The organism is Arthrobacter sp. efr-133-TYG-120, assembly GCF_030209785.1.
Classification (GTDB): domain Bacteria; phylum Actinomycetota; class Actinomycetes; order Actinomycetales; family Micrococcaceae; genus Arthrobacter.
Genome location: NZ_JARVRI010000026.1, coordinates 57,447 through 115,117 on the forward strand (window position 1 = coordinate 57,447; position 57,671 = coordinate 115,117).

52 protein-coding genes (1 of these 52 only partly in view) are annotated in these 57,671 nt (G+C 60.4%); 32 read left to right on the forward strand and 20 right to left on the reverse strand.

From position 1 onward, the window contains the following. Window positions 1-89: 89 nt before the first annotated feature. From QRN51_RS14770 to QRN51_RS14780, 3 genes are all read right to left on the reverse strand, one after another. Complete coding sequence (locus tag QRN51_RS14770) at window positions 90-1,076, reverse strand: AraC-like ligand-binding domain-containing protein (protein ID WP_284990750.1); 987 nt, start codon at window positions 1,074-1,076, stop codon at window positions 90-92. A gap of 132 nt (window positions 1,077-1,208) precedes the next feature. Then, window positions 1,209-2,477 carry an aminotransferase class III-fold pyridoxal phosphate-dependent enzyme gene (locus QRN51_RS14775; protein WP_284990606.1) on the reverse strand — a complete coding sequence of 423 codons (1,269 nt, stop codon included), beginning with the start codon at window positions 2,475-2,477 and terminating at the stop codon, window positions 1,209-1,211. Next, window positions 2,474-3,523 (reverse strand): phosphotransferase enzyme family protein, encoded by a 1,050-nt coding sequence (locus QRN51_RS14780; protein WP_284990607.1) that lies wholly within the window; start codon window positions 3,521-3,523, stop codon window positions 2,474-2,476. Before QRN51_RS14780 ends, QRN51_RS14775 begins: the two co-directional genes overlap by 4 nt. Window positions 3,524-3,750: 227 nt before the next feature. On the opposite strand from QRN51_RS14780, the gene QRN51_RS14785 reads away from it, so the two are divergent. Continuing rightward, window positions 3,751-4,359: a TetR/AcrR family transcriptional regulator gene (locus QRN51_RS14785; protein WP_284990608.1), complete on the forward strand. Its 609-nt coding sequence runs from the start codon at window positions 3,751-3,753 to the stop codon at window positions 4,357-4,359. A gap of 116 nt (window positions 4,360-4,475) precedes the next feature. Here QRN51_RS14785 and QRN51_RS14790 read toward each other — a convergent pair whose 3' ends face one another. From QRN51_RS14790 to QRN51_RS14810, 5 genes are all read right to left on the reverse strand, one after another. Continuing rightward, window positions 4,476-5,888: an aldehyde dehydrogenase family protein gene (locus QRN51_RS14790; protein WP_284990609.1), complete on the reverse strand. Its 1,413-nt coding sequence runs from the start codon at window positions 5,886-5,888 to the stop codon at window positions 4,476-4,478. Between the two features lie 247 nt (window positions 5,889-6,135). Further along, window positions 6,136-6,936 carry an SDR family NAD(P)-dependent oxidoreductase gene (locus tag QRN51_RS14795; RefSeq protein ID WP_284990610.1) on the reverse strand — a complete coding sequence of 267 codons (801 nt, stop codon included), beginning with the start codon at window positions 6,934-6,936 and terminating at the stop codon, window positions 6,136-6,138. Continuing rightward, entirely contained in the window at window positions 6,933-8,399 is a 1,467-nt protein-coding gene (locus QRN51_RS14800) for an APC family permease (protein ID WP_284990611.1), read from the reverse strand. The genes QRN51_RS14795 and QRN51_RS14800 overlap by 4 nt, the downstream gene beginning before the upstream one ends. Before the next feature lie 564 nt (window positions 8,400-8,963). Next, the gene (locus QRN51_RS14805; protein WP_284990612.1) at window positions 8,964-9,422 is read right to left on the reverse strand and encodes a hypothetical protein; all 459 of its coding nucleotides are present in this window, start codon (window positions 9,420-9,422) and stop codon (window positions 8,964-8,966) included. A gap of 19 nt (window positions 9,423-9,441) precedes the next feature. Further along, on the reverse strand, window positions 9,442-11,409 hold the full coding sequence (locus QRN51_RS14810; protein ID WP_284990613.1) for a primary-amine oxidase: 1,968 nt from the start codon (window positions 11,407-11,409) through the stop codon (window positions 9,442-9,444). A gap of 279 nt (window positions 11,410-11,688) precedes the next feature. Between QRN51_RS14810 and QRN51_RS14815 the strand changes: the two genes are divergently transcribed. The 3 genes from QRN51_RS14815 (at window position 11,689) to QRN51_RS14825 (ending at window position 15,612) form a co-directional block, all read left to right on the forward strand. Beyond that, a complete protein-coding gene (locus tag QRN51_RS14815) occupies window positions 11,689-13,101 on the forward strand; it encodes an aldehyde dehydrogenase family protein (protein WP_284990614.1) in 1,413 nt (470 codons plus the stop codon). A gap of 193 nt (window positions 13,102-13,294) precedes the next feature. Next, the gene (locus tag QRN51_RS14820) at window positions 13,295-14,842 is read left to right on the forward strand and encodes an APC family permease (protein ID WP_284990615.1); all 1,548 of its coding nucleotides are present in this window, start codon (window positions 13,295-13,297) and stop codon (window positions 14,840-14,842) included. A 176-nt stretch (window positions 14,843-15,018) separates the two neighbouring features. Next, the gene (locus QRN51_RS14825; protein WP_284990616.1) at window positions 15,019-15,612 is read left to right on the forward strand and encodes a TetR/AcrR family transcriptional regulator; all 594 of its coding nucleotides are present in this window, start codon (window positions 15,019-15,021) and stop codon (window positions 15,610-15,612) included. Window positions 15,613-15,677: 65 nt separating this feature from the next. On the opposite strand, the gene QRN51_RS14830 is transcribed toward QRN51_RS14825, so the two are convergent. After that, the gene (locus QRN51_RS14830) at window positions 15,678-17,240 is read right to left on the reverse strand and encodes an ATP-binding protein (RefSeq protein WP_284990618.1); all 1,563 of its coding nucleotides are present in this window, start codon (window positions 17,238-17,240) and stop codon (window positions 15,678-15,680) included. 128 nt (window positions 17,241-17,368) lie between these two features. Here QRN51_RS14830 and QRN51_RS14835 point away from each other — a divergent pair, with 128 nt between their 5' ends. The 6 genes from QRN51_RS14835 to QRN51_RS14860 all read left to right on the forward strand — a co-directional run bounded on the left by QRN51_RS14835 (window position 17,369) and on the right by QRN51_RS14860 (window position 22,635). Next, on the forward strand, window positions 17,369-18,511 hold the full coding sequence (locus QRN51_RS14835) for an acyl-CoA dehydrogenase family protein (protein ID WP_284990619.1): 1,143 nt from the start codon (window positions 17,369-17,371) through the stop codon (window positions 18,509-18,511). A gap of 21 nt (window positions 18,512-18,532) precedes the next feature. Next, on the forward strand, window positions 18,533-18,907 hold the full coding sequence (locus tag QRN51_RS14840; RefSeq protein ID WP_284990620.1) for a hypothetical protein: 375 nt from the start codon (window positions 18,533-18,535) through the stop codon (window positions 18,905-18,907). A 133-nt stretch (window positions 18,908-19,040) separates the two neighbouring features. Further along, window positions 19,041-20,321: an aromatic ring-hydroxylating oxygenase subunit alpha gene (locus QRN51_RS14845; protein ID WP_284990621.1), complete on the forward strand. Its 1,281-nt coding sequence runs from the start codon at window positions 19,041-19,043 to the stop codon at window positions 20,319-20,321. Beyond that, window positions 20,311-20,868: an aromatic-ring-hydroxylating dioxygenase subunit beta gene (locus QRN51_RS14850; protein ID WP_284990622.1), complete on the forward strand. Its 558-nt coding sequence runs from the start codon at window positions 20,311-20,313 to the stop codon at window positions 20,866-20,868. The genes QRN51_RS14845 and QRN51_RS14850 overlap by 11 nt, the downstream gene beginning before the upstream one ends. 7 nt (window positions 20,869-20,875) lie before the next feature. Continuing rightward, a complete protein-coding gene (locus tag QRN51_RS14855) occupies window positions 20,876-21,616 on the forward strand; it encodes an SDR family NAD(P)-dependent oxidoreductase (protein WP_284990623.1) in 741 nt (246 codons plus the stop codon). A 59-nt stretch (window positions 21,617-21,675) separates the two neighbouring features. Then, on the forward strand, window positions 21,676-22,635 hold the full coding sequence (locus QRN51_RS14860) for a PDR/VanB family oxidoreductase (protein ID WP_284990624.1): 960 nt from the start codon (window positions 21,676-21,678) through the stop codon (window positions 22,633-22,635). A 124-nt stretch (window positions 22,636-22,759) separates the two neighbouring features. Here the strand turns inward: QRN51_RS14860 and QRN51_RS14865 are convergent, their stop codons facing one another. Further along, entirely contained in the window at window positions 22,760-23,380 is a 621-nt protein-coding gene (locus tag QRN51_RS14865) for a response regulator transcription factor (protein ID WP_284990626.1), read from the reverse strand. 211 nt (window positions 23,381-23,591) lie between these two features. Here QRN51_RS14865 and QRN51_RS14870 point away from each other — a divergent pair, with 211 nt between their 5' ends. Genes QRN51_RS14870 through QRN51_RS14880 form a run of 3 tightly spaced genes read left to right on the forward strand, consistent with a single transcriptional unit; the run spans window position 23,592 to window position 26,666 of the window. Next, complete coding sequence (locus tag QRN51_RS14870; RefSeq protein ID WP_284990627.1) at window positions 23,592-23,825, forward strand: PNPOx family protein; 234 nt, start codon at window positions 23,592-23,594, stop codon at window positions 23,823-23,825. After that, complete coding sequence (locus QRN51_RS14875; protein ID WP_284990628.1) at window positions 23,822-25,123, forward strand: amidase; 1,302 nt, start codon at window positions 23,822-23,824, stop codon at window positions 25,121-25,123. Before QRN51_RS14870 ends, QRN51_RS14875 begins: the two co-directional genes overlap by 4 nt. Before the next feature lie 46 nt (window positions 25,124-25,169). After that, window positions 25,170-26,666 (forward strand): MFS transporter, encoded by a 1,497-nt coding sequence (locus tag QRN51_RS14880; RefSeq protein WP_284990629.1) that lies wholly within the window; start codon window positions 25,170-25,172, stop codon window positions 26,664-26,666. Window positions 26,667-26,748: 82 nt separating this feature from the next. On the opposite strand, the gene QRN51_RS14885 is transcribed toward QRN51_RS14880, so the two are convergent. After that, window positions 26,749-27,015, reverse strand: coding sequence for a hypothetical protein (locus QRN51_RS14885; protein WP_284990630.1), 267 nt, complete (start codon window positions 27,013-27,015; stop codon window positions 26,749-26,751). 208 nt (window positions 27,016-27,223) lie between these two features. On the opposite strand from QRN51_RS14885, the gene QRN51_RS14890 reads away from it, so the two are divergent. The 11 genes from QRN51_RS14890 to QRN51_RS14940 all read left to right on the forward strand — a co-directional run bounded on the left by QRN51_RS14890 (window position 27,224) and on the right by QRN51_RS14940 (window position 38,484). After that, window positions 27,224-28,327 carry a mandelate racemase/muconate lactonizing enzyme family protein gene (locus QRN51_RS14890; RefSeq protein ID WP_284990631.1) on the forward strand — a complete coding sequence of 368 codons (1,104 nt, stop codon included), beginning with the start codon at window positions 27,224-27,226 and terminating at the stop codon, window positions 28,325-28,327. A 35-nt stretch (window positions 28,328-28,362) separates the two neighbouring features. Continuing rightward, complete coding sequence (gene catC / locus QRN51_RS14895; protein ID WP_284990632.1) at window positions 28,363-28,650, forward strand: muconolactone Delta-isomerase; 288 nt, start codon at window positions 28,363-28,365, stop codon at window positions 28,648-28,650. A 51-nt stretch (window positions 28,651-28,701) separates the two neighbouring features. Continuing rightward, the gene (gene catA / locus QRN51_RS14900; protein ID WP_284990633.1) at window positions 28,702-29,550 is read left to right on the forward strand and encodes a catechol 1,2-dioxygenase; all 849 of its coding nucleotides are present in this window, start codon (window positions 28,702-28,704) and stop codon (window positions 29,548-29,550) included. Window positions 29,551-29,800: 250 nt separating this feature from the next. Continuing rightward, window positions 29,801-30,358, forward strand: a complete 558-nt coding sequence (locus tag QRN51_RS14905; protein WP_284990634.1) for a nuclear transport factor 2 family protein — start codon at window positions 29,801-29,803, stop codon at window positions 30,356-30,358. 110 nt (window positions 30,359-30,468) lie between these two features. After that, window positions 30,469-31,710, forward strand: a complete 1,242-nt coding sequence (locus QRN51_RS14910; protein WP_284990635.1) for a maleylacetate reductase — start codon at window positions 30,469-30,471, stop codon at window positions 31,708-31,710. A 332-nt stretch (window positions 31,711-32,042) separates the two neighbouring features. Continuing rightward, a protein-coding gene (locus QRN51_RS14915) for an IS3 family transposase (protein ID WP_284990636.1) occupies window positions 32,043-33,331 on the forward strand; the annotation gives its coding sequence in 2 pieces (ribosomal slippage) (window positions 32,043-32,316 and window positions 32,316-33,331; 1,290 coding nt in all). Window positions 33,332-34,257: 926 nt separating this feature from the next. Next, entirely contained in the window at window positions 34,258-34,767 is a 510-nt protein-coding gene (locus QRN51_RS14920; protein ID WP_284990637.1) for an SRPBCC family protein, read from the forward strand. A gap of 122 nt (window positions 34,768-34,889) precedes the next feature. Continuing rightward, a complete protein-coding gene (locus QRN51_RS14925) occupies window positions 34,890-35,783 on the forward strand; it encodes an oxygenase MpaB family protein (protein ID WP_284990638.1) in 894 nt (297 codons plus the stop codon). Between the two features lie 247 nt (window positions 35,784-36,030). Beyond that, window positions 36,031-36,255 carry a hypothetical protein gene (locus QRN51_RS14930; protein ID WP_284990639.1) on the forward strand — a complete coding sequence of 75 codons (225 nt, stop codon included), beginning with the start codon at window positions 36,031-36,033 and terminating at the stop codon, window positions 36,253-36,255. After that, window positions 36,255-37,244 (forward strand): MAB_1171c family putative transporter, encoded by a 990-nt coding sequence (locus QRN51_RS14935; RefSeq protein ID WP_284990640.1) that lies wholly within the window; start codon window positions 36,255-36,257, stop codon window positions 37,242-37,244. Before QRN51_RS14930 ends, QRN51_RS14935 begins: the two co-directional genes overlap by 1 nt. 205 nt (window positions 37,245-37,449) lie before the next feature. Further along, window positions 37,450-38,484 carry a DUF4192 domain-containing protein gene (locus tag QRN51_RS14940; protein WP_284990641.1) on the forward strand — a complete coding sequence of 345 codons (1,035 nt, stop codon included), beginning with the start codon at window positions 37,450-37,452 and terminating at the stop codon, window positions 38,482-38,484. Window positions 38,485-39,009: 525 nt separating this feature from the next. On the opposite strand, the gene QRN51_RS14945 is transcribed toward QRN51_RS14940, so the two are convergent. Then, window positions 39,010-39,189, reverse strand: coding sequence for a hypothetical protein (locus tag QRN51_RS14945; protein ID WP_284990642.1), 180 nt, complete (start codon window positions 39,187-39,189; stop codon window positions 39,010-39,012). A 122-nt stretch (window positions 39,190-39,311) separates the two neighbouring features. Between QRN51_RS14945 and mobF the strand changes: the two genes are divergently transcribed. From mobF to QRN51_RS14975, 6 genes are all read left to right on the forward strand, one after another. Further along, window positions 39,312-42,881, forward strand: a complete 3,570-nt coding sequence (mobF, locus tag QRN51_RS14950) for a MobF family relaxase (RefSeq protein ID WP_284990643.1) — start codon at window positions 39,312-39,314, stop codon at window positions 42,879-42,881. 21 nt (window positions 42,882-42,902) lie between these two features. Then, window positions 42,903-43,463 carry a hypothetical protein gene (locus QRN51_RS14955; RefSeq protein WP_284990644.1) on the forward strand — a complete coding sequence of 187 codons (561 nt, stop codon included), beginning with the start codon at window positions 42,903-42,905 and terminating at the stop codon, window positions 43,461-43,463. A gap of 522 nt (window positions 43,464-43,985) precedes the next feature. Next, window positions 43,986-44,318, forward strand: a complete 333-nt coding sequence (locus QRN51_RS14960; protein WP_284990645.1) for a hypothetical protein — start codon at window positions 43,986-43,988, stop codon at window positions 44,316-44,318. 18 nt (window positions 44,319-44,336) lie between these two features. Next, window positions 44,337-44,612: a hypothetical protein gene (locus tag QRN51_RS14965; protein WP_284990646.1), complete on the forward strand. Its 276-nt coding sequence runs from the start codon at window positions 44,337-44,339 to the stop codon at window positions 44,610-44,612. Between the two features lie 314 nt (window positions 44,613-44,926). After that, complete coding sequence (locus QRN51_RS14970; protein WP_284990647.1) at window positions 44,927-45,055, forward strand: hypothetical protein; 129 nt, start codon at window positions 44,927-44,929, stop codon at window positions 45,053-45,055. 788 nt (window positions 45,056-45,843) lie between these two features. After that, window positions 45,844-45,978, forward strand: a complete 135-nt coding sequence (locus QRN51_RS14975; RefSeq protein ID WP_284990648.1) for a hypothetical protein — start codon at window positions 45,844-45,846, stop codon at window positions 45,976-45,978. A gap of 505 nt (window positions 45,979-46,483) precedes the next feature. Here the strand turns inward: QRN51_RS14975 and QRN51_RS14980 are convergent. The 8 genes from QRN51_RS14980 to QRN51_RS15015 all read right to left on the reverse strand — a co-directional run bounded on the left by QRN51_RS14980 (window position 46,484) and on the right by QRN51_RS15015 (window position 55,217). Continuing rightward, a complete protein-coding gene (locus tag QRN51_RS14980; RefSeq protein ID WP_284990649.1) occupies window positions 46,484-46,993 on the reverse strand; it encodes a single-stranded DNA-binding protein in 510 nt (169 codons plus the stop codon). 58 nt (window positions 46,994-47,051) lie between these two features. Beyond that, entirely contained in the window at window positions 47,052-48,224 is a 1,173-nt protein-coding gene (locus QRN51_RS14985) for an ArdC-like ssDNA-binding domain-containing protein (protein WP_284990650.1), read from the reverse strand. Window positions 48,225-48,303: 79 nt separating this feature from the next. Continuing rightward, window positions 48,304-48,675: a hypothetical protein gene (locus tag QRN51_RS14990; protein WP_284990651.1), complete on the reverse strand. Its 372-nt coding sequence runs from the start codon at window positions 48,673-48,675 to the stop codon at window positions 48,304-48,306. A gap of 124 nt (window positions 48,676-48,799) precedes the next feature. Beyond that, window positions 48,800-50,578, reverse strand: coding sequence for a type IV secretory system conjugative DNA transfer family protein (locus QRN51_RS14995; protein ID WP_284990652.1), 1,779 nt, complete (start codon window positions 50,576-50,578; stop codon window positions 48,800-48,802). Window positions 50,579-50,618: 40 nt separating this feature from the next. Next, on the reverse strand, window positions 50,619-51,833 hold the full coding sequence (locus QRN51_RS15000; RefSeq protein WP_284990653.1) for a putative type IV secretion/conjugal transfer ATPase: 1,215 nt from the start codon (window positions 51,831-51,833) through the stop codon (window positions 50,619-50,621). 236 nt (window positions 51,834-52,069) lie between these two features. After that, window positions 52,070-53,533: an SCO6880 family protein gene (locus tag QRN51_RS23335; RefSeq protein ID WP_350224989.1), complete on the reverse strand. Its 1,464-nt coding sequence runs from the start codon at window positions 53,531-53,533 to the stop codon at window positions 52,070-52,072. Beyond that, complete coding sequence (locus QRN51_RS15010) at window positions 53,523-54,917, reverse strand: type IV secretion system protein (protein ID WP_284990655.1); 1,395 nt, start codon at window positions 54,915-54,917, stop codon at window positions 53,523-53,525. The genes QRN51_RS23335 and QRN51_RS15010 overlap by 11 nt, the downstream gene beginning before the upstream one ends. A gap of 12 nt (window positions 54,918-54,929) precedes the next feature. Then, a complete protein-coding gene (locus QRN51_RS15015; RefSeq protein ID WP_284990656.1) occupies window positions 54,930-55,217 on the reverse strand; it encodes a hypothetical protein in 288 nt (95 codons plus the stop codon). A gap of 745 nt (window positions 55,218-55,962) precedes the next feature. Between QRN51_RS15015 and QRN51_RS15020 the strand changes: the two genes are divergently transcribed. Beyond that, window positions 55,963-57,330: a HEPN domain-containing protein gene (locus QRN51_RS15020; RefSeq protein ID WP_284990657.1), complete on the forward strand. Its 1,368-nt coding sequence runs from the start codon at window positions 55,963-55,965 to the stop codon at window positions 57,328-57,330. A gap of 51 nt (window positions 57,331-57,381) precedes the next feature. Further along, on the forward strand, window positions 57,382-57,671 hold the 5' portion of the coding sequence (locus tag QRN51_RS15025) for a hypothetical protein (protein WP_284990658.1). Its footprint extends 145 nt past the window's final position; only the first 290 of its 435 coding nucleotides appear in the window; it begins with the start codon at window positions 57,382-57,384; the stop codon falls past the right edge of the window.

The window sequence follows — 57,671 nt, forward strand, 5'->3', positions numbered from 1 at the left end:
GCCTAGGTGCATTTCGATCGGCTCAACAAACAGCCCACAATTTGCTTAAGTGATGCGACGTTGGGTAAAAATCACCCATTCAGTGTCCCTCAGAATCGTCCATTTGGGGCGTCACTGCGATCAAGCCTTCTGTGAGAGTGGCGAAACTCCGTGGGGGATAGGCCGTGCGCGGCCCGAAAGGTGCGGCTGAAGTGGGCAGCATCCAAGAAGCCCCAACGCGCGCCGATGGCCGCAACGCCGTGTGCCGCGCGCAAGGGGTCAACGAGATCTGCATAGCAGCGCTCAAGTCGGAGCTCTTTGATGAGCGCGGCAACTGTGGTGCCGGTCTCATTGAATAGTGTATGCAAATAGCGAGTCGAGATGTAGTGAGCTGCTGCGATGCTGTTTGGGGTGAGTTCGCGTGATGCAAGGTTCACCTCAATGTATTTCCAAATTTTACTGAGTAGGGCCTGACGTGTGTCCACTTGCTCGGATTGAAAGCCAAGTATCCCGCTAAAGAGGTCTTTCGCTAGGTCGAGGCTTGTGTCGGCGAGTTTCATCCGTGCTGCACCAGCCAGACTGCTGAACTGCTGAGGAAAACTTGAGATGAACGCTGAAAGAATCGGTGCGAGCGGGTGCATGGCGCTGAGGGGGGCGGCGGAGAGTTGGTCCAACTGTGGGACGGAGCTGAGCGACTCCTTCGGGAACATCATGATGAGGTTGCGGAACTCCCCGTCGAACAGGACAGAATATGGTCGTGAGGTGTCGTAGACCGACAACGCCCCTTCCCGCATCACGAGTTCGCGGCCATCCTGGACGAGGGTGCTCGTGCCCGACAGGAGAAGGCTGACCTTATAGTAGGAGCTTCCGCCGCGCGCAATCATGCTTGGAGTTCGCTCGACAGTTTGTGCGGTGGAAGAGATTTCGGTGAAAACAACATCGCCGGCGCCAGCTGTACGAATATCTGCAAAAAACGGAAACTCGTGCGCGGGAGTAATCCGCAGAGGCACAAACGACTTTGCGATCGCGTTGCGGTACGACGCGTGATCGTCCGCATGCATTCTTGCTGTCACCTCGTGAATTTTGCCCCGCAACATATCCACCTCGCACTGTCCTTACGCCATTGTTTAGACTGCCGTCACGGTTGGTGTGACGTTATTCTGATCTTGGCCGACCCCCTTCTTGACCAACTTGATGCCGGGTTCTCTGAACCGACATCCGGACCCGCCCTAAATTTCGTCGAGTGATGCTTGCAGTGCGTCGAGCAGAATCGGGAGTTCCTTGGAGCTGAATGTGAGTGGCGGGCGGACCTTCAGGACGTTGTCGTGGGGGCCGACCCTGGAGATGAGCACTTTCCGTGCCTTCATCGATTCGACGACTCTCTTGGCGAGAGCCGGGGCAGGCGCACCGTCCACCCCGAAATCGAGACCCAGGAAGGTTCCGACACCCTTGGCCGAGCGGATGAAGTCGTACCGTGCAGCAAATTCGTTAAACGCGGTGGAAGCGGATGCTCCGATCACTCGGGCTTGCTCCATGAGGTCGCGATCTGCCATCTCCCGCAACACGGCTTCTCCGACTGCCGCGGATACCGGGTTGCCGGCGAAGGTGTTGAAAAACATGTTCGCGGACCCGAACTCCTCGAGAAGCGCTTCGCTCGTGACGACCGCCGCCATCGGATGGCCGTTGCCCATGGGCTTTCCGAGTGTGACCAGGTCCGCGACCATGCCAACGCGCTGGTAGCCCCACATGTGCGTTCCGGTACGACCAAAGCCGCTCTGTACTTCGTCCGCGATGACCAGGCCTCCGGCGGCGTGGATACGATCGATCACGCCGGAGATGAGGCCCTCAGGCAGACGGGGCATGCCCTCGCTCGAGAACAGGGAATCGAATAGGCAAGCAGAGACTCCATGTCCGGAATCCACAAGAGAAGTGATCAGCGCATCAAACTCGGTGAGAGCAGTGGCAAGCACTGCCGCTTCGTCGCGAGTTTCCAGATCCATGTCTGGGACGTGGAATGCCCGGGCGTGATCGGCCAGTGACTCTTGAGTGTCAAGCGCCGTGGTGAGTTCTGCGAGCGAACTGGTGTTTCCGTGGTAGCTGAAGTCGGAGACGATTACGCCCTTGGAACGGGTGTGCTGGCGCGCAATTCTCAGTGCTAGTTCATTCGCCTCGGAGCCGGAGTTCGTAAAGAATACGCGGTTCAGGTGGTCATCGAACGTTGCAAGCAGCTGTTCCGCGTAATCGATTACTCGGTCATTCAGGTAGCGCGTATGCACGTTAAGTGTTGACGCTTGATCCGCAAGGGCCCTCAGCACGCGCTCATTGCAGTGGCCCACGTGCGGGACATTGTTGTATCCATCGAGGTACCGGTCACCGTGTACATCCGTGAACCACACGCCTTTGGCGGACACGAACTGTAGCGGCTCGTTGTAGAAGAGGGGCGAGTGTGAACCGAGGGTTCGATTGCGGCGAGCGATGAGTTTTTCGGTAATGGTCATTTGCGAGTCCGTTCGAGCCTCTGTGGGGCTGGGTGGGTGTCGGGTTGGGCGGCGAGCAGCGCGTGGGCGAGATCCACGACGCAGGCGATGAAGTCTGAAGCCACGAATTCGGCGGTGTCATCTCCCCGGCGGTCCGCAGCCCAGCCGAGGTAGGTCAGGGCTCGGGCAAGCGTGATGGCGGGATACGCGGCGTGGTCGCACTCCTCAAACGGGCGAACCGCCTCGTAGGCGCCGAACAATGCGACGCGATACTCCTCGTAGCGCGGGTGGGGGAGGAAGAAGTTGAGGGCGGTGGCGAGATCGAACAGGTGCCAGCCTTGTGCGAAGTCATCAAAGTCGATCAGCACGAGGCCGTTGTGGGTACGAAGTACGTTCTCGGGAGTGAGATCGGCGTGTATGGGCCCGTATCGCATCGGGTGTGCGCCGTACGCAGCCAAGGTTTTGCGCATTTGGGCAATTGCTGCCTCGACGGTTTCGAGGTCTTGACCTGCGAGTTCGGGGAGTCGCAGCGGATCCCCCCACGCCCAACTCGGCCCGGTGAGACCAGCTAGATCCCAGTCCTGGCCCGGGACGCTCATAGTGTAGCCGGAGCGCTCAGTAGCGTCGTGAACGCGCGCCAGCAAGGTGCCGAGCTCGGCGAAGTCCGAGGGGGGCAGTTGCGCTGTTCCGTCAAACGCTGTCGCCTCTGCGCCAAAGCTGCCGTGGTTTGCAAGCAGTAGTTGGAGGTCAACCTGGTGCGCTCCGTACGGGCTGGTTTCCCCGACGACACAGAAGGTGCGCTCATCGTGGGTGCGGATGAATTGCGGTACCGCGACACCCTGTGCGTGTAGCGCATGGACGAATTCAACTTCGCTCGCCAGCTCAACATCGGAGTGGTATCCCTGACGGTGCACGCGAACCACGTAGTCGACGCCGTCCGAGTGCGCCGAGAAGACAAAGTTTTCCCGGTACTTCAGGAGGGTGAGCGTGGTAGCGGGATCGAGACCGTAGTGCGGTAGGGCCAGGGCAGCGAGCTGCGCGGCAGCGGCGAGATCAACGTTGATCATATGGATCCTTCCAAGTGGATGAGGCGAGCATATCAAAATCAAGTCCATTTTCTATACTCTGAGTCTAGAAAATAGATTCAGAAGGCATGGTAAAACATTGACGGGCCCGACCTCCTCGGGCCGGCCATCCCGCCCCGCGTCCCCACCGCCCCATCTAAAATCGGAAGAGCCCTATGGCACTGATTCCGGGCGGGATAATTGCATCTGCAAATCGATAGTCTTGAAAGATGATGTCCGAGACCAAAGCAATACCCACCCTGCGGGAGCGGCGGTATGAGCGCACTCGTGAAGAACTTGTCGATGCCGTACTGGCCCTCATCGGCGAGCACGGTATCGACGGTGTCACTATCGATCGCGTAGCAGATGCAGCAGGTCTTTCGCGGGGAACTATATATGCCCATTACCCCGGGGGCCGCGAGGAGCTCTTACGGGCAGCGTACGCCGAGCTGGGCCATCAAGTCGCGGCACGAACCCGCGTCGGAGTGGCTGAGGCTGATTCCTGGCAGACCCGGCTGCTTGCGCACGCTCGCGTGATGTATGAACTCGCCCGAGTTGAACGCATCGGATACTTTTTCAATGTTTCGGGGCCTGCGCTCATCCCGGAGGGCGACGAGCGTGGAATTGGATCCTCCGCAAGTGCCGTCTTAATGCGGGGGACCCTCGTTGCAGCACAGGAGGAGGGCACAGTTGCCGCGGATGTGCCTCCGGGCTCAGTGGCCATTTTGTTGGTGGGCGCATTACGTGAGGCGGCTGCAGCAGTTGCGAGTGGAGCGTGTGAGGTGTCCGACGCGGAAAAGGGGTTCACCCGCCTGGTTGAAGGACTCGCGGCACGCTAGCTGCAGCGGAAGGGCAGGACGCCGCTGCGCATGTCGGGAGAGGCCCAAAACGCTCTTCCAGCACCCCTGTCGGGGAGCGCGGGAAGAGCGTTTGGACTGGTTCGTACTCGGTGTGCTTAGCCGTTAACGACCTGCGGCTGAGATACTGCCTTCAGGCCCTCGACACCGAACTCCATGCCGTAACCGGACTGCTTTGCGCCGCCGAAGGGCACTCGTGGGTCAACCATGCCGTGTGCGTTGATCCAGACGGTGCCGGCTTGGATTCGGGCAGCCACCTCGCGCGCGCGCTTGATATCGGCGCTCCAGATTGAGGCTCCGAGCCCAACCTCAAGAGAATTCGCGTGTGAGATCGCCTCGTCGAGGTCCGTGTAACGAATAATGGGCAAAGCCGGACCGAACTGCTCCTCAACCACCAGGTCATTCTGCGGATCGATGTCAGCTACGAGCGTGGTCGGGTAGAAGTATCCCTTTGCGTCGCGCTTGGGGTTGCCGCCCATCACCACACGTGCGCCGGAAGCCTTCGCCGACTCGACGAGGCGATCCACAATCTCGAACTGTTTCTTGTTCTGGAGCGGGCCGAGGGCATTCTGATCCTCGAGACCGCGGCCCATGGGAACGTTCTTCGCGAAGTCTGCAAGCGCGTCGACGACTTCTTCGTAGATGGTGTCGTGAACGTAGAGGCGCTTGAGAGCGGCACAGGTCTGGCCAGTGTTGATGAACGCACCCCAGAAGAGACCTTCGGCGATTGCCTTCGGGTCGACATCCGGTAGCACGATGCCGGCGTCATTCCCGCCAAGTTCGAGCGTCAGGCGGGTGACGTTGAGGGCACTTGCCTCGATAATCTTCTTGCCAGTCGGGGTAGAGCCGGTGAACATGACTTTGCCGATTTTCGGGTTGCGGACCAGCGCATCGCCGACGGGGTTGCCCGGACCGGAAATCGTATTGAGCACCCCATCAGGCAGCGTCTGGTTCATCACGGCCGACAGGGCGAGGCCCGAGAGGCTGGTAGTTTCGGCTGGTTTGATTACAACGGTGTTTCCCATGCGAATCGACGGGGCAATCTGCCAGATAGCGATCATCATCGGCCAGTTCCATGGGGTAATTGCGCCGACAACCCCGATGGGCCGGTAATGCATCTCAGCGTAAGTCTCTCCGTCATCGACCAGTGTTTCCACAGGGAGAGGCGTGTCAGCCGCAGTCCGAAGCCAACCAACGCAGCCACCGACCTCGAAACGTGCATTGGGACCGTTGAGGGGCTTGCCCTGCTCGCGCGACAGAAGCTCAGCGAGAGCCTCCGCTGAGGCTTCAATTGCGTCGGCCGCACGGTGCATGTGCTGTCGACGCTCTTCATCGGTGAGCGCAGCCCAGGCGGGCTGAGCTGCTTCGGCCTTGTCGATGAGCGTCGAGAGCTCGTCGACGCCCTGAACCGGTGCCAGCCCGATCAACTCACCGGTTGCCGGGTCGATCACCTCGTTGCTCGTGCCGTCCTTCGCAGTAACTGCCGCGAGCAGGCTTTCGTAGGTTTTCATGTTTCCTCCTCATTGAGTACTGCCTAGTTGGATTTCAAGATATTGCCTTGGGCTTGCCGAAACGTGCACAGTATTGTCTGCAAGCGCACTGCCACACCCGGCAGGCCGGATCGGGTCTCAGTGGGTCAGTTCCGCCGCGAGATGCTTTGCGCTTCGCTGGGCGCTGTCGTGGAACGAGCATGGTCGGGCTCCGTCGAGCCCGACCATGCGTTTTGTATCGGTGTGTCCCCATCAGGAAGTACAGGAACTAGGCAGGGAAGGACGACCGGCCGGTGTAACCGAAGTCGGAGAGGAGGCTCTGCCCATTAACGGCGCGAGCGCGACGGCTGGCAACGTACGCCACTGACCAAGCGATGTCCTCGGCCGACTGCATCGGGAAAAGAGGGTTGTCCATGACCTCATCACCGAGGCCGCGGCGGGCCATGGGCGTATCGACGACCGATGGTGCGATGCTGTTCACACGGATCCGGTCGGTGTCATAGAGCTCGACCGCGAGAGCTCGGGTGAGCTGGACGATCGCGCCTTTAGAGGCGTTGTAGGCGAGCATCCCGGGAACCGCGACGAAGCCGGAGTCCGAGCCAATCAGGGTTATCGTCGCGGCGTCCGACTTCCTGAGGTAAGGGAGAGCGGCCTTCGCCGCGAGGAAAGCGCCGAGGACGTTCACTTCGAGCACCTCGCGGAAGCCGGCCGCCGTGACCTCAAGCACCGCTGCGCCCATCTCTCCGTCGATGCCGGCGGAAATTACCAGTGCGTCGAGTCCGCCGAGCCGGTGGGCGATGTCATCCATCGCGCCCGCAACCGCCTGCTCGTCCGCCACATCGGCCTCGGCGACGACAACCTGTGCTGCGCCATTGTCGGTCGCGAACGTTGCGGCAGCCGCCTCAAGACGTTGTCGAGAGCGCCCAATGAGGCCGACCCCCGCACCCGACTCGTGGAACAGCCGAGCGCAGGCGAGGCCGATGCCGGAGGCTCCACCGGTGATGGCTACGCGTCGGGGTAGGCCGAGCGAAACGCGTTCGTCTGCGTTCTGTATCACATTGGTCGTCATCTCGCATCCTCTGTGACTTCCCGGAGTTCCTGGTCGAAGTCCTCGAGGTCAGCGGAGAGCCCTGCATAGACCTCGGGCTTCTTGGCCTTCAAGTAGGCGCCGTAGGCGATGCCACCGATGACGGCAGCAACGAGGATCCAGGGCATTACCAGCACATACGGCTCCTCAGATCCTGCGACCGTCGGGAAGTTGACCAGCGCCATGATACTGAACAGCGCGAGTGCGAGGAAGCCGATACCCGGGGCGATGAAGGTGCTCCACCAGCGTCGGTCGCCCTTCTTGCGGAAGTACGCCACCACCGAGATGGCTGCGATCGCCTGCACAATGATGATGGCGAGGGTCGCGAAGCCGATACCCACGGGCACAATTGTAAAGATGGGCGGCACATCCGGGAAGACGAATCGAAAGATCGCCACAATCACGATAGCGAACAGCGCGTTCGCCAGGAGCGCGCGCTCCGGCGATCCCTGGGAGTTGGTCTTCGCAAGCCACTGTGGCAGGACGCGGGCACGACCCAGTGCGAAGAGGTATCGAGCGGCCGAGTTATGGAAGGCCAGCTGTGCGGCGAAGAGACTGACCACGACCAGGATCAAAGCGACGGTCACGCCGATCGGCCCGAGGTGATCGGCGATAACCATCAGAGTGAGGTCGCCGCCCTCGAGGTGCTGGAGTGCTGCGTCTTGTGCCTTGGTGACACCAAGGGCGCTGACGATCGCCCAGGCGGCGAACGCGTGCATCAGGCCGATGATGATGACCGCGGCGTAGGTGGCGCGGGGGATGGTCTTGCGGGGGTCCTTCGCCTCCTCGCCGAAGAGCGCGGTGGCTTCAAAGCCGATGAAGGCGGTGGCCGCGAGCAGCAGCCCGATCCAGAGCGAACCGCCCATGATGATTTCGGGCCGGAAGATGCTCAGATCGAAGCCCGTCGTGAAGAGCACCGAGAGGCCGAAGGTGAGCACGAGGGTGATCTCGAGAACGAGAGCGACGCCGAGGGCGATGGCGCTCACGTGGATGCCTGAGCGGGCGAGCAGGAAGACGACGACCATCAGCACCACGGCGGTGAGGAACCAGTCCAGTTTCACACCGAAGAGTGCGGGAAACGCCACCGAGCCCGCGAAGAAACCGATAGTGCCGAGCGCGCCGGCCACGAAGGCGTTGTAGCCGATCGTGGCGATGAGGCCCGTAATGAGACCCGCGGTCTTGCCAAGGCCTTTCACCGCGATCGCGTAGAACCCGCTGGCGTTGGTCAGCTCCTTGGTGATCTGTGCGTAGCCGACCGCGAAGAGCAGCAGCGCGCCCGCCACGAGGAGAATGGCAACGGGAATGCCACCTCCGTTGCCGAGCCCGATTGCGAGCGGGAGCACCACGATCAGCACTGTCACCGGAGCTACTGCCGCGAGAACGAGAAAAACGATTGAACCGACGCCGAGTTTATCGCGGGCGAGATTGGTGTTTGCTTCTGACACAGAAGACTCCTTCTTTGGAGGGCGGTGACGCGATTGACGAGACGTCGAGTCGATCACACCCCCGGGCAGGGTGTCGATACACCGAGTACAAGAATGCACGCAGGGAACAGACTTCGGCGCTCATGGTCAACAGCGCACGTGCAGAGGCGACTCGGTTCTAGGCTGGTCGCGAGCGTCAAGGTGATCGCGGCATCCCTCGCCGAAGTCGTCCCACAACTGCAGCCCTGAACAACCGCCAGTTCCTCGTCATTGTCCAGCAGGGGAACGATTCCGTGGTGGCGTCTCACCCCGGCCATTTTCAGGGCAATGAGCAGATCGAAACGTTGGTGAAGTTCAGGAACGGACGAAAATGCGTCACCACCGACCATGGGGCAGTTTCCGATTGCTTCTCCAGCGGCTGGACGAAGCACCCGAAGCCGGCTGAGCGCACTCCCCCACCGAGATTGCGCCGAGGTCCGCACATCAGTGCACGGGACAGATGGAGCCATTGGGGAGGCTCGCGCCGCGCCGACGCATCCCGGCAAGGGGCTTTGAAAAAGCATTGGGTCCTCGGCCAACTAAATCTCAGTCCCCGACGTGAGGAGGAGAAGCGTGACGTTGGGCGCGAGACCTTAGCCTGGCTACCAGCGTCGCGGCGAGCAACGCCGTCGTGATTTCCAGACAGATCACGAGCAACAGTCCGGCAGCACCGGAAGTATCGACAGCGCTCGACGCCGGTACCCCACCGTGGTGGTGTCCGCCACCGCCCGCTCCCAGCAACAGAACGGTGTGCAGGGCAACCATGGCCAAGGCCGCGAGGGTCACCTGGTGGAGGGCACCGACACGGCTGTTTCGCCAGATATGAACTGCGCATGGGACGCAAACGGCCGCCAGCGCAATCATGAGCACGCCGAGCCAGGCGTCATGGTGACCTGCTGCAGCGAGCCACACGTGCACCAGACAGGAGACAGCCGTCAGGGCTGCGCAGATCCGGGGGTGCAGGACGGGTCCGGCTGACCGGCGCCGTCCTGCCGTCGAGTTCATTAACGATTCCGGGTGATGCTCACTGGCAGTGTCTGGCGGCTTCGCCGTGGGCGGAACCATGTGCGGATTCCGCGGCAGAGCTGTGGCAAGACATCGAACCGGCAGCGTTAGCCGGTACATCCAAAACGGGGCTGCGGTCAAAGAACCCCTCGGGGCGGAGTTTGAAGCCGACGGTGTCCACGGGCATGATCGGCCAGTCCTCCACGCGCGGGAAATGCGTGAGGCCGAAGGTGTGCCAGAGCACGATGTCCTGCCCGTCAATATCACGGTCCTGGGCGACGTAGGCCGGCAGGCCCGCGCCTCCGGAGTGCTGGTTCACGAAGTCGCCGGTGGGGTAGCGCTCCTCGTCACCGGCGTAGCGCGTGACCCACAGGTCCTTGGTGGCGAACGCAGCACGCCGGGCAATGGATGATCCCGGGTCTGCCAGCAGGGTGGGCTGGTTCTGGGAGTGGAGCTTGTAGCCCACGGGTTCGCCCAGGCGGTTCCGGGACTCGGGGTTGGAGATGATCCAGGTCCGGCCGGCCCGGGCATCGGCTTCACGGACGGCCTCGGATTCGCGTGCCAGTACTGTGCGCTTGCGGGAGAAGGCGTTGCCGCGTTCGTTGCCTTCGCCCATGGCCTGCCGGACGATGTCTTCTTCCTCGACGCGGTTGGTGAAGCCGTCGATGGCCATGTCCAGGCGGGCGCTGAAGAGGTGCTGGTGGTACGGGGCGCCCAGTCCGGGGGCGAGCTGGGAGATGTTGTCCGAGCCGCCTTCGGGGTAGGCGGAGGTGAAGACGACGCCGGTTGCCTTGGCTTCGAATTCGATGGTGCCGTCGAGGTAGAGGTACCAGTAGAAGCCGTAGTCGTAGTTGCCGATGGTGGTGAAGAAGGAGATCACCAGGCGGCGGTTGCGGCGGGTGTAGTTGATGCCTGTGTACATATCGGAGTGCTTGGAGAGGATGCCCCAGTCCTCCTCGTGCATGCAGATGCCGTTGCGGATCTCCCGCGGGTTGCCGAAGGCGTCGGAAATGACCGGGCTGAGGTAGGTGATATCGCCCAGGCAGTCGCAGCCGAGTTCGAGGGAGTTGGCGTACTGGCCCACGAGGTATTCGCCGGTGTCGAAGTAGTTCTGCCAGGACCGGATGGGTGACGGGTCCCCGTACGGCACCACCATTTCGGCGATGGAGGCCCGGTTGATGATGGGGCGTTTGCGGTCCCCGTCCTGGAAGGCGAGGTTGTGCAGGACAACACCCTCGCGTGCGTCGAAGCCGACGTCCACACTCCACTTTTCCCACTCAATGTGGTTGCCGCCGGTGACGGTGAAGCTGGGGCCTTCGGGTTGGGTGATGCTGATGGGCTTTTGGGTGGTGCGCAGCGGCCCGGTCAGTTCCGGGTCCGTGTAGTTTCCGTGCTCGACTGGGATCGGCATGGGGCCGAGGTCAATGACCTGCGTGACTTCCTTATTGACCACGTCCACGTAGGCCACAAGCCCGTCCACAGGGTGTGCCCAGGCGCTGTCCTCCGGGAAATCCTGGACGAACGCCAGACCGCGCAGGATGCGCTTTCCCCTTTCCTCCGGGTAGTCGAACACGCCGGCCGACAGCGGCGCAACACGGACCTTGGCGACGTCCAAGTCGCGTGCAGCCAGGGCATCCAGCCAGCGCTCATCCGTAGAAAGCAGAATCTCCACCAGCTCGAATTCCTCTTCCAGGACTGGAAGCTCGCCGGTGACATTGGTGTCCAGTTGAGTGGCGGAGAGGACTTTCCCACGGGTTAGGGAAACCACGACGTCCACAGGTGCCGCGCCGGAGACGTCATGGATGAAGACCCGGAACCGGCGGTCCTGTCCTTCCTGGGCACGTGAAGGATCCAGAAGCCCCAGATAGGCAATCCGCTTCTCTGGGCTGAGGAGTCCGCTTGAACGCAGCAGGGACTGGACCGCTGTTATTTCGTCGGGGCTTGCCAACGTGTGGACTGGTACGGCCTGAAGTACGGGGGTTGTCATTGGTCCTCATTCGCGTGAAAGTCGGGAAAGTTTTTTCTATGACTGTAGATAATACGGCCTTGTGATCGTCGCCACAAGGCCACACGAGACTCAAAAAGTTTTTTTCGCCAATTGTGGAAAAAAGATGACAGAGGGCGGATTCGGCGTCTACTGTGTGTTGAGTCACACGTCATGCAGTTGATGAGAGCCCATGACGGCAGGAGATTCCTCCGCCGAGGCCGGGCCACCCGCATTTATCGCCGCACCCTCGGTCCCCGTAAACCCAGCAAAAGGAGCACGATGAGCATCATCACAACCACCAGCACCTCGGAACGCGCGACGTCGACGGCAAAATCAAGGACGATATTTGACCCGGCGACCGGAGAACCCGTGGGGGAAGCCCCGGTGCACACCCTCGAAGACCTCGAAGTTGCCATTAGAGGCGCCGCTGCGGCACAGCCGGCATGGGCCGCTTTGGGGCACGAGGCGAGGTCCGCTGCACTCCTGAAGGCCGCCGACGCCGTCGAACGCTCCGCCGAAGAGCTAGCTCACCTGCTCTCCCGAGAGCAGGGAAAGCCGCTGAACGGCCCGAACGCCCGCTTTGAGGTAGGCGGCTGCGCCGCCTGGCTCCGCGCCACCGCTGCCACGCCGCTGGATCCTGAAACAGTAGTCGACGACGGCGAAACACGCGCCGAACTGCACTACCGGCCCATCGGCGTCGTCGGTGCCATCGGTCCTTGGAACTGGCCCATGCTGATCACCGTCTGGCAGATTGCCCCGGCCCTGCGCATGGGCAACGCGGTAGTGGTCAAGCCCTCCGAATACACGCCCCTGTCCGTGCTGGCCCTTATCAAGGTCATCAACGAGGAGCTGCCCGAAGGCCTGCTTTCCGTGGTCTCCGGCGGCCGCGACGTCGGCGCGCGCCTGGCTGAGCACCCGGCCATCGGCAAAGTCATGTTTACCGGCTCCACTGCCACGGGCAAGGCGATCATTAAGTCATCTGCGGATACAGTCAAGAGGCTGACCCTTGAACTGGGTGGCAACGACGCCGGCATTGTCCTGCCCGATGCCGATCCCAAGACCATTGCTGAAGGTTTGTTCTGGGGCGCCTTCATCAACACCGGCCAGACCTGCGCGGCCCTCAAGCGCCTCTACGTCCACGACGACATCTACGACGCCGTCTGCGACGAACTCACCAAGGTCGCAGCTGCGATGCCCATGGGCGTCGGACTCGACGAGAACAACGTGCTTGGCCCCCTGCAGAACCGGCAGCAGTTCGACATCGTCGCCCGGCTCGTGGAGGCGGCGAAGGCATCCGGTGCCCGCGTCCTGCTGGGCGGCAACCCGGACACCGGGCAGCCCGGCAACTTCTACCCCACCACGTTGGTGGCCGACATCGACAACAACAACCCCCTGGTCGCGGAAGAACAGTTCGGCCCCGCCCTGCCGATCATCCGATACAGCGCTGTGGACGAGGCAGTTGCCATGGCGAACGCGCTCGACGTCGGACTGGGCGCCTCGGTCTGGTCCGCAGACCCCTCCGCTGCCCGCAAAGTCGCCTCACGCATCCAGGCAGGAACCGTGTGGATCAACGCCCACGGAATGGTTAACCCTCTGATTCCTTTCGGAGGATCCAAGCAGTCCGGTTACGGCCTCGAATTCGGCGTGGAAGGCCTCAAAGCCTTGGGTGTTCCTCAGGTAATCAACGGCTAAGACCAGCGGTTTGCCGCGAAGAGTGACCCAATTTTCATAACTCAACCGGGTGGGGGATGCGATGGTGCCTCCCCCACCCTAAGCATTCCGGTGCCCATCTACCCCCGCAGGCAAAACCATGAAAAGTGTGTCTGCAGCACTCACCGGTCGAACAACTTCCCCTGCATCTCAAATCCACCTCTCGGAGGCTGAAATGTCCCACCAAACCCCAAATACACCGGCCAGCTCGGACCCCCCTGGACTGAGCCGGCGCACGCTCGGAGTCCCCGCCCTGGTCTTTATGACCATTGCCGCCTCGGCTCCCCTGACTGTTGTCGCCGGAGGCTACCCCAGCAACTTCGCCGTGAACGGCGTGATGGGCGTACCACTGTCCTTCATTGTGCTGGGTGTGGCCCTTACCCTGTTCACGGTCGGCTACGCCGCCATGAGCACAAAGATCCGAAACGCCGGCGCCTTTTACGCATACATTGCCCAAGGGCTGGGAAAGAGAACCGGCGTTGCCTCCTCGTTCCTTGCCCTCACTGCCTACAACTGCATCCAAGTGGCAGTCTATGGTCTCTTCGGGTTCGCCTCGGCAGCGTTCATCAACGCCAAGACAGGCTCGGATATCCCCTGGTGGGCAACGGCCGGCGTCGCCTTCCTGGTTGTAGGTTGGCTCGGCGTGAACAAGGTGGACCTCTCTGTCCGCGTCGTAGCGGTTATGGTCGGACTGGAGTTTCTGGCAGTCATCATCTTCGACGTGGCCGCCTTCGTTGTGCAGCCCGAAGGAGTGTCGTCAACAGGGCTGCTGCCGGGCGACCTCTTCACCGCCGGTGTTGGGGGCGTACTGGCCTTCAGTATCGCCTCGTTCATGGGTTTTGAATCTGCCGCGATCTACAGCGAGGAAACGAAAAACCCCACCCGCTCCATTGCCAGGGCCACCTACATCTCCGTAGCTGTCATCGCTGCCTTCTACGCTTTTTCTGCCTGGGCCATGATGACCGCGACCGGTCCGAGCCAGATCGTGGAAGCTTCACGGGAGATGGGACCCGAACTTATGTTCGCCTTCATCGGGCAAAATGTCGGCACGATCATGGCCGACATAGCCCAAGTACTCTTCCTGACAAGCCTCTTTGCAGCCCTGCTGGCCTTCCACAACGCTGTGGCGCGATACATTTTCTCCCTCGCCCGGGAAAGTGTCCTTCCCCAACGGCTCGCCTACGTCGACGGTCACACGCATGCCCCGGTCGCCGGCTCACTCACACAATCCGCCATAGCCCTGATTGCCATAGTGATCTTCGCCGTCGCGGGTACAGGATCCGAACTCGGCCCCCTCTTCCCCGTCCTGACTCTCTTCACGTGGCTTTCAAATACAGCCGCCCTCGGACTGGTGTTCCTCATGGTTCTGGTTTCCCTCTCCGTCTGGGGCTACTTCCGTACCAACCATCACGGGCACTCACTCTGGACCCGCCTCATAGCCCCACTGCTCAGCGCCCTGGCACTGGGACTCGTCTGCGTACTCATCTTCGTGAATTTTGACGCACTCATCGGCTCCACAGGGTCATCACCCCTTTCCTGGATCCTCCCTGCGATTGCCCTCCTGCCAGGAGCCGCTGGACTGTGGTGGGGCCACCACCTTAAGAACAAGAAACCCGCCATCTATGACGGCATCGGACACGGCGGCGAGGGTGATCCCGGCGACGAACTTCCTTCCGTCCAGCAGTCATCCGATAGCCACGTCCTGCAGACCCCTCAGGTGTAGCGAAAAGCCCAGGCACGGCACCCTCTCCACCCTCCGGGCGGCCGAGGGTGCCATGCTAGCTTGCGGGTCCTGTCCATCCTTTGCGCCTGAACCCGGCGATCCCGTGAGACACGAGCGAGAATGTCCGGTTAACCTAGATGGGGTCCCCCACAGCGGACCCAATACAAGGAGTCTTTTTGCCAAAAGTTGTAGACCACGATCAGCGAAGAGTCGAACTGGTCGGGGCCACGTGGAGGATCATCGCGCGTGACGGCCTCGGCGGCGCCACCATGCGGGAAATCGCGGCTGAGGCAGGATTCGCAAATGGTGCCCTGAAACCCTACTTCCCCAGCAAAGAGCACCTGCTCACTTTCGCTTTCGAGCATGTCTTTCAGGAAACGAACAAAAGAATAGTCAAGGCCACCCGGAACAACAGAGGCTTGGCCGCCCTCCGTGTGTTCTGCCACGAAGTACTACCGCTGGATGATGAGAAGCAGAGCGAAGCCCGAATCGTCATTGCGTTCTGGCAACGCGCACTGGCCGACGCATCCAAATCCGCCCTGCACGAACAATCAGTGGAGCAGTGGCGCGAACAGATCCTCGTGCACCTCCGGCATGCCAGGGCCTCCGGGGAAACCGGTCCAGCGACGAAGGATGAAGAGTTCGCCGCGGTCCTACTGAACATGCTCCTCGGGGCTCAGATCAGCGTTTCCCTCTCCCCTGGTACCTCCACCCCCGCTCAGCTCATGTCCCAGCTCGATGCCCTGCTCGGCCTCATCCGTTCGTCATAGTTGTCCGGGCCGCCCGCTATGGAACGCCATCGGATGCCCCCTCCCCCCGTCATCCCGAGCTAGATCTACTGCCAGTCGTCGGTTTCATCGCCAACGGCGAGCGGGAGCTCAAACGTGAACGAAGCGCCTCGCGATTCGTTTTCTTCAGCCCATAGACGGCCCTGTTGCCTTGTGATGATGCGGTGGCTGAGGGCGAGACCAATGCCGCTTCCCGTTGACTTGGAGGTGAAGGCACCGTCGAAAATGCGCCCGTCCGGGATGTGGGCCAGCCCCTGGCCGCGATCAGCTACGCGGAAGACACCCGACTCGGCAGTCGCGTAGGTGGTAATTGTGACGTGGCGTTCCTTCGGCGGCCATCCTGACATTTCGTCAATAGCGTTGTGGCAGAGATTTAATATCACTTGACCTGTGAGTACCTTTTCGCATCGAATCAAGATGGGCAGGTTGCTTTTGACGACTTGGATCTCCGTGTCGTGCTGCTGTGCCCGGAGCATGATGAAGTAGAGGCAGTCTTCGACAATGTCGTTGAGGTCAACGATCTGTTCGGATTGTTCAAGCTGAACTACGAACGCGCGCAAGCTGGAAACGATTTGGTTGGCTCTGTTGATCTGCTTCTTTGCATTATCCAGGCCATATTCAAGGTCGCGGCTGCTGGTTGTCGGATTGCCCAGCCGGCGAGCCACTCCGTCGATAAAGTTTGTGGCGGCGGCAAGAGGCTGACCGAGCTCGTGGGCTATGGCCATAGCCATATCCCCCATCGCGTTGTAGCGGCCGAGATAGTTGAGGTGCTCAAGGTCCCGCCGGTGTTGTTTCTCGGCCGCCACTTGGTCAGATATGTCGTGAAGAAGCACCAGCGTGCCGGTCAGATCGTGCTCCAAGGCAATGTGCTGGCAGCTGGCGCCGAACCAGGCCCTGATTCCGTCAGGGCGCGCAATTTCCAAACGCAGGCTAACAGGGGAACCTTCCGGGTAGGGGTTGGCAAGGGCCTTTTGGAGTACCGGCTTGGACTGCGCCGTGCAAAGCCCCAGAAGCGCCGTGCCAATCAACTCGTTTGCATCCGTGCCGAGTTGCTCTCCACCTGCAACGCTGGCATAACTTATGACCGAATCCTGGTCCACGACCAGGATTCCTTCGGCCATATGGCGCAGGAAAGCCTGCAGCCTGCCCTCGGTTCGCTGCAGGTCGGACTTCAGCAGTTCCTCTTTTTCGATGTCACGGAACTGAACCATAATGACCGGCCGCTGGCGCAGTTCCACCCTCACGGCTATCGCCTCTGAAAGGAATTCGCGCCCGGTCTTTGACTTGTACATCCATTCAATGCGGCTCATCCCCTGGTCAACGGCGTCCTGTAGCCAATGAACCCCGATGGAGCGCCCGAATCTCGGATCAGCGCTGCTCATGTCAGGCGCCTTGAGGGGCCTCAGTTCATCAAGGCTGAACCCCAGCATGTCGCATGCTGCCTGGTTGGCCCACAAGATGTCTTTGGTCTCGGCATCATGAATGAGGACGCAGTATGTCAGCGACTGCATCAGGCTGGCGTAGTCGCCAACGTCAGGGAAGGGTAGCTCGTCAGCTAAAGAGGAGTTGGACACAAGGAATTTTACGCCCGGACTGCCGGCGCTGGGCATAGGTGAATTCCTTAGCAAAACGAGGAAATGCTGTGCTGGCCCGCGAAGAATCTCCCATTGTTGCGTAGTCGGCGCCCCCATAGCTTTGAAGCAGACAAAATTCGATGCTGAACCAGTGGGAGCCTCACATGACAGAAGTCCTGAACGCGACTTCGAGCGCCACCTTAGACGAGGTGCTGAAGACGGTAGAGCGACGCCGCGAAGAATTCGCTGACCAGAAATCCGTACCCGGTGATGTGATTGCCGAGTTCAAAAAGGCAGGAATCTACCGCGCCGCAACCCCAAAACAGTTTGGAGGCGATGCCCTGCCGCCGGCTGAATTCCTGAAGATTATTGAGCGCCTCTCCACCGTTGACGCCTCGGCCGGTTGGGTCGCGAGTTTTGGTTCTGCTCTCGTATATCTGGCGGCCCTGCCGCTTGAAACCCAGGCAAAGCTTTATGCAGACGGTCCGGACGTTGTATTCGCCGGCGGGCTCTTCCCCATCCAAAAGGTGGACCGTCTCCCGGGTGGATGGAACGTCACCGGCGAATGGAAGTTCTCAAGCGGCTGCCGGGGCGCGGACATTATCGGCGTTGGGCTGGCCGGCGGAGATAACAGCAACGGAAAGCCCCTCACGGCATTGCTGCGGCCGGGCCAGGTTCAGATTGCCGAAAACTGGGATGTCATCGGACTCAAGGGCACAGGCAGCAACGATCTGCGCGTGCAGGGAGAGTTCGTGCCGGATGAATGGACGTTCATACGGGGCGGTGAACCGACCGTGGATGAGGCCCTGTACCGCTACCCAGCAATTGCCTATGCTGCCCAGGTACTCGCGGCCGTAAACCTGGGCACAGGCCGGGCAGCGCTCGACTACGCCATCCAGGTCGGCAGCGGACGCACTGGGATCACCGGCGCTCCAAAACTGGCCGACCGGGCCTACTACCGCATCGACATCGCCAAAGCCGAAGCATCCCTGCTGTCGGCCCGTGCGTTCTTCTACGACATTTCTGAAGAAGTGTTCGCTACGGTCAGCGCCGGCGACCCGGCCACAAACAAGCAAAAAGCTCTCCTTCGCCTGGCATCAACACACGTTGCAAAGGTCGGGGCGGCAGCAGTCCAAAGCGCTTACACCCTGTCCGGAACCGCGGCCATCTACGATTCCAACCCCATGCAGCGATACCTCAGGGACGCCTCCGTCGTAACCCAGCATGCCTTCCTCGGCGACGGCATTTACGACGGCGCAGGCGCAGTCCTCATGGACACCCCGCCGTCCATCCCGGCATTCATCTAGACCCAGCACCAAGGAGCTAACGTGACAACCACCGCTGAACCGCTGCGAGTGCTTTTCTGCATTGGCATCAACCAGAATTTTTTCGACCTCCCCAAGAATGAAATCGGCAGTGTCTGGACCGCATTCTCAGGAATGATGTCGGAAATGGCACGCATGCAAGGCGTGCAAGTCATCGGAAACATGGATGACGACTCCCACATGGTGGGCCCTTCCACCGGGTGGCCCTGGACCTGTTACATCCTCGCCGATGTTGACACTCAGGAGACCGTTAAGGGCGCCTGCAACCTCTTCCGAACCACAATGATCGGCGAGCATGCCCTATGGCATTACGCCACGATCGAGGCCCGCATCGGGCGGGCCCTCGTAATCCGTGACGACGTGGCCCCAGCAGGTTAAGCCCTGGCACCTGCTCGTGGAGGGCGTCGCTGCCCTTATCAGCCGCTTTCAGACAAGCAGCTCTTCGTCCCGGATTGGGCACGGAGACGACCGAGATTTAACACCTACTTGACCCGCAACTGAAGGAGTACCGATGACTGTCCCAACTACAGACCGGTCAGGCGGTTTCGCCGGATTGGCAGCCGACGACCGTGTTGCTGCCCGGCTCTACACCGATCCCGAAATTTTCGACTGGGAGATGGAAAAGATCTTCTACAGCACCTGGGTCTGGGTCGCTCACGAGAGCGAAATTCCAGATGCCGGAAGTTACAAAATGGCGCACGTCGGCCTGCAGCCGGTCGTAGTCAACCGAGATCGCAAAGGCAACTTCAACGTACTCCTCAACCGCTGCCGGCACCGCGGCGCCAGTGTCTGCGAGGTTCCCAAAGGCAAGGCCAACGGGTTCACCTGCCCTTACCACTCCTGGTCGTACTCGCTCGAGGGGAACCTTCGGGGCATCCCGTACCCGGACGGTTACGAAGGCGTCATCGAAAAGAAGGATCTATCCCTCCAAAAGCTGCGCGTAGAGTCCTACAACGGCCTCATTTTCGCCACGTTCAAGACGGACATCGAACCTCTCGAGGAATTCCTCGGCGACGCGAAGATCTGGATTGACCGCTTTATGAAGCAGGGCGCTGGCTTCCCTGTGAAAGTCCAGGGCGAGCACAAGTTCCGGTTCGGCGGCAACTGGAAGATTCAGCTTGAAAACACCACCGACGGATACCACTTCCCGATCGTGCACCGCTCCTGGATGGCTTCGGTCGATGCAGAGACCGCTGACATGCTCTCCTTCATGACCGACGACAATGCCGTCACCCACGCGCTGGGCAACGGGCACAGCGTTGCCGTTATGGTCCCCGAACACGTTGATCTGGAAGAGGATGACGGTTCCGAAGAACTCCAGGAACGGTTCCGCCATATCATCGATGAGCTGTCCGAAACCATGCCGCAGGAACAGGTGCGCCGCATCGTCCGCACCATGCACGGCGCCGGCTACAACCTGAACCTGTTCCCGAACCTCTCACTGTCCATGTCCTTCTTCCGTGTGCTCCGCCCCATCTCCGTCAATGAAACCGAAATCCAACACATGGCGCTCGGCCTGGACGGCGGACCCGAAAGCGTCAACCGCGAACGGCTCCGTATCCACGAGCACTTCCAAGGACCCTTCGGTTTTGGCACCTCCGATGACTCGGAGGCGTGGGACCGGGTACAGCGCGGAGCAGTAGCCAACCCGGATATGCCGATCCTGGTCAACCGCGGCCTTGGCCGCGAAGAAACCGTTGAAGAAGGCTGGAAGACCTCGCACGTGACGGATGAAACCGGCATGCGCGAAGCGTACGCAATGTGGAAAAGGATGATGAGCGATGACAACTGAGGCCCCCGAAGAAGTGGGAGCGATCGACAACCGCCCCGCCCGCGAGCCCTATGACCTGGGTCTCGGCAACCTGTCTGATCCCCGCGTCGCCCGCGCAATTGAACTTATCTGGCTCGAGGCCCAACTTCTCGACGATAAGGACTACGAGGCCTGGCAGACCCTCTACACAGAAGATGCTAAATACGTCATACCGGTTGAACCGAACGTTGAGGACTTCGAATCGTCCCTGAACATGGTTTACGACGACGCCCGGATGCGTCACATGCGCGTAACCCGCCTGGTACAGGGCTACTCCATGTCCGCCGTCGCTGCGGCCCGCACCTCCCGAACAATCTCCCGTTTCACCGTCCAGGAGATCACGGAAGACACCGTCACCTTACGTTCAGCGCAGGTGCTCGTCGGCTTCAAACGCGACAAGTTCCAGATGCTAGGCGCTGACCTCACCCACCGGATCAAGATAGCCGGCAACGATGCCAGGATCGACCTCAAGGTCATCCGCCTAGTCAACTCTGACTCAGCCGTCAACGCCTCCGGCTTCCTCCTCTAGGAGCACCATGAACAACGTCGCATTAATCACAGGGGCCGCCCGCGGACTCGGCGAAATCATCGCCCGTAAGCTTCACAAGGAAGGATTCCGGGTAGCTATCACAGGCACCAGTGCGGAATCCGTCCAGCCGGTCGCTGACAGCCTCGACCCCTCAGGGGACACCGTCTGGGCGGGAGCACTGGACATCCGCCGGAAGAGTGACTTCGAAGCAGTCCTCGCCACATTGGCCGAAAAGTGGGGCGGGACCGATGTCCTGGTCAACAATGCCGGGCGCTCAAAGGTGGCCCCTCTTCTGGAAATAACCCCCGAAGACTTTTCCGACAATGTCGAGATCAATCTCAAAGGGACCTTCCTGGGCTGCCAGGTCTTCGCACCGCACTTCCGCGACCGGGGCTACGGCCGGATCATCAACATCCATTCGCTGGCGGGGCATAACGGAGGAACAGCTACGGGAGCACACTATGCCGCCTCGAAAGGCGGTGTGTCGACCCTGACGAAGGTCTTCGCGAGGGAGTTCGCTTCCTCCGGGGTCACAGTCAATGCGGTGTCTCCAGGCCCACTGGAGCTCCCCGTTGTCTACGAAACGGTGGACCACGACAAGCTGGACTCCATTAAGGCAAATATTCCCGTGGGCCGCTTTGGCGATGCCGAATTCGTTGCCGAAACAGTTGCCCTGCTGGCCTCACCCGGCGCCTCATCGGTGACTGGAGCCTGCTGGGACATCAACGGCGGCATCTACATGCGCTAATCCTGCGCCATTCATCGCCGATCAGACCACAAGCTGAAACAAGAAAGGAGCGTTGCCCCATGGGTATGTTCAAGGTAAGAGTGGCCGAAGTGCTGGAAGAGACCACCAACATCAAATCCTTCCGACTCCAGCGCATAGATGGGGCACCGTTCGACCCCTACCCGGCGGGCGCGCACGTTGACATCGTGGGCCCCACAGCCGTGGTGCGCCAGTACTCACTGTGCAGCCGGCCGGATACCTCTGAAGACTATGTCATCGCCGTCAAACTCGAACCGGATTCGCGCGGTGGCTCAGCAGCACTTCATGGCCAGGTGGAAGTCGGCCAGGAACTTGAGATCAGCGCCCCACGCAATCTGATCTCGGTCGCCGCTGACGCTGACCGCCACATCCTTGTGGCCGCCGGCATCGGGGTCACACCAATGATCAGCATCGCGTATCACCTGCATCGCGCTGGACAGGACTTTGACCTCCACTACTTTGCCCGGTCCCCTGACGAAGCGGCCTTCCGTGGATTACTCAGGGAAAAAAGTGGCTTTGGTGAACGTGTTCATTTCCATTTTGGGCTGAAACGCGAAGACCAACCGGCTGCGTTGGACAAAGCATTCGTCGGCCTCACATCTGCTTCGCATGTTTACACATGCGGACCGGAAGGCTTCATGGGGCGTGTTCAACAGCACGCTTTAGCAGTGCTCCCGGAAGAAAACGTTCACATCGAACACTTCCAGGCCGGCACACCCATTGATACCGACAGCGACGTGACATTCGAGGTTGAACTGGACGGTGAGGTCTACGAGGTCCCCGTCGGGAAGTCCATCGTCCAAGTTTTGGCGGACAACGATGTTGAAGTCGACACCACATGCCAGGAAGGAATCTGCGGCACGTGCATCATGGGAGTCCTCGCCGGGCAGCCTGACCATCGCGATCAGTGCATGTCCAGCAGCGAGAAGAAGGCCAATGATCAGATCGCGGCGTGCGTGTCGCGGGCCAAGTCGTCCCGCCTCGTCCTCGAGCTCCTCTGAGGACAAAGGCAGCGGCAGTCCGAAATGAAAGAATGCAGAAAGGTCGGCCCATATGGGCCGACCTTTCTGCGTTTGCGGTCACGGAATTCAGGCCGATCCGATGACGGATCAAATCACCAGACTTTTACATCACGGGCACCTGGTGCTGCAGGATGTCGCGCACAAGCGTGGCAATGCTATCCGCGCCGGTTTTAGCCTTGATGCGCGTCCTGTGGACATCGATCGTTTTCACACTCGTACCGAGCTTCCGGGCGATGTTTTGGCTCGGAAGACCATCGATGACCAGTGCAAGTATTTCCCGCTCGCGGGGAGTCAAACTGGCAATTCGTTTCATGATTTCCCGCCGTCCGCGGTCGGCTTCGAAGCGCTCCTGAGCCAGCCCCAACGTTTCCTGAACCACGTCCAGCATGTGCTGGGGATCGTAGGGCTTTTCCAGAAAGTTCATAGCACCCTGCCGCAACGCCTTCACTGACATCCGTATGTCTCCATGTGCTGAGACAAAAATGATGGGAATCGGTGAGGAAAGCTGGTTCAAGGTCTCCTGGAGCTGGAACCCGCCAGTTCTGGGCATCCGAACATCCAACACCAGGCACGCCGGCAACTCCGGATCGTACTCTGCAAGAAACGTGGCCACGTCGTTGTAGATCCGGGACTTGATGTTCACCGACTCGAGCAGCCACGACAGCGAGGCGCACAGCTCCTCATCATCGTCAACGATGTACACGAGAGCTTCAGGTGAATCCATGGATAACGACCTTGCAAGGGGAAAATGGGCTTCCTTTGAAACTACCTACCCTGCAACCCGGCAGTCAACGAAGGTCGTGTAAAGATGTCACCTACTTTGCTAAGGCGAACACTAAAGCCTGCTGGGACAAATCGCAATACTCATTAACCAGAAACCATCCTAGATTCCTATTAAAGGAATTCACGAAACGACCGGTTTCCGGTCATGGCGGATGGAGAAACAAAATGCCCGAAATTTCCCAGATCCAGAAAGATTTCCGCTCCGCGATGGCCCACCTGCCGGCGGCGGTAAACGCCGCATCAGCGACCGCACCACGCAGGGGTCCCATTCGGTGATTTTCGTCCAAGTGGACCGCATTGAGGTCCAGGAGGAGCGTGACAGCCTCGTTTACTTCAAGAGGCAGTTTCATCGCCTTTCCGTGACGCCGGAACTGGTGGCAGTTTGAGAGTCTCCCACAGCCTGCTGGAGCTGACCTCCAACCTCCAAGCCGGGATCCTCACTCCTCATGACGCCGTTCAGGACAGCCTCAAGTCCATCGCCGAAACCGAAGAGTCAGTTCGGGCATGGGTCCTAGTGGATGAGGAAGGTGCCCTCGAGCAAGCATCCGCCCTCAAGGCCTCTGGCGGACCAAAAAAAGGGGCGCTGTGGGGCGTTCCCGTTGCGGTAAAGGACCTCATCGACGTCCAAGGTCTGCCGACGGCGTGCGGGTCCAGCCTGAAAGGCCAAGTTCCTGCCGAGGTCGATGCAGAGTGTGTTCGTCTCCTACGCGATGCAGGTGCCGTGGTACTCGGCAAGACCGTGACGACCGAGTTCGGCTACTTCAGCCCCGGCCCCACCCGCAACCCCGTCAACCCCGAACACACCCCCGGCGGCTCATCCAGCGGCTCGGCCGCCGCCGTCGCAGCCGGCACGGTACCCCTGGCCTTGGGGACGCAAACGGCAGGATCCCTAACCCGCCCCGCGTCCTACTGCGGCGTTGCAGGCTTTGTCGCAGCGCAAGGACAATTTACGATGGCCGGCATTGCCGGATTGAGCAAATCCCTGGATTCCCTCGGGTTATTGGCCCGCAGCGTGAAAGACCTTCGCTATGCCTGGGATGCCCTGAGCGGCCATGACGCAACCGAGACTCAGGACATCCCCGGTTCCGTGGATCTCCTGCTCTGGAACGGCAGCGGGCTGGACGAGCTGACCCTGGGCATGACAGGAGCATTGGACCACGCCTCCAGCGTCCTGAACAGCGGCCACGACATCCACCTGACCGAGTGGACAGACCACGAACTGATCCGCGGTCTGGCGACGGACCACGCCACAGTGATGGCTGCGGAAGCCGCGGTCGAGCGTTCTGCTGAGCTCACTCAACCGGAGGCGGTAAGCCAGGCCTTCATCGATCTTCTCACCGCGGGCTGCGGCATCACGGACGAGGAGTACCATGCTGCCCTCCAGCGCATCGCCGCGTCCCGCCGTATATTTCTGGCATTGCTGGAGCGATTCGATGCGGTGTTGGGCCCGGCAGCCCTGGGGGCGGCACCTCTCGGCAGGAAGTCCTGTTCTCAGCCGACCCTGGCAGGCGATGGGCCTCCCCGCGTTGACCATCCCCGGATTACGGAACAGAAACGGGATGCCCCTTGGTCTGCAGCTCATCGGAGTCCCCGGCCGGGAACCAAAACTCTTCCAAATCGGCGAAAGCATAGAAAAATCCCTCCGCGCTTCGGCCAGCCACCAAATCCAGCCAGCCATCACTAGCAGACACCTGCTACATTCTCACTCGCCCGACAACAAGGAGGCCTAAATGATTTCCTCAACCGCGAAGCCAGGATCCCTGGCGGAGGCCGTTCAAACTGGCCGTATGAACCGGAGGGCGTGGCTGATAACGGTCATGCTCGTTCTCTTCCAGATCATCGCATTTGCCGACAAAGCCGTCCTGGGCCTCGTGGCCCAACAGGCGATACCTGAGCTAGGCATCAGCACGGTGCAATTTGGACTCATCGGCAGCGCCTTTTTCTTTCTGTACGCCATAGCATCAGTGTTCCTCGGGATCTGGGCAGGTAAAGTCCCCATCAAGTGGGTGCTCCTTGCCATGGGACTGAGCTGGGCAATTCTTCAATTTCCGATGCTCTTCGGCGGTGGTGCAGCTGTTCTTCTCGTCACCCGAATCCTGCTTGGCGGTGCCGAAGGACCAGCGACGGCCATCTCACTGTCATCAGCACACTCCTGGTTCCGTCCGGCGGAAAGATCCTTGCCCAGCAACCTCATCGCCATCGGTTCAACCCTCGGGCCTGTGATCGCAGCCCCCCTGCTGGCCGTCGTCATCGTCAATTTCGGTTGGCGCTGGGCCTTCGGCGTATTGGGAATCATCGGACTTCTCTGGACGATAGCCTGGTTCACCCTAGGAGCCGACGGGCCCTATGGCGGCAAGCGACTCAAGTCATCCAAAACGGAGCCCCACCACGGGATCACGGCCCTCGAATCTGAAACAGATGCCGGAACGGAGGCTCCCGCAAGCGCGCCAGAACACGACTCCGCTGAGCAGGACAGACTGGCAGGCATCGATCGTCAGCAACGAGTTCCATGGCGTGCGATCCTCACTTCCGGATCCTTCGTCGTCGCCGTTTTCGCAGGATTCACCAACTTCTGGACGCAGGGATTCCTCACGACCTGGTCCCCCAAATACCTCGCGGGTGTCGTCAATCTCTCACCTGAAATGGTCGCCGTCTTCTTCACTTTCCCCTGGCTCTTCGGCGCCGCCGTCTTGCTCGCCTTGGGCATCCTCGGCCGGTACCTGATGAGGCGTGGCCTCAGCGTATACAAAGCAATTGGTATACCGTTTGGGGTGTCTCTTGCCGTTGCCGGACTGTCCTTCCTTCTCTTGCCTGCAACAACGGGTGCGGCGTCGGTAGTACTCCTGACGGTTGCCGCCGGGTGCAGTGTTATCTACCCCATGGCCCCGAGCGCCATGGCGTATGCAGTAGGACCCCAGCAGAGGCCAGTCCTGATGGCCACGCTGGGAGGCATAGCATCTGTCGGCGCCATCATTTCCCCGACCGCTGTCGGTCTGTTCATGGACAATGCCGGCTACCGAACTCCAAGTCCCGGGCAAAAGGACACGGTCGAAATGATCGCGAACATGACCTCCGGTGTCCACCAATCATTCGGCGTGGCAGGCATGCTGCTGCTGTTGGCCGGCGTTCTGTCCGTCTTCTTTCTGAACCCTGACCGCACGGGCCAACGCCTACAGCGCAAATACGCTCACGTTGCAATCAATAAAAGCAATGTCGCCGCAAACTAAAGACTAAACTCGTCGGACGAAGAGAGGCTCCGCTGGAAAATCCAGCGGAGCCTCTCTTCGTCCGTGCTCTGGAGAGCTTCGTTTACCGCCAGGCGGCGTCCGCAGTCCAAAACTCCATCCCGTTGGCACTCATTCCATGCTGCCACTCTGATGTGCGTTTCAGCCCAGGCTCGACCAGGGCTGTAACAGCATCAGCCGCCATGGGCCCATCCTCATCCACCTGCCAATGAACCCAGTTCACCTCCAGTCCTTGCTCGTCGTGAACAAACAAGTCCACGTGGTGCCAGCCATAGCCAAATGTGTCCATGTAGCAGGTCAAAAACATGCGATGGAAATTCCGTTGTGGCATCCACAGCCTCCTTAGTCTCATTTCTATCGAACGCTACGACGGATTCTCCTGTCGCGATAGGAGAAAAAGCCTTACAAGGCCCCGTGATAGTTCGCCTGTTGGTTGATCCGCCGGGCGACGAAAATTGAGGGGTCAAGAGTCCGCGACGAAGATCCTTGACCCTATCCAGTTAGAAACGACGTCATTGTCACGACCAAAGGTGTTGCTGTTGAAGATAGATCGCATAGAGGCGATCCCCTACTCGATCCCCTATTCAAGGCCTCTCGCTTTCGCAAGCGGCTATGTGAGTGACGCTGAGCATGTGCTCATCCGCATACACACCGACGAAGGAATCACCGGAGTAGCCGATCTTCCCCCTCGTCCCTATACATACGGTGAAACGCAGCAGTCCGCCATGGCCGTCGTAGACACGATTTTCGCGCCCGCAATCCTGGGCTTGGACCCACTGGAGCGCGGCAAGATCCACGCAATCCTCAACCGAACTGTCCACAATCAAACTGCCAAAGGCGCCATCGACATCGCTTTATGGGACATCATTGGGAAGTCCTGCGACAAACCGGTGTCCGGTCTGCTCGGAGGGTACACGGACCGCATGTCAGTGAGCCACATGCTTGGATTCAAACCAGCGTCCGAACTCCTTGACGAAGCAGTCAGGATCAGCGCCGAATACGGCATCAACACCTTCAAACTCAAAGTTGGACGCCGCCCACTCGCGCTAGATATAGAGGCCTGCCACGTACTGAGAGATGGTCTTGGCTCAGAGGTGGACATCTACCTGGATGCAAACCGCGGCTGGACAGCAAATGAGGCTCTGGAGGTCCTACGAAGAACAGAAGGGCTGGGTCTTTCCCTGCTGGAAGAACCTTGCGACGCGAAAGAGACCATGAGCCGGCGCCGTCTCGTTACCAAATCGGCCATCCCCGTCGTAGGTGACGAAAGCGTCCCCACCGCCGGAGACGTCTCGCGGGAACTGCTCTCCGGAGGCTGCAACGCCATCAGCATCAAGACAGCGCGCAGCGGGTTCACAGAAGCACAGCAAATACTGGGACTGTGCACCGGGCTGGGCGTTGACGTCGTCATGGGAAACCAGATCGATTCCCAAATCGGAACGCTGGCCACCATCACCTTCGGGGCGGCACACGAAGCGACCTCCCGCCGGGCCGGCGAACTTTCAAACTTCCTGGACATGTCCGATGACCTGCTGGCAGAACCGCTCACCATCACCAACGGAGCGATTACCGTACGCGACGTCCCAGGAGTAGGGGCCGAGATCGATCCGGACCGGCTCGAACGCTACCGTCAAGACCGCTAGCCGACAGACCAAACACACCTCGGAGGTATCTACCCATGCTTTATCTCGTCAAGATGGACGTGAATATCCCCTCGCAGCTGCCAGCGGCAGAAATTAAAGCCGCTAAAGCCACCGAGAAAGCCCGTTCCCAGGAGTTGCAACGTGACGGGCGATGGGTTCACCTGTGGCGCGTCGTGGGCGCCTACTCAAACTACTCAGTATTCGACGTGGACAGCAACGATGACCTCCACGAAATTCTGCAGGCACTCCCGCTTTACCCCTTCATGAGCATTGAGGTCACACCCCTCGCCAAGCACCCTTCTGCCCTCGATAGCAACAAGTAACCGCCCATGTCAGGTATCGCTGAAGAAGCCTGACACTCAGAAAGGAACACCATGTCCGTAGAAACACAGGCCACAGCCGCTGATTCGGGAGCCAAAGCTACCGAGCGATTCCGGGCCAACAACAGCGTCACCTCCGAAGTCACCACCGAACGGGTCCACCGACTTGCTTCTCGCGCCATCAAGGCCCTGGTCGACACCGTCCTTGAGGAAAAGGTCACCTATGAGGAGTACAACGCCCTTAAGGCCTGGCTGATCGCGGTAGGCGAAACCGGTGAGTGGCCCCTCTTCCTCGACGTATGGGTTGAACATGCTGTCGAGGAAGTGGCCAACGAGAACCGCGAAGGCAGCAAGGGCACCATCGAGGGCCCCTACTACGTACCCGAATCGCCAGTCTCGGAGTCCCCGGGAACGCTCCCGATGCGCGACCATGAGCCGGGGACGCCGCTGGTGCTGCACGGCAAAGTCACCAAAGTCGACGGCAGCCCCCTTGCCGGCGCAAGAGTGGAGATCTGGCACGCAGACGATCTTGGTTTTTACTCACAGTTCGCCCCGGGCATTCCGGAATGGAACCTGCGCGGAACGATCCTCACGGACGCCGAGGGGCGCTATGAGGTCAGCACCGTCCAGCCCGCGCCGTACCAGATCCCTACAGACGGAGCCTGCGGCAAGCTCATCGACGCAGCAGGATGGCACGCCTGGCGGCCAGCACACCTGCACCTGAAGGTCAGTGCCGCTGACCACCAGCTCATCACCACCCAGCTGTACTTCCAGGCCGGCGAACACCTCACCGATGACATTGCATCGGCAGTCAAGCCTGAACTGGTCCTGGACCCGCGGGATAAGGCCGACGGCTCCGGCCGCGAAGTCAGCTACGACTTCGTCCTCGCAACAGCTAACTAACGCAGCCCAGCAATCCTTCGGGACGCCCGGCATGGTCGCGCCCATGAATCTTCAGGAGACCATGCCCGGCAACTGAGCCTTGGAAGCAGTTCTCTCGCCCCACCGTGCCAACGCACAGTTTTGTACGGGAACCGCCTCAATTGCGCAACATGCAGCTGCGCAATTGAGGTGCCTTATGAAGCAACAGCTGCGCGCAGGGGCCAGCATCGTTAAACGATTCCGCGACTAACACCACGATATGGAGATACCGATGTCCGAAGAAGCGTCGCTGGCAAGCTTGGTTCAGCGGATTGAGGTGCTGGAGGCTGAGGCTGAGATCCGCCGCCTCCAGGCCCGCTACATGTTCCTCTGCGACACCCCCTGCCCTGAGTTCGCGGTCCGCGACGACGCGCACCGAATTGACCTGATCGTTGACCTCTACTCCGAGGACGCCGTTTGGGAAGGCGTTGGGGAGTACTACGACAAGCAGTTCGGCCGCGCCGAGGGGCACGAGGCGATCCGCGAACACTTCAGACGCTTCTGGGGTGAGAAGCAGGAACCCGCGCTGCTGCTCAACGCCCACTACCTCACCTCGGAACAAATATACGTCGACGGTGACAACGCCACCGGCCAGTGGATCCATATGCAGCCTTGGCTCTTCTCCGACGGGAAGTCGTTGCTGCGGTCGAGTCGGCTCAACAATTCCTTCCGAAAGACTGACAGCGGCTGGAAATTCACCAGGACCCGCACTGAAAATGTTTTCGTTGCACCACTGTCGGACACCTTCGCCTCGGACTATCCGTCGGCCTCCGTACTGATGGGGCCTTGACGCTGTAAAAGTTCAGCGCGCGACGTGTCGCCCGTTGTGCCCGGGCGCGTCACGACCGGGCCCCCAGCCGCGCTTCCCCGTCCTGTGTCCCTTCGAGAAGGTGCTGAGTCATGACACTTGCGTTCACGCACGAAACACTTAGGCAGCGAATACTTTTTGGCACGGGTAAAGCCACTGTCAACGTGGCCACTGAAATGGACCGGCTGGGAACCACTCGCCCAATGGTGATCGCTGCACCTTCAAAACGGTCCCTGGCGGAGACCGTGGCCGACGGCGTCAACACCGTCCTATGGTGGGACGACGTGAACCAGCACGTGCCCCTCGCAGTGGCCGAGCGCGCCCGCAGCGCAGCGGTTGAGTACGGAGTCGACGTCCTACTCTCCATCGGCGGCGGGTCCACGACCGGATTGGCCAAAGCCGTTGCCCTGACCACTGGAATTCCGATTGTAGCCGTTCCCACTACCTATGCCGGATCGGAAGCAACAAACATATGGGGAATAACAGAGGGCCGCACCAAAACAACAGGCGTCGACGACCGTACCCTCCCCGCCACGGTGATATACGACGCGAACCTCTCCAAGACCCTGCCGGTGGAACTGTCCGTTGCCTCCGGACTCAATGGACTGGCCCACTGCGTAGACTCCCTCTGGGCGCCGCGCACAGATCCGATCAACCAGGCCCTGGCTCTGGAAGGTGCCCGGGTGCTGAACCTCGCCCTGCGCGGGATCGTCCTCGACCCCGGCGACATCGGCTCCCGGGAACAGGCCCTCTACGGGTGCTACCTAGCCGCAGTCGCATTCTCCTCGGCAGGGTCTGGACTGCACCACAAGATTTGCCACGTGCTCGGCGGGACCTTTGAGCTGCCCCATGCCCAGACCCACGCCGCTGTACTGCCCCACGTACTGGCCTTCAACGCTCCAGCCGTGCCCGAACTGGCGCGCCGGCTGGCCACAGCACTGGGATATACACCGGAAGGGGCCGGAGAACATGCGGACCGCGGTGGCCAGCACAAGCTGCACGCCGGCCGAAGCCATGACGGGGCTTCCGCAGCCGCAAGGGCGCTGCTGGGTCTATACACAGCCCTCGACGCCCCTCGCAATCTAGCGACATGCGGCTTTACAACCGCCGGCATCCCCGAAGCTGTAGAGCGGGTAATGGCCGCCGCCCCGCCGTCGAACCCCGTCCCGGTAACTCAACAGGGAATCACGTCCCTACTTCAGCACGCCCTACACGGTATTGCTCCAGGTTCAATAGTCCGCCACGGACGGAAGGCCCAGAACGGTATGGCCGATTTCTGTCTGTCCAAACGATGTGACTGGTCTCCTACTGCTCGATTGCCGGAGGAGAGTTGAGTAAGAAGAGGCTCGGATCCGGGAAGCCCAAGCTTTGAAGATGTCTCACTCGACGACCGCATCTGCGACTTCGGCGGCTGGGACCACTACCAGCAACTTCTGCGGGCCAGGCCATGGATCGCCGCCTCCGCCGGCGTCGTTCCCCTAAGCCCGAGGCAATCGGCTCACGACCATTTCAAGGGGTCACCATGGCTGCAACAAAGCCCAACACTCGGCACCTACCCAAAACCGGTTTTCGGACCCCGAACTGAAGGAGAACTACGAATATGTCGAACGCAAACTGAACCGTCCCGGGTTTGATGCCGCTATCTTCTTTGAGAAAGATAGTGATTATGCCCAAGCAGTTTCCGCCCGAAGTCCGTGACCGTGCAGTGCGCATGACCTTGGATCGGTTGTCCGAATACCCGTCTGTCTATGCCGCCTGCAAGGCACTGGCCCCGAAGCTCGGGGTCGGCCCTGAATCGCTGCGGCGCTGGGTTGTCCAAGCCCAGGTCGATGCCGGCGAGAAGACCGGACCAAGCAGTGACGAGCTGGAGGAAATCAAGCGGCTCCGGGCTGAGGTGCGGGACTTGAAAGAGTCCAACGAGATCCTCAAACAGGCCTCGATTTTCTTCGCGAGGGAGCTCGACCCTCGCCGCCGTTGATCTGTCGATTTATCGACGAAATGCGGGCTGTTGGTTATGCGGTCGAGTCGATCTGTGCCGTCCTGCGGGAGCAGGGCGTGCAGGTCGCCGCACGAACCTACCGGGCGTGGAAGAAACGCCTGCCGGCCCTGCGCACCATCGAAGACGCCCGCGTCACCGATGCACTCCGGGCCTTCAAATTCCCGGATGCGAAGGGGCGCCCCCGGCCCGAGATCATCTACGGGAGGCGGAAGATGACGCAGTGGCTGCGCCGTAACGGGTTCCCGGAAGCCTCCAAACACACCGTGGACCGGCTCATGCGCGAAGAGGGCATGAACGGCCTCGTCAGAGGCCGCAAGACCCGCACGACAATCCCCGGCAAGGACGGCCGCCGCGCCGGCGACCTGCTAAATCGGGACTTCACCGCCCCGGCCCCGAACCAGATCTGGGTAACTGATTTCACCTACGTCCCGGCGTACTCCGGATTTGTCTACGTCGCCCTGGTCATCGACCTGTACTCGCGGGCGATCGTCGGCTGGGAAACCTCAACCGTCAAGGACACCGCGTTCGTCGAACATTGCCTGCGGATGGCACTGTGGCGGCGCGAACACACCGGCCGCCCGGCACCGGCGGGACTGATCCATCACTCAGACGCGGGAAGCCAGTACACCTCGATCCGTTACACCGACACTCTGGCCTTGGAGGGCCTGCAGCCGTCCATTGGCAGCGTCGGTGACGCTTATGACAATGCAGCGGCCGAGACCGTGATGGGGCTGTTCAAGAACGAGGCCGTCGCGAAGGATTCACCGTTCCGCAGCGGGGCGTTGAAGACCGAAACCGACGTGATGGAAATCGTCTTCGAGTGGGTCCACTGGTACAACAACGAACGCCTGCATTCCGCCCTGGATCACCAGACGCCAGAGGAATACGAGCAGACATATTATGATCTACAAACCGGCCTGTTACCCGACGCCGCCGCCAACAAACAGGCGGCATGATTCCCGGGACGGTTCAAACCCAGTGATCACGATTGAAGTCGAGGACCCCGCTTCACGAGACCAACAACTAGACCAGGCCACATCACTACTCCGTGAGACTGCCACTAACTGCGGCATTCTCGTAACCCGGGTCAACTTCACAACATTCACCATCGCTCTTAGCCCAAAAATCCATTTCGGCCACATCCGGGAAGTCGATTTGCTGTAAACGACAGCCTCATGCTGAAGACCCGTTGGAGGGCCACTCTGTGACAAAGTAAGACGAACAAAGCACGAGGACTCCGGGAAGCATCCTTTGTTGATTCGGACAGGACTCGACTCGGAGACACCGTGCCACTGCGAATTTCCGGGAAAGGGGACCACATCGGAACCGTGGAGCCGGTGACAAACGACGGACTCATTATTTGGATCAAGGACGACCTAAATGAGAGAAGACTGTTCCATGTCACGACTGTCAGTCCCTGCGTCTTATCGGATGACAACGACGCTTCGTGAAACACCCTTTGGCGTAGACAGGATGCCTGAACTAGCACGTCACCAACAGCGCCGAGACTTTCCTACACTGACTTCACTTGGACCGGCCCCTTTTTCGTGCTTCGGCAGGTCATTTGTTCCTTGGTCACTCGTATGAGTACGGGCGGCCGCCACGGCAAACTAAAGTACACCCCAATCTGACGTCAGCCGTCCTCATAAGAACTGTCAGATCAGCATCCGAACGGCGCCTCTAGACACGCTTTCTGGAGGGTCATAGATATCATCCTGACAACGTCGGGAGGGGACTTCGGTAGCGGTTGAAGTGGTTTTCCACCTCCGACGCCCCTCTACTTCAACGACTCGTAGGCTATCCGTCCAGCAACACCTCCAAGGCCGTTCGCTCCGTGGTGACTTTTCCTGCACGACAGTGTGCCCTATGCCAAACTACTTTCGTGACTCCACACGTGTACGACCTACGATCAAGTTGGCTCCTCGCGGCCAGCACGGAGGAAGTCTGGGCAATCATCGCCGATGTCCACATGAGCTGGCCGAACTGGTGGCCGAATTGCAGTTTCGCGGGTCCCCTTAATCGAGTGGAACCTGCGAGCAGCAGCCAAGAAGACATCCTCAAGGCCACCACGGCTCACCTGAATTTCAAGGCATCTCTCGGCTACACCCTGACCATCACCATTCACCCAACCGCGGTGGTGACTCCGAGTGAGATTGACTTCGACGCCGGCGGCCACTTGGTCGGCACCGGTCGAGTGACCTTGACCGCGGAAGCCAAACAAACGACGCGAATGGACATCGAATGGCGGGTCCGCCCGACCCAACGCTGGATGAACCTTCTCTCGCCGGTTGCGGCGCCAGCGTTCAAGGCGGCACACGCACACATGATGCGCCAGGGCGAAAGAGGCCTGACAAAAGCTCTCGCGAAACAAAGGTCAGAACACACGAAGTAGACCCGTCTAAAACCGACTAGCCAGCTCCCATCCGCGAGTCCTAACATGGAATGAGTCGGCGGATCCCAGACCCGCTGGATGCACGTCAGATGTGCATCGGAGAACCAAAGTGAGGGGGCACATTGGCTACTCATGCCAGCCTTGCTGCGAGCCTCCACCGCCAGCAGAGTGCTGCAGACGACTACTGGGAGTCCACGTTCCGTCAGATGGCTCTCTTCGACTTAGCGGCGGACATGGAGCTCGGCTTCTTCCTGTCGTACTACCGAAACTTCGCCATCCCCGGCATCGCTGAAACTCTCTACCAAAACGGCGAGATCCCGCTTCGCCCTATGAAGCGCTCCTACGACACAGCCATCGTCATCTATGAGCTCATAACCAACGGCTTCGACAGCGATCGTGGACGCGCGATGGTCACCCTTCTCAACCGAGTGCACCGAAATGTACCAGGCACCAGCGACGACTTCCTGTACGTTCTCATCACATTGTTAGTAGTGCCCATTCGATGGATCCAGCGTCACGCATGGCGGCAACCAACAACTACAGAACTCGAAGCCGCGACGCGATTCTTCGCTGAATTGGGCAAGCGAATGAACATCCCGAGCATGCCCGCAAGCTTCTCCGACGCCGAACGCTTCTTCGACAACTACGAGGCAGCAAACATCGGCCCTTCAGCCGCCGGCCAATCTCTCCTCGCATCCACGGTGCAGGTTTTCCAGAACAGGCTTCCCCTCTTCTTACGGCCCGTCGCCCGGCCACTCCTCAGCGCAATGCTCGACGACGACCGCCTCGTCTCAGCATTGGGTTTCCCCCGTGCCACCGGGCTTACGCGTGGCGCCCTACGCGTGGGGCTTTGGTTGCGCAATGGCATCTACCGCAGCCGGCCCCTTAGCGCGGACCCGCACTTCGTACCAGGAGAGGCCGGATCTTCGCTCTATCCGGGCGGGTACTCGCTGGGCCAAATCGGCCCCAATAATGTTCCGAACACGCCATCTGCCGTCTCCGATGAAATATCGTGAAGCCCAGAAAATAGCCCGCATAACGGCGCGCGAATTCGGGTTGCCGAAAGATGCGACGCTTGATTTCATACGCCAAAAGCTTGAAAGCCAAAGGCATCGGGGCATTTCTATCGTAGAAATCCCTGGGCTCTCCGGCTCGGAAGTCTGTGGCATGTGGCTGGTATGCGCAGATAGAGATATTGTGCTCCATGCGCCGGCCAAATCGGCATGGCACCGCCAGCAGATAATTCTTCACGAATTCAGCCACATGATTCTCCACCATGACGATCACGTCGCGGACGCTGACACCGCCAGCAAGGTACTGCCTGACGTCGATGCGGCACACGTCCTCCGAGCCCTCACCCGCAGCAGCTACGACACAGAAGCGGAGTTGACGGCGGAGGTCCTTGCTGACGAACTCGCTTCACGCATCATCAAGGGTGCAGCGAGCAGTTCGCCAGAGCCCTTGGCGTTCCGCGAAGTGTTCGGCTGATGGAATTTGTACCGGCTGCCACGCTTTGGGTGCTGACCCTTGTCCGGCTGCCCACGGCTAAGGACGCGCGGCGCCGTTGTGTCTTTCTTGCGACTTTTTTCGCCGCTGTGGCCTGCACTCTCTACGTGCCGGCCGTCTACTACTCGGCTGACCCCTTTCTGGGTGGCAAAAACCGAGTCGGTCTGATTACTCTTCTGTCCCTGTTGCTCGGGTTCTGGCAATTCCGTTCAGCAATTCTGCTGGCAGTTCTTTCGGAAGATGAAGGCCGACGGCGGCAGCTCGTCTTCGGCAGGTTCGTCACCTTTGCTGCCTGCACGGCAGTCGCGGTCGGGTTCAGTACAAGCCGCGTCGATGCCACGGATCAGAACCTTCCCTTGACCTACGGTGACCAACCGGGCATGGCCGTTTTCCTGTGGACGGGATCCGCGTTCATCATCTGGGTGTGTGTAGACATCGCACGGGTCTGCCGCGCTAACGTTCCGAGCATGCGGACCCACGCCTTCCGCTCAGCATTCCTTCTGATCGGCTTTGGCTGCGTGATGTTTACGCTCGTGCTCATCAACAGGTTGATCTATGGTGCTGTCGTTGCCACGGAAGGATCAATGGGCCCTACCGCGACGGCCCTCAACGTCCTCTATGGTGTGGGCGAAACGATGGCGGTCCTTCTGGTCAGTCTGGGCCTGCTGCTCCCCCGCCTGGCAGCCCAGTTTCATCACACCGCATTCGAACTTCGTGTTCGTTTGCTTCTCCTGAAGGTGGATCCCATCTGGAGGCGGATTACCGAGGGGCAACGCCAACTCGTCTTAGCCAAACCCCACCCCACAATCGCACTCCTCCGTCGCCACCCTGAAAACCACCTTCATAGGCGACTCGTGGAAATTCGGGACTGTGAAATGTCCAGCCCAATCTCCGCGGCACGGTTGAATGCGGAGGATCGTGCCGTCGTCGAAAAGGCAGAAGATATCTTGGCCAAATACGGAGAAACGTAGTCGTCGCCCAGATTTTCCATAGCGAGGATAGCCATCAGTCATGTTGCAGCATGCTATTTTCCCCATGAATTGACGGGAAGCAATATTGCTTTTTGTCATTCTGAAGCGGAATTCCTGGCTAATTGCTGCCAACCGATTCCTTTCAGAATGTCCGCCCATCGAATGCACGGGCTCTATGTTCGCGCTGCGTCGGAGGAACAGGAAAATGGAAACACTTGCAATGAAGACGCCGGCTGATGTCCTCAGCTTCATCGGACACACGCTCGGTTTCTGGCCTCAGGAAAGCCTCGTCTGCATCACCCTGAACAGACAGAGGCTCGTCGGATCCATGCTTCGAGTGGATCTGCCCCAGAGGGACGGTGGCCGTCTCCAATATGCGCTAACCGTCGCTGGCTACCTCAAAAGCGACGTGAATGCCGACAGCGTCCTTTTTGCGGTGTACACGTCCAAGCCCTGGCGTCCAGGTGAAGGCAAACCTCATGCTGAGACAGTCGCAGCGCTAACTGGTGCCTTAGCCGCCCAAGGACTTTCCATACGAGACGGGTTGCTTGTGGGAGACGATGCGTGCCTTCCCTACGACTGCGACCAACGCGACGCACCCGACGTCCCGTTGGCCGCAACACAGACAAGCGCGATCAACGCTGAATTTGTTTATCGCGGCAGCAGCATCGGTCCCAGTGCCATCACCCTGCCTGAGTCGCCCAAGGAGACGCGGACTAGAGACGACGTCCTTGACCGCATGGAAGAGATTCGAAAACTGCCAGGCCACGAAGCTTTGGATCAAGCCCGTAGTCTCTGGCACTCGATGTTGGAAAGCAAGAGCTACCCTACGGACAAGGACACGCTGAGCTTGATTGCAAACTTCCAGTTTGTGGCTCTACGTGACCGGCTCATGGCAGACATCCCCGGACTCAATGAACCAATGGAAATGGTCCTGCTCGGGCAAACCCAGGGCAAACCACAGTGGTCCAGGGTCGAATGGGCCCAGCAACTGCTCCTCCACGCCTACACGCGCAGCAGCACGGAGCACACTGCTCCGCTGCTGACAGCCCTCGGGTATATCAACTGGTGGGAGGGCCGGGGCAGTAAAGCTCACCAATTCCTGCAGCTCGCCCTCGAAGCGGACCCTTCCTACCGTCTGGCCCGGCTCAGTGACCAGATGGTCGGCTGCGGAATGCTTGCCCCGTGGAGCATGGACAAAGACAAGGCCTTTGGTCCATTAGGTCTCGACGCCTCTTGATATCGTCCCCCACCCAACAACACGTCCAAGAACCGCCGGCTCCAAGCCGGCGGTTCTTTTCTGCATTCAGAACCCTCAATCAAAGGTACCGGCCATCGAATGCACCCGCAGCGCACCGCCTCCCCCTAACTCAATCCCGGTCACAATCCGCCGCTGCGCCTTCGCCTTCCGCTCAAACCGCACCCTCAAACCCCCATCCAGCGTTCACACCTCTGGCATCCAAGGCCCCCGCCGTGAGCGATGGCTCACGCGAAGTCATGTCGCAACCAACGTTGTTGCTGATGAACCACCGTGAATAAGAAGATCTGCGAGGAATGCCGAGTCGGCTTCCAAGCGTCCCGAAAGACTCAGCGGTTTTGTTGCAAGCGGTGCGCTAATAGAAAACGCGACCGGCTCCGCCGGATAAGGAATAAGGGAACGACTGCCCGATCCAAGGGCTCCCACGCCAGCCATCCCAGACAACCGGATGTGGGCGCATCTCACCTCTTCGTCGAACAACACGGGCCCGAACGACGGGTAGACGCTTCAGATTGTCGTGGGCAACAGACCGTTGACGCGCTCCAGACACAGCTCCGATGTCAGGCGTCGGACCTCGAGCATCTTGAAGCTGTGAACGCTGAGCAGCGTTTGCGCATCAGCAGCCTCCAAGGGGATCTTGCTTACCTCAAAAGGGCACAGCGAATCAACGTTCAGGATCTTGCCCACATTGCCGCAAGGCTTGTCGCTGTCGTCCAGGCGAAGGGTCTGCCGCTCGACCCCAAGACGGTCGAGATCCTTCGTCGCCGTGGTTGGATGTCCTCCAAACGTAGTTCGGAGGCGGGACGGCCATGACTATGTCCATCGCCAAGCTGTCCGCCCAGTCGGGCTTGAAGTACCTCTTCAAGACCACCATGATGGACGACTTGGCCGTAGCTCCCATCGACGCAACGACGTACTACATGAAAGCAGGAACGCCGCAGGGCAGGTGGATGGGATCGGGCCTTAGCGGCATTAACCGTGCATCCGGTGATTTGGTCACAGAGACGGACGCTAAAGCGCTATACGACCAAGCCGTCCACCCGGACACCGGCGCACATTTGGGCAGGACGTACGGCCAACCCGCCGTCGCAGAATCACCCCAGGGCCAACCCGCCAAACGTCGCGCCGTCGTCGGATTCGACCTGACCTTCAGCGTCCCCAAGTCAGTCTCCGTCCTCTGGGCCCTAAGCCCCCGGGCAGTGCAAAACCAGATCCTGGAAACGCACCACGAGGCCGTCGCCTCCACACTCAAATGGCTCGAAGCGAACGTCATCCATACGCGGGCGGGGCGTAACGGCGTCGCCCGTATCGGCACTAAGGGTGCGATCGCTGCCGCGTTCGATCACTGGGAGTCCCGAGCCGGAGATCCACAGCTTCACACTCACCTGGTCATTGCCAACCGTGTCCAGCGAGCCAACGATGGTGCTTGGGTCACCTTGGACTCCCGGACTCTCTACAAGGCCGCTGTCGCAGCCAGCGAGCATTACAACGGCCTACTTTTTGATGCACTCCATCGGAACCTTGGCACGGACGCAGAGATGCGGGAGCCAGCAGCCAACACCCATAACCCCAGCCAACAACTCTGCGGCATCGATGAGGCGCTCATCCACGAATTTTCAAACCGCTCGCGGCTGATAGACGTAGAAACGGACCGCCTAGTTGCTGCATGGGCTGCGGAGCATGGCAGGCCTCCAAACGCCACGACCATCGTGAAGCTCAGGCAACAGGCAACGCTGTCAACGCGAGCGCCGAAGGCTGAATCTATGAGTCCTCTCCACATGCTTTCCGGGCAATGGCAAGCACGGGCGATGAAGCTGGGCTACGACCCCAGCCGCGTCCTCAGCGAGACAATCCGACGCTCGCTCACGTCCCCCTTTCGCACCTGCGACTTCACCGCGAACTGGGTCGGAGCCGCCGCCTCGATAACCAAAGATCGCGTCGCGGCCAAGCGATCAACCTGGAACCGCTGGAACCTGTTGGCCGAAGCCGAACGTGTGTGCGCCGAAGTCCGCTGCCTCACCGCTGCCGATCGCGGCAGCCTTATCGACGCAGTCGCCACTGCCGCTGAGAGCCAGTCCGTGCCGCTCAATGAATATCGGTACAGCGTCGACGTAAGTGCGGCATTGGACATACGCCGTGGGCCGCATAGTGTCTTCGATTTTCATGGCTCCCGTCTCTACACCGACGCGACAACCCTTGCCTGTGAGGAAGCCGTGATGGACGCGAGAAATAACGACGGCGGCCCTGCCGTGAGTGCCGCTGCCACCATGTGTGCCCTGGATGCATACACACACAATGGCCGTTTCGGACTGCACGAGGACCAACGGTCCGCCGCCGCAAAGGTTCTCCTCAGCGGCAACCGGCTCGACGCCGTCGTTGGCCCTGCAGGCACGGGCAAGACAACCACCCTCGGCGCGGTAAAGACCGCTTGGGAGTCAGAGTTTGGGTCCGGCAGTGTCGTGGGATTAGCCCCCGCGGCCGCGAGCGCCGAAGTTCTTGGACGGGAACTCGCCATGGCCACGGAGAACGTTGCCAAGTGGCTGTATGAATCCGTCGGGCATGGAGCTAGCGATAGAGCGTCCCGCTTCTTCGATCTGGAACGCCGTTTACGGTCTGAGGTGAATCCACGGGGGTTCCGGCAAACTCGCCAGACGCAGGAGATCATCCGGTTAGCCGCTGAGCAGGCCAAATGGCGGTTTCGTCCGCATCAGCTTGTCGTAGTTGACGAAGCCTCAATGGTGTCAACGATCCAGTTAGCTGCCCTGGTGCGGCAAGCACGGGATGCCGGGGCCAAGATCCTGCTGGTAGGCGATCCGGCCCAGTTGGATGCAATCGACGCCGGCGGTATCCTCGGCTGGCTTGACCGCCAAGGTAAGACGGTACGACTCAGCACGATCTGGCGGTTCGAACAGGAGTGGGAACGGGATGCCTCATTGAAGCTCCGGTCCGGAAACATCGAGGCGATGGCAGCTTACGATCAGCACGACCGGATTCAGCACGGCACGTATCTCAACATGGTGGACCGAGCCTACGGGAACTGGCAAGCTGACATGCGAGCGGGAAAGTCATCCATCCTGATTGCCGCCGACAACGACACGGTAAGCATGCTCAATGAACGTGCTCAAGCGGATCTGGTGCTTCAAGGTGTTGTGGACGCCGAGCAAACTGTCCTGCTCAGCGACGGGCTGAAAGCCGGCCAGGGCGACACCCTGATCGCCCGGCAAAACGATCGGACCATTTGGGACAGCAACGGCGACTTCATCCGAAACGGGACCATGCTCGACGTCGTCCGCATCGCTGGACGCGGCGATTCAGTTGTAGCAATGCGGAGGGACAATGGAGCCATAGTGACACTGCGGCATGACTATCTCCTTGCCTCTGTTGAACTGGGCTACGCGACGACGGCGCATCGTTCCCAGGGCCTCACTGTGGATACCGGACACACTGTCGTCACGCGAGGGCGACTTACTCGCGAACTGCTGTATGTCAGTATGACGCGGGGCCGGGCGGGCAACTACGCGTACGTGAGCGAGAACGATCCCCTCGATCACGAGGTCCTGGACCCGTCCGTGCAACCGTCGTGGCGCGAGATCGTTGGCGAAGTCCTGGCAGCTGAAGGCGCTGAGCGGACCGCTCATGAGGTCCGGGCTTCGGAACTTTCCAAAGCCGACAGCCTGGAACGGCTCAGTGCCGAGTATGACTACCTCGCCCAGATCGCAGCTGCTGAGGATCTGGTTCGGTTGCTCCAGTCCTCGGCGCCCGAGCGGCTTAGCGATCTCCAACAATCTCCCTCGTGGGGTGCGGCTGTAGCAGCGTGGCGTCGTGCCGCGGCTCTCAGCCGTCCCAGTGCCCAGCGCCTCGTAGACGAAGCGCTGAAAACAAACTCGTCGGCGCGAGACCTTGCCTCGGTCATTCACTCCCGGCTCCGCAGGCTAGTTGCACAGATGCCTTCGGACGGTTCCACCTCGTGGGCGGCTGTTTCTTACACGGACCGGCCGGATCTGGCAGGCATGATCAGACAAGTGGCGGATCGGATGCGGCGCAAATCCGACGAGGTCGCCAACATAGCCCTGATGTCGGAGCCTGACTGGACGCGAGACCTTCAGCGGTCTGTCGGGCCAGGTGCAAGCCTTGAGGAAATGAACAGTCTCATTCGTGCAGTTGCTGTCTTCAGGGATAGGTGGGGCATCAGGAACTCAGTTCTGGCACTCGGGCCTATGCCTCCAGAGTACGAATGGGAACACAAACAGCAGCGGACAGAAATCGAGAAACTCATTTCCCAAATCGGTCTCCCGCCGTCCGTCGACCTACAGCAGATTGGAGCCTTGCGGCCCGACACTCGCGAAGTCGGTCTTACTAATGTCGGTTGGCAGCTTTAAACTGGACGGCAGCAGGTACCTATGAGCAATAACCCAGTTATCAGGCCCAAGTTAGCGACGCCGGCGATCATATTGGCCAGCGTCGTGGTGTGCGTTGCGGCCGCAGTGCTTCTATCCACGCTGTTCAATGGAGTGCCATCCGAGATTCTGATGCTCGGCGGTCCAGTTCTTTTATTGGCGGCGGGAACCATCGGTGCGCTGTGGCTAACACGCGTTCGCCGACGCCGAATTTGGACAAGAGCCGCCGAAGAAAAGTGGAACTACTTTGAAAGCGCCCGGCAGCGTCATCGGACTACAACGGAAATCACGGTGCTGAGTGTTGATGCGCTGGAGCCCACCGGATCCTGGATCACGATCAAATGGAATCGATTCGACCACGTTCAGCGGGCATGGATCGAAGCGTTGCCCGAACCTATCTGGCCCGGATCCGTTGTATTGCTGACGCCGGATCCTGCCCAAGTCAGCCCTGGCCTGCCGTGGCCACAGACGTACTACATACGGGCCTCCGATCTGCTGGCATGGGCTCCGCCTAGGCACCCGATCAGCAGAGTGAGGAATCTTCCAGGGCAGGCTCAGCGGTAACGCCATCGCTGAGACGGCCCCGTACCGCGGTCCCTGGCCCCGACCGATAGTCGAGGTCCTGCCCTTAGACTCGCCGCCGAATCGAACATAGGTCCGAATGAGAGAGGTGTCTAGCAGGCTTTGAGGCGGATGCTGCAGATCGCGCACCTGGATGTGACTGCTTCTCCGCGTCCGCAGAGCTAACGTACTCCCCCGCCCCTGGAGGGCAGTCCCCTCATTGTGCTGTCCAGCCATGATGCACGGTGACCCGCTCACGCAAGACCAAGGACTTTGGGCATACCAGTGATCAGGCCCTGGTTCAAACTCACCGCACGGGCCAAGGAATGAGGACCCATGGCATTCTCGAGCGATTATGCGCTGTACGAGGGCAGGGGCCCAGAATGTCAGCAATGTCAGGGGTCATAAGTAGTCTCGCGGCACTACTCACGCGCGGCCACTTTGCCCAGGTCATTCGGTGCAGTACGGCACAGTCCTGCATTTTTTGTGGCGCGTCTATTCGTATTTATGTTCTAAGGTTGTGTTATGGGTCCGGAGCAAGCCAGTGCATTGCAGACGCAGTACGCGCGGCGGGCCTGCCCAATCGGGCTGACGGTGGAAGAGCTCGATTTCGAGCACTTCCCGGCCAAGAACGGGTATCCGGGGATCCCGGTGAAGGCGTGGATCCGGTTCCCGAACTGCGCGGAGCTCGTGGACGGCGAAGTGTTCGCCTGGACAGCGAAAGCGGCCGAAGTGACGTGGAACGACGGGCCGGTGACGTACCGGACCTGGGTGTGGAGTTCGGCGGTAACCCGCCGGGAAGAAATGATGAACAGGAATTTGGGAGAGCGGACCAGCCGTGACAGTAGCAGCAAGTGAAACAGCCTCAACGCCCCCGTGGACGTCCGGTTCACCCCTGCCCGGCACCCGCTGGCGGTGAGGTATAACGGCCGCATATGGGCCGTTATGGCCGATCCGGTGCACTGGTTCGCCCGGGAGTCCTGGTGGGACACCAGGCGCACGGCGGCAGTGGGCGCCGGTGACGTGGAGAGCGTCGAATACTGGCGGGTCCAGGTTGGTCTGGCGTCGAACTCCGCGCTGCGGACGTTCACGCTGCGCCGTGATCCGCTCTCCAGGCAATGGCTCCTGGAGTCCATCGCTGATGGCTATTAGGCAACGGTGAACGGAGCAGCGCACCGGTCAGTGATCAGATTTGGGATGCCATCAGGGCGGAATTTGCCCTGCCTTCCCTGGAACAGGTCAGCAACCGACCGTCCGAGCTTATGGAGGATCCAGAACCGGTGCTGCAGCAGCTTGAAAATCCCGCACAACTGCTTCACGGTCTGGATGGTTACACCGTCAGGGAGCCTCGGTGGATCCCGCTCTCTTAACCTTCTGGACAGCGGACCGCAGCGTTTGCTAAGTGCCTAGGAAGCTCTTGGCAGGGAACAGTCACCTGCGGCCGCCCGGTCGCGTAGCGTGGGGGCATGAGTCTTCTCTACCATGACGCCGGCCTCGCCGAGGTCGTACTGACGCGGATCACGGCCGAAGCATCAAAAGGTCCCAGCGAAATGACCGGCATGAGCGATTTCAGCAGACGCAGAATGGGGCGCTGAGTTGGATGTTCCTCTGGCTCCTGAGAAGCCCGCTAGGTTACCGCTGGCGGGCTTCTTGGTTTCTCTGCGGAGGCTAGTCCCGTGGACACTTTCGCCTGGGGACGCTGGGCGCGACACGCCGACCAAAGGGCGACACGCTGACTGTAAATGTGGCTAAGTACTCCACAGGGTGTGGATTTCGTCCGCTAAAAGGCAAGGATTCCGGGGATCTTCAAACCTTCAACCTGTGGATTAACGGTGCATTAAATTACATACTTGTAATACATCATCTTGGGGTTCCGGAGAGCCGTCCGCACTACATGTAGTCTGGACATACAGCTGCCCCACGGACAGGACCCCCCGGGGAATGTCGGTGGCGTGACGTACGCTGGAGGTTGAGCCGCTCCCATGGGTGGTTTAATGACGAAGAGCACGTCCGGGGTCGCAACCGGTCGTGCTCTTCATGACAAATCAATAGGGATCTATGCCACGCAGCCAAAGTGGGTGCGGCAACGGCCCAAGATATTGTGTTTTGTCGTTTTCGTTCGAATCAGGAACATCAGAACAGACTACGAGCGGTAGAACAAGCTGTCAATATTGACCACGTTCCGTATCTTGTGCCCGGTGATCCCGGAGAGGAGTAGCCCATCATGGCTACCCGTGTAGTGCGGATCCGCATCAGGCGGACTATCCGTATCCGCCCCATCCTGCGCTGATGCGCTGAGTTGGACCGGGGTCGGTAGTGCGATAGCTCGACTCAAAGCGCCGGCCTCGCCCCTTTCACCGGATCAATCGCAAGGACAATGATCATGGCTAAAAACGGCCGCCAAACCAGCAGCAAAGCTGCAACCGCCGCAAGCAAAGTCTTGCGCAACCCTAGCTCCACCAAAGTCGAGAAGACTGCCGCAGCTAGCGCCCTCTCCCAGAAGGGCAAGGGCAAGTAGTGGCGGTCGATGACCGGCGATTGACTGATCTCCCGAAACACGGAACACGTCAGTACTTCCAAGGGTCACTCGCAGATCCTCGCGGCTACTGGGCAACGTATGACGCCCCTTCCCATACGTGGGAGCGCGATAGCTAGCTAGACCAGGAATCCCCGTCTTCCAGTTCTTGGGAGGCGGGGATTTTTGGTTCTCGTTGGATGTTTAGATGGTTCTCGTTGGCATGCATGGTGGGCCAATTCATAAAGAGCCTCAAGCTGATTAGATCTAATCCGCTCTAACGCCCTGGGAATCCCTATGATTCCGGGGGTTTTGTGCATTTACGGCGGCTTTCATAGTCCATGGAAGTTTTCATGAGTACTAAAAAGAAGGCCCGTAAGCCGGCCGACAGAACCGGCCCCACCCAGAAGGATCCCGGGTATGCAGGCGAATCCAGCTGATGTGGAGATGTTTCCTGCCGCCAACGAGGCGGCCTCTCATGGACACACTTGCTGTCACCTTGGTTCCTTCACCAGCTCATCTCATTCCCCGTTGCCGGGCGAAAAGGGGGCACGACCACCGGGCTCTTCGTCGAAACGTTGTATGCCGGCGCTGACGACATCGCATTGACCGCCGTGTGCGGGTCCGCGTGGACCTCAGCTTCTGGACGGGGCGCCGGGTGTGATGAGCGCTGGTAGACAGCAGTCCCGAACCGAAGGTCCGGGCCGATCGTCTCCGCAATGATGCGTCGGGCTTCGCGCCGTTCGCCGTCTTTGTCGTAGGCGCGGAATTCGAGCTCCCCAGATACATTGACCGGGTCACCCTTCTTCAGCGAGTTGGCAACGTTCTCTGCGAGCGCACGGAAAGCGGAAACATTGTGAAAGACGGGTTCACCGTCACGCCATGTGCCGTCTGATCCCTGGATTCGCTGGTTTACGGCGACTCGCAGCTTGGCATGAGCGACGCCGGCTTCGCTAATCGTGATCTCCGGATCGGCGACGAGGTTACCGGTGATGCTGATAGAAATTTTGGTGCCCATTGTTTTCTCCCTTCAGTGCAAGCGGGCCTCTCCCGCTCGACGACTATCGCGACGGACGCTATGGCCCAGCCATCTCTGGCCCGTCGGTCCGCCCGGCCGACCCGGCTGAAAGAAGAGAGTCGGCGTACCCAGCGGTGGGCCTGACGTTCGGGTCGGCTCCGACCGCAGTGAGCTTGCCCCCGAGTCCTGGTGGATGAGTAATTTCTAGGATGCCTTTCGCCGCGGCTGTGACGCGCCCTAGGACGGACGTGGCCACATCGGCTCGGGACGTCGGGCGCATGCTGTACATGTCCTGATCGAACGCAGCACGCTGAGTCTGGATAACTGACTCGGCCCATCCCCACAGGTACAGCGCCGACTGTTCGCCCCTGTCGATTCCGTGCGCTTTCAAAACCGTGTACGCAACGGACTCGGCTTCGATTTCGGCAAGGCCGCGATGCTCCGTGCTGCTCCCGTAGAGATTGCCCGTCTTATCCCCGGGGCCGTGAAGCATGACATGCCCCAACTCATGCGCGAGGACCGCCGCCCGATCCTCAGCGTTCATCCAATTACCTACCTCGATACGGTGCCGTGCGAAGTCCGTATAGCCGCTCGAGAGCCCGTGTTGGGTGTTGGATTCCTGCAACTCGAAACCATGCCGGCTGGCAACGAGGGCCAAGGAGTCCCACAGCTTCTGACTACTAACCGCGGATGGAGTATCTCCACGCGGCACCAGCAGTGGCCGGCCCCGCGTCTGTGACACATCAAATACTGCCTGTCCGCGCCAACCGGTAACTACGGACTTTTTCTCATCACTGAGAGCATTCATGGGCCCGTCCTCACCAATCGGAAGACGCAGCCGGGTGCCATCGGGCATGGTGAACTCATGCATTCGTGCCGTTCGGGGCGCGATCACCCACAAGGCGTGTTCGCCCTTGAGCACTGTCCGACCGTGCCGCTCCCACTCCTTGTATCCGGCCACCAGCGTAGGCTCCCCGGCTCCACGCTGAGCCATCTGCATCATGAGTAAAGCGACGTTGCCGCCCGAATAGCGCCAAAGCGAGGCGGAGGCATCCAGGAGTACCTGCCACTGCGCCGGTGACTCGACGGCCTCTTCGAGCATCGCGTGCAGCTCTTGCGTGAGAACAGTAATACGCTCCTCAGGTGTCGTCCCCGTCTTGCTCAGTCCGTCCAGCCTGGGCGCAGAGCGGAGCGGAAAGGAATCACCCTCGAACTCTGACGTCGGCGCCACGGCAGTCACCCTCCACACTTCTCGATCCACTATGTAGTGGTTACCTGTTCATGTCGGAGCCAGGCCAAGCCACATGACCTTAGAAATCCGCCTCGAGCTGATGGTGATCACGCTGCCACTCAAGGAACGCCTGCTCATCAGTCCTCAGCACCCGCAGGACAGGTTCCTTGTGCGCCTGCAGGCCCACGCAACCCGCAGAACGGCAGTGGGTTCTTAAGCGCTCGACGGCGTGGGGCAGCCTCTCGTGGAAGGCCAACGGCCCGAAGCCTGAATCGTCCGGCGTATACGAGGCGAGTTCCGCTCGCTGGAGTGCGTAGAGCTCAGCGACAATCTCAGAGTGCCGCCACCAGCACTCGGGAACTACCGACGTCGTGAGCTTGTATGTGGCGACGAACCACCTCACCCACGAAGCCAGGCCCTGCCATGCGCCTTCGGCTTGGTGGGGTTCCATGTCCCGCCACCTGTGAGTAGTACCGTTTGGCCCGCCCGGCGGGCGGAATGCCGAACGAAAGAGTTGTGCGGTCAGGTCCTCATCGTCCGTTCCGACGGAAGGAATTTCGAATCGGTCCCCATCCTCATAGCTGCTCATCGTGTGTCTCCTTGATTGGCTGCTGGCGCAGCCGGTGGCCCTCGGCCAACACCCGTTCGAGTTCCGCCTTGGACCGTCCCAACGCCGCCGCATCCTTGCGCTTGTGCCATTCCTGGAGGTCAAGGAGGATCGGCCTCGTACGGCGGCCCAGCATGAGCGCTGTTCCGACGGGCAGCCGACGGATCTCGTCGAGTCGGATGACGGGACTTTCCCGGATCTGCTCACCGTCCTGCCGGCCTTGGGAGGACCAGGAGCGCGTATTCAGGATCAGGTTTCGCTCCCCCAGCAGCCCTGCGAGAGAGCGGAGGTCCCGTTCGTCGGATCCTCCACCGAAAATCACTTTGATGATGGCCGAATCCCAGATAGTGGCGGCTTCCTCTATCGACCAGCCAGTGCGGGCCTGGGACAGCGACTGCAGCACAACGAGCGTGGAAATGCCGATACCGCCGCCGTCGGAAAGGGCCACGGGCAAACCTGGCCATGGTGCCAGGTTGGCGATTTCATCGAGGATAAGCGATAGGGGCGGATCCAGCCTGCCCCCAGGCGCGACAAAGGCCATCTCACGGGCCGCGTTATCGATGTCGTCGATCAACGCGGAAAGATACGGGCCCGCTGCTGCTGCTCCTGCCCTCGTGCCAATTAAGTAAAGGGTGCCGCGCTCGCGGATGAAGGCCTTCGGATCAAACTCCTCGGCGGCGTCCTGCGGGTCAAGTGCAGCCAGAACCTTGGGAGATGACAGCGGCGCTACGGCAGCGGAGACACCGATCCACGAGTTAGACGTATTCCTTGGATCGTCCTCCAGAATCCCCATGAGGTCTGCTTGCCACCCGAGGGCGGCTTTTGGATCGCTCAGGACTTCGAGGGCCTCGCGGGCCAGCACAGGGCTCGAGGACCAACGCCTGAAAGCACGCACGCCTTCTCCGCTGAGTGCAGCAGCGTGTAATAAGCATTGAAGGACAATCAGCGAGCGCTTCTGCCAGGCTGCGTTCTCACCCTTCATCTCCGTGTCCGCGGTGATGACGAGGGCGCGCCGCGTGGCGATATCCGGATCTTCGCATCCGCGCACAGGCGACCAGCGCAGAGTGGAGGGCAGCCCGGACATCCCTTGCGGATCGAAAACAGTTACCGGCCTGCCGCCGACAGCCCGCGCTTGCATTGTGACCACCAGGTTGTCCGCACGCGTCGACGTTGTCACCACGGCTCCCGGGGCGTCGAGGATGGCATTGATGATCACGTACAAACCCTTGCCGGACCGCGGCGCGCCCTGAATCACCATTGATTCCTCAGTAGAGACGTGAATGGTGACACCGCGGGATCGGCCCAGAGTCCACGAGACGTCCTGGATTCTGGGTTTGGTCAGACCCGGTCTGGTGAACTTTCCCCGTCTCCTGACTGCTCTGCTTCCGAAGTCTTGAAGAATCTCGGCGCGCCTCGCAATGCCGTCGCGGTTCAGGATGTCCTGGCGCAGCCAGGCTCCCGATTGCTTCCATCTTCGCCACACCAAGAGGGAGCCCACCGAGAGCGCACCTATCAGGACAAGGACCGGGCCCGCGAACCACCAAACGTCGGCCGTGGTGACACCGCAGCCGTGCGCTGGGCGCACTATCCAGTCGATCCGATCCACAAAGAGCCCGACGGCGGCTCCCGGACTGAGTTGCGACGGCGGTACGGCACCACAACGCCAGCCCACCACAACGCTGGTTAACGCTTGGACGAAATAGCAAAGGCAAACGTAGCCGGCTATTGATACGATTCCGGCTGTCACCAGTGGGCTGTTACTGCCTCCGCGGGTATTCACTGTCAGCTCAGATCATCCGGTCGTCGGTGCCGAAGACCTCCAGCTCGTCGGTGGTGACCCTGTTCGCCACGATGAACGAACGGTTGCCCACTTTCCAAAGCCCCACGCCCTTGGGAAGGTTCTCGACGTGCTCGCACTCCGCCTCGGTCAGGCCCAGCGCTTCCTTTGTCAGGCGCATTGCGTCGTGCTTTTGCCTATAGATGATCCTGGTGTCCGCTTCCGTCAGGAGACCAAGGGCCTTTTGACGGTGTCCGCTGGTGCTGTCGCCGATCTCATTCAGGTCGGCAACCTTGTGCATGATGAGCAGATTCGCGATCCCGTACGTGCGCGCTAGCCGCCACTGCTCGCTCATCTTGGCGAGCATGTACGGGTCGGCGAGCATCCGCCAACCTTCGTCATAGACCACAAGCCGTTTGCCGCCGTCGGGATTTGTGATTGCAGCTTCCAGCCAGGTGGCGCCACAGGCCGCGGCCAGCGAGAGAGCCTGTTCGGAGGCGCCAATCAGTGCAGAAGTGTCCATGACCATGATCGGCGCATCCGCATCGAACGCCACCGTGGAAGGAGCATCGAACATACCCTCCAGGTCACCCGAGACCGTGCGCCGGAGCGAGTGACTTACGGCAGTGCCACCGTCGCTGCCCACCAAGGCGATCATCTCCTTGGAAGGACTGAGAAGTCGATCAAGAACCATCGGCAACGTGGGGTTAGAGTTCTGGGCCATCGTTTCCATGAGGGCCATGTCCAGGGCTGTATGTTCAACGGGACGCAGAGGAGACCCTTGGCGCATGAGGGACACCAGCGCCACCAACAGATAACGCCGACGCTGCCGCACGACAGCCTGCCACTGCGCCTCCGTTAGCGCGGACGGCCGCGGACCAGCATCGAGCGGGTTGACCCGTGCAGCCCGCCCGGGGCCCACCGAGATAACCTTCCCACCCACAGCATTGGCGACGGCGACCCACTCGCCTTTAGGGTCCGAGGCGACGGCAGCCTTCCGTCCGAGGGTGATGGACCTGGTCACCAACGATTTCCCACACATGGACTTGCCCGTTCCCACCGTGCCAATGACCACGATCGATGGTCCGCTGATGATGCCCTTGTCGTAGAGGATCCAGGGGTCATACGAGAACGCGCCCGAGCCGAAGACATCGGTGCCGATGTACGTACCCTCATGGCCCAGGCCGGATTCTGTAATGAACGGGTAGGCCGCAGCGAACGTCATGGTGGACGCGCGATGTGGTGCCGGCCGTAGCCGGTGCGGTCCGCGGAGGTTGTTCGGTTCCCGACTCCCCCAGTCGCCGGACATCCCAGGCCTGCCGAAGCTGGTCACTGCAAAGTCCGCCGACCCGCGTGAGGCGGTAGTCGCCTGTCTCTCATGGGCGCGTTCCCGCCGTCGTTCCCGCCGCTCACGCCGAGTTTCGCTCGACGGCAGATATTGCACGGTGTCCGACTTCACTCTCATCGCAGTCCCCTTCCCAGGGGCAGAGCCCCTGCTACGAAGGCGGCCCACTGCTGCCCCGCGAGGAGCCTGAGCTCGACGAAAGCACCGGCTGCGGCCGACTCCAGTTCCTGCCGATGCCTGGCCAGGTCTTCGAGCGAGGCTGCGGTGGTGGTTACAAATGCGGCAGGCCGTACGTCCCCATGGCCGGCCACGATCTCTTCCTCGCGCTGGGCAACCTCGTCTTCCTCAGCCTTTTGTTCGCGGGTGAGTGGCCTGTCGAAGCGGACGTTGATTCGCCGTCGTGTTTCATGTGCCTCTTGTGCAGACCGGATGTCGCGTAGTGCTTCGGCCGTGGGCACAGCGCGGATCACCTGGGTCACCGTATGCCGGAAATCGCCCACGTAGACCAAGGGATGTATGAACCCGGGAAACACCTTCTGCCGGGGCCACTCGGAGATCCAGAATGTTTGGTGGAATGCTGAGTCGGTCCGCAGGTAGGACCAGTGTTCTTCAACGGCCATTGGCCCGCCGTTGGTCGGCGCAGGTGCTGAACTTTCACCGGCAGCCCTGATGACCGTGTTCGGATCGAATGCGCCGCGGACGACTTCGAGGAGTTTTGACTCCGGCAGCCACTCCTCCACCTTCACGTTGTGCGTTGCCAGCCCCGTCGTGATTGCTTCAACTTCGAGCCGGATAATGCGCTCCAGTCCGGCGAGGCCGCCGCCTGACTCGCGGATCCGCCGTCGTGCCTTAGCTGTGTCGATGACCAAAGCGACTAGGAGGTCGTGCCTAGTGGTTGCCTCTGCCGCGGCAACGAGGTCCTCATACGCACGCTCCCCCCACGTCGGTTCCCAGGCCTTGCCCGCACGCTGAGGAACATTTTTCACATAGAAGTCCCGCAAGGCGGTTGACGGGTACGGCACTGTGTAATCCTGAACTGCAATCCGGGCGATACTCGACCTCTGCGCCAGTCCGGCTTGCACGCGCGACCACGCCTGCACTGCCCATGCCTTGTCGTCACTGTCCAACAGGGCAAACGACCTGGTGCTGCACCGAAGGACGGCCACAGCTTCTCTGCCGTGGGCGTCCACAACGAACGCCTCGCCCTGAAGTGCCCTCCGGACCTCCAGTTTTCCCAAGCCACCGGGCAGAGCGAGCCGACCTGCCAGCGGCGGAGCTTCCGGTCTAGCCAGAAACCGCGTTTGCTTTAGTGCCGCACGGTAAAAAAAGAGGACGATGTGGCTTGCCCAGACAGGGTAGGGAATCCGTGAATACTGCAGGAGCCCTAACAGCATGAGAGTCAGCCACATTGGGCCTGAGCTAAAAAGCGATGCCGGGCCACCGGAGGCAGAAGCAATGCTCGCTACGAGAACGCCGCTGGCCAGCAATGCTAGCTGGTACCACTTCAAGCCCATGAACAGGCCGCGACGCTCGTGGCGGGGAAATTTGACGGCTTCTAGCGTCCTTGCGTCATCGGACATGCGGGTCGCCCCCTGGGTGAGGATCGGTTGGTGGATGCGGACGAGTAATCGGCGGGGCCTGCAAGGGGCGCGCCGGGCCAGCGCTATTTAGGTTTGGCGGTGCCGGATGTTGCCGGAGGTGAGACCGATCGGAGGATGCATCCGCGCTCGCCGAAGGCCCGGCTTCACGGTGTGGCGGGCGATGGTGATGCCCGCCGCGGTTCAACCGACCCGGTAGCTGGGATGAACCGTGGGCGGAAGCGGTAGGACCGGCGTCGAGCATCCGGCCCGAGCCACCGCCTGATGGTTGAGAGGACGACGCTGGCACGGTGGCCGGCAGCGCTCTGGTGGGAAATTCCGCGTGAGACGAGCGTACCGGCCGGGTCATCGCGGACCGTGACATCATCGCCGCCAGCGTGAACCGCCCACCAAGCTGCCTGCTCACCTGACGGGAAGCGACGCTGCTTGTCCTGGAGAGGAGGTGGCCTCCGCCTGCCGTTTGGGCCGCAGCAGCCAGCTCGCCGCCTGCGAAACTCACCAAACGCAAAGCCATCAGTGGAGCACCGCATGCGAGGGCCATGCCCACCGTCCCCGCAGCCAATCCAGCGAACGACTTTGAATCGGCGAAGAGCTTAACGGCGACAGCCAGCACTGTGGCGGCCAGAGGTTTGGCGAGCAGCAGCGCAACGACGACTTCACTCCATCGCCGCGCCCACGTCTTTGTTTTATCCCAGGAAACGAGCATCAAGGCAACGGGCGCGACGGCGGCCAGCACAATCAGCGCAAATGACCGAAAAATCATGGAACACATGAGGATAAAGGCCAGGATCCACACAACGATGACTGCCATGGCCGTGACGACCACACCACCCACCGCTCCCCCGGTGGTTCCCGGCGACAAGGAAACGATGTTCCATTCCCTGCCTGATCCTTCCGCCGCGCGTTCAAAACCGAAAAGCCGCATGAAGACGAGATAAGGGTCGGAGCCCATCGACTCGAGGAGGGCAGCCGAAGCGGAGTCGCTGACCTTGGTCAGCTGCCGGACCAGGTAAACGGCGCCCGCTACGAGGGGAACTGCCAGGGCCCCACCCAACAGGGCCCTACCTATTCTTCGCGGTTGCTGGCTAATCAGTCCCGACAGCAGTTGGAGGATCATGACGACGACGAGCGGGGTCATCATGACGATCACCCACCAGTTGGTAATGCCGTCCACCGCCAGCCACTGCGAGTCATCCACGTCTGAGGCGCTAAACGCTCCGGTGATGAATGCCCACAGCCAGGAAGCGACGTTCTGGAGGATGTTTGCAAAGAGGGAGGTGACTGCACCGGTGGCGCCGTCGTTCGCTTGCGAGACGAGTCCGCAACCGGGCGGCCACCAGCCATTGAGATCGCACTCGACAGGCATGGCTGGCGGCCCTTAAAAGCCGAGCGGAAAAGCGGTTTGGGACCACAGGATGTAGCCGTTGATACCGCCAAGAATCGCGGCCACCGGTCCCGTCCACAACAGAATCACGCCACCTCCGGATGCGAGCCGGGATGACTGACTCAGCTTGCCGGCCAGCAACATCGCCGCACCGATGATGGCCACAATGGCGATCACGACAAATGCACCGACGAGGATGCCCCCGCCGATCTGCTTCAGGGATTCAAGAAAGGGAAAATTAGCGTTTGGGGTAATACCAGGGTCGACTGCTGCCAAAAACATGGCGCGCTCCGTCCGTCGTCTTCCGTTGGGTTGAGCAGTTTGAGCTCACGACTTCATGGAATGGCCGGGGCGGAACGACATGACCTAGCATCTGTCCACGAATGGACACGATTAGCACGGGTAGCAATCAGTCGCTCTCACTCCTGACTTCACTATTACGCGGTCTCGGGAACGTTTCGCATGCCCGTCGTCCAGGAAAATCAGTGCGTAGCCGGACGGTGATCTGCCCAAACGCCGGCAAGACGGTTAAGGGGAAGCCGAAGCTGAACTGGTGCGGCTGCGGACAGCAGTAGCGCGACGGCAATGCAACCCTCAGGGCGGCCCGCAGGACACTCGCATTGCGGCCCACCAGGAGGACAAACCAGGCCAGTCCGGACTCCGGAGCCAGCAAGGGGGAGAGCCCAGCACCAGGCTGCAGTTACGGGTCGCCCGCATCCAGTCTCATATCCACAGAGTAGCCAGCATCGGCCCGCTCCTGGCTCTGGACCTTCTGGATGACGACATAGCTGCGAATTCACCGAAGTACCTTCGTGAGCTGACAGCCATTGCACTAGATCTACTATCGGATCCCGCGGGCGGACACAATGAACAACTGAATCGAGTCCTTCGAGAAACTGCTGCTCGAGATTTAGAGTCAGCTAAGTTCATTACTGAACCGGCCACATCTTCATGTGCCTGGCAAGAGCACCTGACTCCCCCAGCCGAAGAGGCGGGGCTCCCAGGTCTGTTCGGATATCGTTGCCGCGTGAGCGATGAAGTAACAGGTACATTCTGGCTGGCGAACGGTCCGCGGGTCGAAGGGACCTTGAAGCTAGAGTCCGGCACTTATTCTCTAGAACTCAACGGGTTCTGCTTCACTCCTCAAAGTTGGGACATTCAACCAGACTTTATTGGCCTCAGCGGCGACCCTGCAGCAATCACTGCTGATTTCGCGCCTCGCACAATCCATGGCGAGTTAGATGGCGCAGGCCCCGTAACCCTCCTGCGCGCGCACATGGACACAGACCTCCTCGCTCATATGTTTGGCCCTCTTGTTCAGAGGTTTACTGGACCCTCTTACGTCCTCAACGCTCACATCAAGGGGGAAGACCATGAGGTCCATGGCATTAGATGGACCTACAACTTTTCGACCCGCCATGCTGGCTGGCATCAGGATCCTCCAGCTGACGTTACCGGTGGTCCTCTGCGCGGACAGTTGAAACCTTGGGTGTTCGACAAGGAGCCCGGTTTTGAACTCCACCTTTCGGAACCAGCTGAGCTACGCGTCGTTCGACAAGGAGTCATGGCAGCGTCTACACAATTTCTGGTGTTGTGGACAGGGTGCGAGATGGCTCCGTGCCACGTGGAAATCCAGTTAAGCGACGGAAATTGGCACGAGTGCTCTGCCCCTCCATCAGGTGAGGGTAAATTTTCGAGAACAAAGCTTCTGCCACTAGACGAGATCACCCTGCAAACGTTGGCACGCTGGCTCCCTATGGCATTCCGGCTCGATCCGCTGCCCTACATAGCCTCTGCTAAAGCCGGGGTACTCCAGATCGACGCACAGGCACTGGCCACTGCCCTCGAAGGTCTGCACCGTCGCTTACTCGGTGATCCCCGGGTTTTCGCCCCAATTAGTGCTGGTGCAGTCAAGAGATCAACCCGTGCAGCGCGGGAAGCCGGCGTCCAGAAGCTGGTGGAAAGCGGCTTCGATGATCAGGCCCTTGCCGCCAAGCTTTTCAGCGAGGCACTCAACAACATCGACCAGCCAAGCTATCAGCAACGCTTGTTAGAAATGGCATCTCCGGTGGTAGAAGTTGCACCCGGCCTTTGCGGGCCTGACATGTCGGACTGGGTCAAGTCCATGAAAAATATCCGAAACGATCAGAGCCATCAGTTGCTCGACCACTTCTATGATGAAGAAGTAACCCAGTATCACATCGCGAGTATCTCCGGGCGCTGGGTCCTCGTACTTCGGATCCTGCTGGAGTTTGCCGATCCCACCCGACTTGGCCTTGCCCTCGGCGAATCGGAGGCCTTCGCCTTCGCCCTTGCGAATATGGATGTGGAGGACTACTGGCCGGGCTTTTCGTGCCTACAAACTTTCCGTGCGAGCCAAGAAACATCGGACTAGGAGTGGAGTCTGTCAGAGCCAAGATCCTCGACCATAGACGGGCTATGGAGCATGACTGCAACCGAACTTGACCCAATCGAGGTCATCGCCCTCAACATCGCGAGGGCAGACATGCATTACATAGCTACCTCGTTGACCGGCCTTCCGTTTTCCGCGGCTGCCGCAGAGATTGCCCTTCTCCAGTACGGAACCATGGCTGCCTATGAGGCCCAGCTCCATTTCAGCAAAACCCTGGGCTGGCACCTGCAGGCAAACTGGGACCCTGGTACTGCGAAGGCTGCCCGAATGAGCGGCAAGTTCTTTGCTGACAACAAGAGAAATCTCCACGGGGTCGTCACCCA

Bases quoted from the DNA above. Each gene is read 5' to 3' on its own strand.
- QRN51_RS14960 (WP_284990645.1), top strand. From the start codon at position 43,986: ATGGGTCCGGAGCAAGCCAGTGCATTGCAGACGCAGTACGCGCGGCGG.
- QRN51_RS14790 (WP_284990609.1), bottom strand. From the start codon at position 5,888: ATGAAAACCTACGAAAGCCTGCTCGCGGCAGTTACTGCGAAGGACGGC.
- QRN51_RS14775 (WP_284990606.1), bottom strand. From the start codon at position 2,477: ATGACCATTACCGAAAAACTCATCGCTCGCCGCAATCGAACCCTCGGT.
- QRN51_RS14930 (WP_284990639.1), top strand. From the start codon at position 36,031: ATGATTCTCCACCATGACGATCACGTCGCGGACGCTGACACCGCCAGC.
- catC (WP_284990632.1), top strand. From the start codon at position 28,363: ATGCTTTATCTCGTCAAGATGGACGTGAATATCCCCTCGCAGCTGCCA.
- QRN51_RS14780 (WP_284990607.1), bottom strand. From the start codon at position 3,523: ATGATCAACGTTGATCTCGCCGCTGCCGCGCAGCTCGCTGCCCTGGCC.
- QRN51_RS14830 (WP_284990618.1), bottom strand. From the start codon at position 17,240: ATGCCCAGCGCCGGCAGTCCGGGCGTAAAATTCCTTGTGTCCAACTCC.
- QRN51_RS14810 (WP_284990613.1), bottom strand. From the start codon at position 11,409: ATGACAACCCCCGTACTTCAGGCCGTACCAGTCCACACGTTGGCAAGC.
- QRN51_RS15000 (WP_284990653.1), bottom strand. From the start codon at position 51,833: ATGACGTTCGCTGCGGCCTACCCGTTCATTACAGAATCCGGCCTGGGC.
- QRN51_RS14845 (WP_284990621.1), top strand. From the start codon at position 19,041: ATGACTGTCCCAACTACAGACCGGTCAGGCGGTTTCGCCGGATTGGCA.
- QRN51_RS14770 (WP_284990750.1), bottom strand. From the start codon at position 1,076: ATGTTGCGGGGCAAAATTCACGAGGTGACAGCAAGAATGCATGCGGAC.
- QRN51_RS14910 (WP_284990635.1), top strand. From the start codon at position 30,469: ATGACACTTGCGTTCACGCACGAAACACTTAGGCAGCGAATACTTTTT.
- QRN51_RS23335 (WP_350224989.1), bottom strand. From the start codon at position 53,533: ATGTCCGATGACGCAAGGACGCTAGAAGCCGTCAAATTTCCCCGCCAC.
- QRN51_RS14815 (WP_284990614.1), top strand. From the start codon at position 11,689: ATGAGCATCATCACAACCACCAGCACCTCGGAACGCGCGACGTCGACG.
- QRN51_RS15015 (WP_284990656.1), bottom strand. From the start codon at position 55,217: ATGTTTTTGGCAGCAGTCGACCCTGGTATTACCCCAAACGCTAATTTT.
- QRN51_RS14870 (WP_284990627.1), top strand. From the start codon at position 23,592: ATGGAGAAACAAAATGCCCGAAATTTCCCAGATCCAGAAAGATTTCCG.
- QRN51_RS14940 (WP_284990641.1), top strand. From the start codon at position 37,450: ATGGAAACACTTGCAATGAAGACGCCGGCTGATGTCCTCAGCTTCATC.
- QRN51_RS14905 (WP_284990634.1), top strand. From the start codon at position 29,801: ATGTCCGAAGAAGCGTCGCTGGCAAGCTTGGTTCAGCGGATTGAGGTG.
- QRN51_RS14820 (WP_284990615.1), top strand. From the start codon at position 13,295: ATGTCCCACCAAACCCCAAATACACCGGCCAGCTCGGACCCCCCTGGA.
- QRN51_RS14860 (WP_284990624.1), top strand. From the start codon at position 21,676: ATGGGTATGTTCAAGGTAAGAGTGGCCGAAGTGCTGGAAGAGACCACC.
- QRN51_RS14855 (WP_284990623.1), top strand. From the start codon at position 20,876: ATGAACAACGTCGCATTAATCACAGGGGCCGCCCGCGGACTCGGCGAA.
- QRN51_RS14990 (WP_284990651.1), bottom strand. From the start codon at position 48,675: ATGGAACCCCACCAAGCCGAAGGCGCATGGCAGGGCCTGGCTTCGTGG.
- catA (WP_284990633.1), top strand. From the start codon at position 28,702: ATGTCCGTAGAAACACAGGCCACAGCCGCTGATTCGGGAGCCAAAGCT.
- QRN51_RS14970 (WP_284990647.1), top strand. From the start codon at position 44,927: ATGAGTCTTCTCTACCATGACGCCGGCCTCGCCGAGGTCGTACTGACG.
- QRN51_RS14980 (WP_284990649.1), bottom strand. From the start codon at position 46,993: ATGGGCACCAAAATTTCTATCAGCATCACCGGTAACCTCGTCGCCGAT.
- QRN51_RS15010 (WP_284990655.1), bottom strand. From the start codon at position 54,917: ATGCCTGTCGAGTGCGATCTCAATGGCTGGTGGCCGCCCGGTTGCGGA.
- QRN51_RS14865 (WP_284990626.1), bottom strand. From the start codon at position 23,380: ATGGATTCACCTGAAGCTCTCGTGTACATCGTTGACGATGATGAGGAG.
- QRN51_RS14935 (WP_284990640.1), top strand. From the start codon at position 36,255: ATGGAATTTGTACCGGCTGCCACGCTTTGGGTGCTGACCCTTGTCCGG.
- mobF (WP_284990643.1), top strand. From the start codon at position 39,312: ATGACTATGTCCATCGCCAAGCTGTCCGCCCAGTCGGGCTTGAAGTAC.
- QRN51_RS14850 (WP_284990622.1), top strand. From the start codon at position 20,311: ATGACAACTGAGGCCCCCGAAGAAGTGGGAGCGATCGACAACCGCCCC.
- QRN51_RS14955 (WP_284990644.1), top strand. From the start codon at position 42,903: ATGAGCAATAACCCAGTTATCAGGCCCAAGTTAGCGACGCCGGCGATC.
- QRN51_RS14805 (WP_284990612.1), bottom strand. From the start codon at position 9,422: ATGAACTCGACGGCAGGACGGCGCCGGTCAGCCGGACCCGTCCTGCAC.
- QRN51_RS14835 (WP_284990619.1), top strand. From the start codon at position 17,369: ATGACAGAAGTCCTGAACGCGACTTCGAGCGCCACCTTAGACGAGGTG.
- QRN51_RS14880 (WP_284990629.1), top strand. From the start codon at position 25,170: ATGATTTCCTCAACCGCGAAGCCAGGATCCCTGGCGGAGGCCGTTCAA.
- QRN51_RS14885 (WP_284990630.1), bottom strand. From the start codon at position 27,015: ATGCCACAACGGAATTTCCATCGCATGTTTTTGACCTGCTACATGGAC.
- QRN51_RS14975 (WP_284990648.1), top strand. From the start codon at position 45,844: ATGGCTAAAAACGGCCGCCAAACCAGCAGCAAAGCTGCAACCGCCGCA.
- QRN51_RS14785 (WP_284990608.1), top strand. From the start codon at position 3,751: ATGATGTCCGAGACCAAAGCAATACCCACCCTGCGGGAGCGGCGGTAT.
- QRN51_RS14795 (WP_284990610.1), bottom strand. From the start codon at position 6,936: ATGACGACCAATGTGATACAGAACGCAGACGAACGCGTTTCGCTCGGC.